This window comes from Serratia plymuthica NBRC 102599 (genome assembly GCF_001590925.1).
In the GTDB taxonomy this organism is placed as follows: domain Bacteria; phylum Pseudomonadota; class Gammaproteobacteria; order Enterobacterales; family Enterobacteriaceae; genus Serratia; species Serratia plymuthica.
This window is the reverse complement of the sequence record NZ_BCTU01000036.1, coordinates 1-50,204: the sequence shown is the minus strand read 5'-3', so window position 1 is coordinate 50,204 and position 50,204 is coordinate 1. Positions and strand designations below refer to the sequence as shown.

Sequence of the window (50,204 nt, the reverse complement as noted above, 5' to 3'; positions counted from 1 at the left end):
ACTTAAATCACCGCAGCGCATATCCTCCGCGCCATAGTCGTCCATTCGTTTTTGGGTTTTGAATATAGTGCAGGGAAACTCTAGTGCTGACATCGTGATACATTCCTTGTGTCGTCGTCCATTGCGGTCCTTATCTATGGATAATAGGTCATGACCGGCTGCGGTGTAAATGTTGAGCAGCTCTCCCTGCCAAAATTCGGATTTTTGGCCGTTTCCGGGGTGAAAGTAATAACGGAGATAACCGCTACGTTCTTGGCCCATCATCAAAATGCCATCAGGTATTCGAGGGGCAGGTCCTTGCATCGGTGGCCCGTGTCTAGAGCTCGATAACAGCGATCCCACGCTTGCATGCTGAGAAAGTTACCGGGTTTAGACATAAAAAAATCCGGAGTCAGGGGACTGACTCCGGATTTTCTCTTATTTACAGGATTGTTTATGTGCTCTTAAACGATCTGCATTACCGGCCAAACCGGGATCAACGGGCGAAAATTACTTCGCTTTACCCTGGTTTGCCACGGCGGCCGCTTTAGCAGCGATCTCGTCGGCATTGCCCAGGTAGTAACGTTTGATTGGCTTGAAGTTTTCGTCGAATTCATACACCAACGGCACGCCGGTTGGGATGTTCAGTTCGAGGATCTCATCTTCGCTCAGGTTATCCAGGTATTTCACCAGCGCACGCAGCGAGTTGCCGTGCGCGGCAACGATAACGCGCTCGCCGCTTTTGATGCGTGGCAGAATTTCTTCGTCCCAGTAAGGGATCACGCGATCGATGGTCAGCGCCAGGCTTTCGGTCAGCGGCAGCTCTTTTTCGGTCAGCGCCGAATAACGTGGGTCGTGGCCCGGGTAACGCTCATCATCTTTGGTCAGCTCTGGTGGGGTAACGGCGAAGCCGCGACGCCATTGCTTAACCTGCTCGTCACCGTATTTCTCAGCGGTTTCAGCCTTGTTCAGACCCTGCAGCGCACCGTAGTGGCGTTCGTTCAGCTTCCAGGATTTTTCAGTCGGCAGCCAAGCCTGATCCAGTTCGTCCAGGATGTTCCACAGGGTATGGATCGCACGCTTCAGGACGGAGGTGTAAGCAAAGTCAAAAGAGAAACCTTCATCTTTCAACAGCTTGCCTGCTGCTTTCGCTTCGGTGCGACCTTTGTCGGACAAATCAACATCATACCAACCGGTAAAGCGGTTTTCGTTGTTCCACTGGCTTTCGCCGTGACGCACCAGAACCAGCTTAGTTACAGCCATAGCTTAACTCCTTAATAATCTGACATTTCAATGATAACGAAAATCATTATATTGCCGCGGCCGGTGGCTCGGCAATCGATAGTGTCTAACCATAGCCAATTTCTTGCCGCAAAGTAAGTGCTGTTCTGAGGAAAAGCTGAATCGATCAGGCGGGCGTCACGGGGAAATCGGCACGGCGGAATGAGATCCGGCCGTGCCGCTGGCGAAGGGCAATCAGGCAGATTTTTTCAGACAGTTGCTCATAAAGGTTTTACGCTCGTCGCCTTTCAGGCTTTTGGTTTTTGCATCGGCGTTACAGGTTTTCATTTTCTGCTGTTGCGGCGTCAGGGTTTTCGCTGAAGTGGAACCTTCTGCCTTCAGGCAGGTGCTCATGAAGGTCGTGCGGTCCGCGCCTTTCAGCGTTTTGGTGGAGGCTTGTTGATTACAATCAGTCATGCGCTTCTGCTGAGCAGCCTGCGCCGGTGAAGGCGTTTTTGTTGCGGTTGCGGTATCGGCAGCCATCAGGTTGGTGCTCAGCAGTAAACCCGCCAGTAATGGGAGTGCAGTAATCAGACGCATAGGTGTTCCTTCAGCTATTGACCGGCCAGAGATGGCCGAAAATTGTGACGCAGCACAAGGTGTTGTGCTTATCACCGTAGCCTGATTCTAGTGTGAGCTTTGGAATAAGGAAAGGCAGGTGCCGGTGGGGCCGGCGTGTAAAAAGGTAAGCATTTATAACAAACGGCCCCCGGCCGCATGGCAAGGGGCGTGGTGGTTCAGATAGGATAAAACTGATAATGGGTGGCACTTTGATATTGCTGCCCCGGCTTGAGCCAACAGTCCGGCTGCGGCCATTCCGGGTGGTGCGGGCTGTCCGGCAAAAACTCGCTTTCCAGCGCTATGCCGGCGTAACTGGCGTAGCTGCCGCCATCACGTGCCGGTGTGCCGTCCAGATAATTGCCGCTGTACAGTTGCAGCGCCGGCGCGCTGGTGAAGACGCTCATCTGCACCTGACCGTCCGCCGACCACAGGTGTGCCGCCGGGCAGTCCAATGCGCCGCAGGTACGGTGCAGCAGATAGGCATGATCGTACCCTTTTACCCGCTGCTGATCGCGGTCGCGCAGGAAATCCTGCAGCAGCGTTTTCGGGTGGCGAAAATCCATGCCGCTGCCGTCCACCGGCGTGAGTTCGGCGTTGGGTATGCCCTCGCTGTCGACCGGCAGATAACGGTCGGCAAACAGCTGCAGCCGTTGCCGACGGGCGTCGGTGTCGGCGCCGTCCAGATTGAAATAGGCGTGGTTGGTCAGATTGACCGGGCAGGCGCGATCGGTCCGGGCCTGGTAACTGATTTCCAGCCGGTTATCGGCAGTGAGCCGGTAATTGACCTGAACCTCAAGATTGCCGGGAAATCCCTGGTCGCCGTCGGGTGAATGCAGCGCGTAACTCACCTGCTGCGTATCTTGTTGAACAATCCGCCAGCGACGGGCATTGAAGCCTTCCGGCCCGCCGTGCAATTGGTGTTCCCCTTGATTGGCGAGCAGCGGATGCGGCTTGTTGCCGACCAGCAGACTGGCGTAGGCGATACGGTTGGCATAGCGTCCGACGGTGGCGCCAAGATAGGCCGCTTGCCGCTGGTAATCCGCCGGTGTCCGGCAGCCCAGCAGCAGTTCACGCGTTTTGCCCGATTTCAGCGGCAGCACGGCGGAAAGCCAGGTAGCGCCCCAATCCATCAGCGTGACCGTCATCCCGCCGGCGTTTTGCAGCCGGGTTAGCTGGTAGGGCTGGCCATCAGGGGCCAGTTGCAGGCTGTCTGTCAGCATATTCCGGCCCCCGCTGATGCCTTGCAAACGTAAAAGGTTTCTCGCAGTCCGTTGGTTTGCAACGGATACTCCCGCGCAACCGTCTCGCGTACCTGTTCCACCAATTCTTGCGGCATCAGCGCCACTATGCAGCCGCCAAAACCGCCGCCGGTCATGCGCACGCCGCCGCGATCGCCGATAACCTTTTTGACTATCTCCACCAACTGGTCGATCGGCGGCACGGTAATGGCAAAATCATCCCGCATTGAAGCGTGAGATTCCGCCATCAGCCTGCCCATCAGTTTCATATCGCCCGCCGCCAATGCATCTGCGGCGGCCAGGGTGCGATCGTTTTCGGTGATTACGTGGCGCGCTCGCTTGGCGACGATCGGATCCAATTCATGCTGGATCGGGAAGAACAGCTCCGGGCTGACGTCGCGCAGTGCCTTGACGCCGAAGAAGCGCGCGGCGGCTTCGCATTGTTCGCGACGGGTGTTGTATTCGCTGTCCACCAGCCCGCGCTTCACGTTGGAGTTGATGATCACCACGGCAATATTTTCCGGGACCGACACCGCACGGGTCTCCAGTGAACGGCAATCGATCAGCAAGGCATGATCCTGTTCACCGAGGGCGGAAATCAGCTGATCCATGATCCCGCAATTGCAGCCGACAAACTGATTCTCCGCCTCCTGGCCATTCAAAGCCAAGGCTACGCCATCCAGCGGCAGTTCATACAGCGCCTGCATCACCTGGCCAACGGCCACTTCCAGTGAGGCGGAAGAGCTGAGGCCGGCGCCTTGCGGTACGTTGCCGGCGATCACCAGATCCGCGCCGCCAAAATTGACGTTGCGCAGTTGCAGGTGTTTGATCACGCCGCGCACGTAATCGGACCAAAGCTGGTCCGGGTGACTGACGATCGGATCGTCGAGAGAGAATTGATCCAACTGGCCGTCGTAATCGGCCGCGATCACCCGGATCTGGCGATCGTCACGTCTGGCTCCGGCGATCACCGTTTGGTAATCAATGGCGCACGGCAATACGAAACCGTCGTTATAGTCGGTATGTTCGCCGATCAAATTCACTCGTCCTGGCGCTTGAATGGTCAGCGCGGGCGCGTAGCCAAAGCGTTCGGTAAAAATGGTATGGGTAATATTTTTCAAACTCATTGTTTGGCTCCGGCTTCACGGTAATGAATGTCGTCAACGGCGCGCAGACGCTCTGCGGCCTGTTCTGCAGTCAGATCGCGCTGGGTTTCCGCCAGCATCTCGTAACCCACCATAAATTTACGCACCGTGGCGGAGCGCAGCAGTGGCGGATAGAAATGGGCGTGCAACTGCCAGTGACGGTTATCCGCATCGTTGAAAGGTGCGCCGTGCCAGCCCATGGAATAGGGGAAAGAGCACTGGAACAGATTGTCGTAACGGCTGGTCAGCTTTTTCAGCGCTACGGCCAGGTCACTGCTCTGCGCGGCGCTCAGATCGGTAATGCGTTGCACTGCGGCCTTCGGCAGCAGCAGCGCTTCAAACGGCCAGGCGGCCCAGTAGGGCACTACGGCCAGCCAGTGTTCGGTTTCAACGATCGTACGGCTGCCGTCAGCCAGTTCACGCTGCACGTAATCCAGTAACAGAGGGGATTGGTGCTGTTGGAAATACTCGCGCTGCAGGCGGTCTTCATGCTCGACTTCGTTCGGCAGGAAGCTATTGGCCCATACCTGCCCATGCGGGTGCGGATTTGAGCAGCCCATGGCCGCCCCTTTGTTTTCAAATACCTGGACCCACGGATAGCTGCGGCCGAGATCGGCAGTTTGTTCTTGCCAGGTGGCAATCACCTGCTCCAGAGCCGCAAGCGTCAGTTCCGGCAGGGTTTTACTGTGATCGGGGGAGAAGCAGATGACCCGGCTGGTGCCGCGCGCGCTCTGGCAGCGCATGAGCGGATCCTGGCTTTCCGGTGCCTGCGGCGTATCCGTCATCAGCGCGGCGAAGTCATTGGTGAACACATAGGTGTCCTGATAATCCGGGTTTTTATCGCCGGTAACGCGGGTATTGCCTGGGCAGAGGAAGCAGTCCGGATCGTGCTGCGGCAGCGTTTCCTGCTGCGCGGATTCCTGTTGGCCCTGCCATGGGCGCTTGGCGCGGTGCGGCGACACCAATACCCATTGACCGGTCAGCGGGTTATAGCGGCGATGGGGATGATCGATGGGATTAAAATCCGTCATTACGGTTCCTTTTTCTTGTCCGGCGCGGCGAGTGTAATCGCTTTCATCCACTCCAGGCGCGCCCTTTACAGATTAAAATGGATAACGATGCGCAAAAAGATAGCATGCCCGACGGAGTAAAAAGGTGATCCAGAGCGAAAAATGGAATCGTTTACACTTGAGGCAGTAATAAGGAACACAGGCAGTACGGCAGAGGGTTTAGGACAGAGAAAGCAGGGCAATAAGTTGGATGATAGCGTTTTCATCCATAGCGCCGGCAGAAGGACTCCTGCCGGCTGAGAAGGTCAGGGATGTTGATACACTGGATAAGTGAATAACAGCAGGTGCGTCAGATTAAGCCCAAAATGGAACAGGATCGGCACCCACAGGCGGCCGCTCCACATCCACGCCAGGCCGTAAATCAACCCGGCGAGCGTGGCGAATGCCACCATCAGCATGCCGCCGGCCAGGTGTGCGGCGCCAAACACCAGTGCTGCGATAATCAATGCGGGCCAGGCGCCCAACCACTGGGTGAGGCGTTGCTGCAGATAACCGCGAAACAGTGCTTCTTCCGCCATACAGACAAAGAACAGATTGGCCATCACAAACGCCAGGATCCAGTCCGGTGCGTGCGGCTCAATCTTCAGGCCACCGAGGGCTACGGCCACCAGCAGTAAGGCAGGCACTGCCAGTATCAGCGCGATCCAACCGGTTTTACCGGCGCTTTTACCGGTTTCAGCGGCAAACAACGTCGACAGGCAGGCGAACAGCAGGAATGGCACCAGCGCTTTGTCGAAATTGTAATACATGGTGAACGGCGCGCTGAGCGGGCCGGGTTTTTCACCGTCGATCATCAACTGGTTATGGAACCCCGGCACCAGATGCAGGAATAGCGCCACGCAGCTTGCCACCACCAGCACTTCCAGCGGTATTGCCAGATTACGTTGGGCGCGGTAATGGTGCCGCAGGCCGGCCAGTGCAGCAATGACCAACACGCAGCCCAGGCTGAGCGGGGTCAATACCCCGTGGTACATCCCCATGCCCGCCGATGCGGCCAGAAATAACCAGGCAATCAGCCGGTTAAATGGCAAAAAGAATAACGAAATCGAAAGTACGCCCCACATAACTCTATCCCTTTAAAATATGCACACGGCGCTCAGTGCCTGTGCGGCGTGTGAGTATGGCGAAGTTGAGCGCTATGACGAATAGTAACATAGAGAGGTTACAGCAAAGGTCCGGACAGTGATCTGAAGTGAGTTTATTCGGCAACTGTCTGATTTACCCTTTCATCCAGGCCTGTGAGCGGGTGATTTCCGCCAGGTTTTGCAAAATATCCAGGCTTTGCTGGTGTATCTCCTCGCTCGGCGCCGCGCACAAATCCTGCAATACGGTAACCTGAAAACCTGCGTCGTGAGCCTGCCGCGCGGTGCTTTCAATCGCCAGCGGGGTGCTGACGCCTCCCAGCAACAGGTGATGGCAACGATGCTGCTGCAACCAGGCTAACAAATTGTTACCGGCAAAAGCGGAAACGGCGTTCTTTTCGAACTGAAAATCCACCGGCAACACCTGTAAAGCCTTGTCCCATTGGCAACCGGGGCTGCTCAAACGCAGAGCGCCGATCTGCTTAAGGTGGTTGAACAGCGGAGAGTGGGGCGGGATATCGTGATAATCGTCGGCAAAACCCACGCGCACCCAAATCACCGGAATTTTGCGTACCCGCGCATAGGCCGCAGCGACATTGGTGTTGGCAATCAGGTTATGCGCCACCACCTGTTCATGACAGTGATTCGCGCGCCCCTTGGGGCCAATCAGATCCTCGATCAGATCGATAATAATCAGTGCGGCGGACATAGCCTCTCCAAAAATGAATCCTTCATCCCTTTATGATAAAAGGCCCACTGAGATGTGTTACGCAGGAAGTGTTGCCGGATATGTCATCGGATGAGTGGCAGGGCCATCCCTCCGCAGGATTATCCAGAATGTCAGGCAAGCTGATCCTGCTGATAGCGGTAACCGTCACCGTCGGGCAAGAAGCTCAGGCGGTGGGTAATACACTGCGGCGCGTCTTCCGCATGGTGGGAAACAAACAGCAGTTGGGTGGCGCCCTGGCCGATCAGCACGTCGACAAAGCGGCGCACCAGTTGGCGATTGATCGGATCCAGCCCCTGCAAAGGTTCGTCGAGGATCAGCAACGCCGGATGCTTGACCAGCGCACGGGCGATCAACGCCAGCCGCTGCTGGCCCCAGGACAGGCTGTGAAACGGCGTATCGCCGCGGGAACCGCCCAACCCCAACAGCGCCAGCCATTGGTCGGCCAATTGCTGCTGCCGGTCAGACACGGCCTGATAGATGCCGATGGAGTCGAAAAATCCGGACAGGATCACGTTGCGTACGCTTGAGCTGACGCGGTAGTCCAGATGCAGGCTGCTGCTGACGTAGCCGATGTGGCGTTTGATATCCCAGATGGTTTCTCCGCTGCCGCGGCGGCGGCCGAACAGGGTAAGATCGTTGCTGTAACCTTGTGGATGATCGCCGGTGATCAGGCTGAGCAGGGTGGATTTACCGGCACCGTTAGGACCGACGATCTGCCAATGCTCACCGGGGTTAACCTGCCAGTCGAGATGATTAAGGATGGGGCGATCGTTGTAACTGACCACCCCGTCATGCAGCACGATTAACGGTTGATCCGTCGGCAAGGTGGTTTTCTGGGCCGGATCCTCGGTTTCCGGCAGCGCCAGGCCATCCAGATTCTCGCTGTGCGCCAATTGCGCCACCAGCGCGTCCGCCATCACCTGTTGGCGCGTGCCCTGGCTTGCGAGAGTGCAATCTGCCAGGACCCCCACCTGCCGGATAAAGTCCGGCACCTCGTCAAAACGGTTGAGCACCAGTACCAGGGTATAGCCGTGCCCGGAGAGATCGTTCAGCAGCGCGGCCAATTGGGCGCGGGAATTCACGTCGAGCCCGTCGAAGGGTTCATCCAGGATCAGCAAGTCGGGCTGCGGCATTAACGCCCGGCACAGCAGGGTTTTGCGCGTTTCGCCCGTGGAAAGGTACTTAAAACGGCGCGTCAGCAGCGCAGTGATGCCAAACTGTGCGGCCAGTTGCGCGCAGCGTTCCGGGTCTTTCACTTCTTCTTGAATGATTTCCGCCGCGGTGCGGCCGGTGTCTTCTTCGCCGGGGCTGAGCAGGTCGGTATTGTTGCGTTGCCATTCGTCGCTGACCAGTTTTTGCAACTGTTCGAAGGAGATGCGCACCTGGCGGCTGAAATCGCTGCGGCGTTCGCCGCTCAGCAGCACCAGCTCATCGGCCAGCGCGCGCGCCAGGGCGGATTTTCCGCTGCCGTTGGCGCCGACAAAGGCCCAACTGTCGCCAGACCGAATCTCCAGCGCATCCAGCGTCAGGGTTCGGGTATCGCTTAAGCGAAATGAACCTTGCGAAATGTGCAACGATGACATTACCTATTCCTTATTGTGCAATTATTTGATTTAGAAATAGGCGTATTGGCGGGTGAAGTCAATCGGCAAAAACGCAACGTTACGTTGCGTTTAGCACAACGTGGCGACAATCACCCGGTCGGCGTTAAACAGGGCGTGCACCGCGCTGCCGGGTTGCAATTTAAGCTGTTGCAGTTCCTGATTGGCTACCGTGGCGCACAGGGTTTCGCCGCCCGCCAACGTCACCAGCACTTCGCTGTGATCGGCGCCTGGCTGGATGCTGGCCACCACGCCCGCCAGCGCATTGTCCGCTGCCCCGACGAGGGCCGGATCGGTATTCAGCTTCACCCATGGCGCTTTAATCAGCGCCAACACTTCCTTGCCGGGGGCGAGCTGCAGCCGGTCGGCGCTTTGTTGGGTGAGAGCCGCGCTGAGACGGGTTTTTCCATCGCTCAGTAAAATCTCCAGATGCTGCTGCACCTGCCGGTGGTCGCGTTCGATGACGGTGCCGAAGAACTGATTGCGCGCGCTGGTTTGCAGCGAAAAGCGGGAAATTGCCGCCAGCAGGCTGTCGAGTGGCAGGTTGTCTTGCTGCAATACGTCGAAGGCTTTTTGCTGGATTTGGCCCAGCAGATCGTATAATTGGATCAGCCGTTCACCGTAATGGGTGACCTGAGCGCCGCCGCCGCCCTTGCCGCCGGTGGCGCGTTCCACCACCGTTTGCTCCGCCAGCTGGTTCATTTCGTTAATGGCGTCCCAGGCGCTTTTATAGCTGATGCCCGCCAGTTTGGCGCCCTGGCTGATGGAGCCGGTATGCCGGACCTGCTTGAGCAGCGCGATGCGACGTGGATCGGCGAACAGTTTTTGCTGGAGTTTTAGGGTAAGGAGGATTTCGGCCTGCATAACGCGTCCTGTCGGCTGCAAAAGCCTTATTGTCGCCGATTTACCGGCAAAGCGCCAAAATGGCACGTTTGGCCGGTTACAAATTTCACCTGATGTTTAAAATAACTCCGTTTTAGCCGCTATTTTGGTTTAAAATGGCGCTACGTAGCGGTGTTCATTGCCGCTCAATGGGCAGTTAAGTGAGGCTACCATGTTGGAATTATTGAAAAGTTTGCTGTTCGCTGTGGTAATGGTGCCGGTGGTCATGGCGATCATTCTCGGCCTGATCTACGGTTTGGCGGAAGTGTTCAACATTTTCTCCAAAGTGGGCCGCTCGAAAGAAAACCGCACTCAGCACTGATCGTCAGCCATCCCCATCTCAACGCCCGCCGGCGCCGTTCGGCGGGTGTCTCAAGTTATGTCTTCCCCTGCCGATAAACCGCATGACAAGCTTCCGCACAACGTTATATTATTTTTTATATAACGAGAGTGATATTGCACATTAACTTGCGGAGAACACCATGAAACAGCAATGGACTAAATGGGTCGGCGGGATTGTATTGGCATCCGGTATGGTCATGCAGGCGTCTGCGGCAGAGAAAATTACCGTTTTTGCGGCGGCATCGCTGACTAACGCGCTGCAGGATATCGCGACCCAGTATCAGAAAGGCAAGGATGTGCAGGTGATTTCTTCATTTGCCTCTTCTTCAACGCTGGCACGCCAGATTGAGCAGGGCGCTCCGGCCGATCTGTTTATTTCCGCCGATCAGCAGTGGATGGACTACGCCATCGATAAACAGCAGATGGTCAAAGAGACGCGGTATACGCTGTTGGGCAACGAACTGGTGCTGATCGCCGCCAAAGACGGCAAACAGGATAAAATTACGCTTAACAAACAGACCGACTGGGCGAAACTGTTGAACGGCGACCGCCTGGCGGTGGGCGATCCGGACCACGTACCGGCGGGGATCTACGCCAAAGAAGCCTTGCAGAATCTCGGCGTTTGGACCGCGCTGGAGCCTAAACTGGCGCGGGCCAACAACGTACGCAGCGCAATGGCGCTGGTGGAGCGCGGCGAAGCGCCGTTGGGCATTGTTTATGGCTCAGATGCGGTAGCCAGTGATAAAGTCAGCGTGGTGGGCGTCTTCCCGGAAGACAGCCACAAACCGGTTGAATACCCGATGGCGTTGGTTAAAGGCCATCAAACACCGGCCGTCAGCGCTTTTTATAACTATCTGAAAAGCCCGGAAGCGGCGGCTATTTTTCACCATTATGGATTCTCCCCGCGTAAATGATTCTGAGTGAGTACGAGTGGCAGGCCGTTGAACTGAGCCTGAAAGTGTCCGCCGTGGCGGTAGTTTGCAGCTTGCCTTTCGGCATTCTGATGGCCTGGATCCTGGTGCGTTGCCGTTTCCCCGGCAAATCGCTGCTGGACAGTATTATCCACCTGCCGCTGGTGCTGCCGCCGGTGGTGGTCGGCTATATACTGCTGATCGCCATGGGGCGGCGCGGGGTGATTGGCGAATGGCTGTATGACTGGTTCGGTTTCAGTTTCAGCTTTAGCTGGCGCGGTGCGGCGTTGGCGTCCGCCGTGGTGGCGTTTCCGCTGATGGTGCGCGCCATCCGGCTGGCGCTGGAGGCGGTGGATACCCGCCTCGAACAGGCTGCCCGCACTCTGGGTGCCAACCCGTGGCGGGTGTTTTTCACCATTACGCTGCCGCTGTCGCTGCCTGGGGTCATTGTCGGTGTGGTGCTGGGGTTCGCCCGCTCGCTGGGGGAGTTCGGCGCCACCATTACCTTTGTATCCAATATTCCCGGAGAAACGCGCACCATTCCGCTGGCGATGTATACCCTGATTGAAACGCCGGGAGCGGAAGCCGCCGCCGCGCGTCTGTGCGTCATTGCCATAGCGTTGTCGCTGGTTTCACTGATGGTTTCCGAGTGGCTGGCCCGCTGGGGCCGCAAACGGATGGGTATCTAAATGCTGGAGCTGGATTTTTCCCAACGCCTCGGCGATCTCAACCTCAACGTGCGCGCGGATCTGCCCGCCCAGGGCATTACCGCCATTTTTGGCCTGTCCGGCGCCGGTAAAACCTCCTTAATCAACGCCATTGGCGGCCTGACGCGTTTGCAACAGGGGCGCATAGCGCTCAATGGACGCACGCTGGCGGATACCGCCAGCGGCTTGTGCCTGCCGCCGGAAAAACGCCGCATCGGCTACGTGTTTCAGGACGCGCGCCTGTTCCCGCATTACCGGGTGCGCGGCAACCTGCAATACGGCATGGCGGCCGGCATGCGCTCGCAGTTCGACGGCATCGTTGAGCTGTTGGGCATTGGCTCCTTGCTCAACCGCCTGCCATTGACCTTGTCCGGCGGTGAAAAACAACGAGTGGCGATTGGTCGCGCCTTGCTGACCGCCCCGGAACTGCTGTTGATGGACGAACCACTGGCGTCGCTGGATCTGCCGCGCAAGCGCGAACTGCTGCCGTACCTGGAGCGGCTGGCGCAGGACGTCAATATCCCGATTCTCTACGTCAGCCACAGCATGGACGAAATCCTGCGTCTGGCGGAACAGGTGATGGTGCTGGATAACGGCCAGGTGCGGGCATTCGGCGGGCTGGAAGAGGTTTGGGCCAGCAGTGCGCTGCGGCCCTGGTTACAGCGGGAAGATCAAAGCAGCGTGTTGCGCGTCAGCGTGATCGAACATCACTCCCGCTATGCCATGACCGCGCTGGCGCTGGGCGATCAACGCCTGTGGGTCAGCGGGGTCGATGCCCCATTGGGGGCGCAACTGCGTATCCGCATCAATGCCGCCGACGTTTCGCTGATCTTGCAGCCGCCGGTTAACAGCAGCATTCGCAACGTCTTGCCGGCCAAGGTGACCGAGTGTCTGGAGGCCGACGGGCAGGTGGAAGTGAAGCTGGCGGTGGGGGAAAGCGTGCTGTGGGCGCGCATTACGCCGTGGGCGCGTGACGAACTGGCGATCCGGCCGGGGCAGTGGCTTTATGCGCAGGTGAAAAGCGTGTCGATCAGCCGCGAGGCGCGCTGAATACGGCCCTCCCGCAGGGGGAGGGCGAAGGGGTTACTGGCCCAGCACCCGCGTGCGGATCACGTCGGCGATGCCTGGCTGCAGGTGATCGGCGATCACCAGATCGGCGCGCTGTTTGACAGCGTCATCGGCGTTGCCCATAGCTACGCCCAGACCGGCCGCTTCCAGCATGCTGAGATCGTTGTAGTTATCCCCGAAGGCCACTACCTGATCCATGCTCAGCCCCTGAGACTCGACCCACTGTTGCAGGCGTTTGCCCTTGCTGTTGCCGCCTTTGGCGATATCTACCTGATCGTGCCATGACCATTCGCACGCCAGCCCCAGCTCTTTTTCCACCGTTTCGGCGAAGCTGCGCAGCGCGGGAATATCGTCGTGCGAGGTCGCGAACTTCCAGATCGATTGCACCTCGTCCACCGCCTGAACCAGGCTGTTGACGTGAAGCAGCGTCGGGCGTTGCGCCGGGGGCAGGGTTTCCGCCCAGGCCAGCGAGCGGGTGATGTGGCCGCTGGTATCCTGATACAGCATGGCGTCGTCCACATACATCAGGCCGTGAATGCCGCTTTGTTTCAGCATTTGCAGCACCAACCTGGCCTGCTCTTTTGGCAGCGGATCGGCAGCCAACACCTTTTTCTGCTGGAAGTCATACAGATAGGTGCCGTTGCAGCAGATAGCCGGCGTGTCTATTTCCAGCGCCTGATAGAACGGGTGGATCGCCACGTGATGGCGACCGGTGGCCACCACCACTTTGATACCGGCGGCGCGTGCTTCAGCCAGGGCCGCCAGCGACTGCGGCAAAATGCGTTTTTGGTTGTCCAGCAGGGTGCCGTCCAGATCGAGGGCAATGACGCGGTAGCTCATAGGGATCTCATTATCGTTAGCAACAAAACTAACCTGATGGTACACCGGATAAGCGATGGATAAAACTGCACAGATTTCATCTGCAACCCGGGGTTGTTATGTCACCGATGTGAGGTAAGCTAGGGGAAACCGAAAAACCTGAAACCGGTTTCTCTTTTACTCTCTTCAAGGAGAACACATGAAGCAAATCGTTTATGTCGCCAGCCCGGAAAGCCAGCAAATTCACGTGTGGCAGTTAAATGACACCGGCGCACTGGAGCTGCTGCAGACCGTCGATGTACCGGGCCAGGTACAGCCGATGGCGATCCACCCGGATAAAACGCACCTGTACGTCGGCGTGCGCCCGGCCTTCGGGATCGTCAGCTACCGCATTGAGGCGGACGGTAAACTGCAACAGGCCGGCATGGCGCCGCTGCCGGGCAGCCCAACCCATATATCCACCGATTTGCAGGGCCGCTATCTGTTCTCTGCGTCCTACAGCGGCAACTGCACCAGCGTCAGCCCGATCGGCCGTGACGGCGTGGTTGTGGCACCCCTTCAGCAGATCGACGGTTTGACCGCGCCGCACTCGGCCAACATCGACCCGACCAATCAGCTGCTGCTGGTGCCTTGCCTGAAAGAAGATCGCATCCGCCTGTTCAACCTGAGTCAGGAAGGCAAACTGACGCCGCACGCACAGGACGCGGTGGCTACCGCAACCGGCGCCGGCCCGCGTCATATGGCGTTCCACCACAATGACAACTATGCCTACTGCGTGAACGAGCTGGACGGTACGGTAGACGTGTTCGTCATCACTGAAAACGGCAGCAAATACACCCTGACGCAGACGGTGAATATCATGCCGGACGATTTCGACGGCACCCGCTGGGCGGCGGATATCCACATCACGCCGAATGGCCGCTTCCTGTATACCAGCGACCGTACCGCCAGCATCCTGACGATTTTCAGAGTGTCCGAAGACGGCAGCACCCTGTCGCCGGTCGGCCATCATCCGACCGAAGAACAGCCACGCGGTTTCAACATCGACCACAGCGGCCGCTTCGTGATTGCCGCAGGTCAGAAATCCGATCATATCGGCGTCTATGAAATCGATCAGACCAACGGCAAACTGACCACGCTGGCGCGTTATCCGGTGGGTCAAGGCCCGATGTGGGTGAGCGTGTTAGATACCCGTCATACTTGAAGCTGCCTCTGTGTTGGCTGCATTTGCTTACCCCAGTCACTTACTTGAGTAAGCTCCTGGGGATTCACAAACTTGCCGCGTTACTCGGCAAAGCCTCGCCCCGTAGGGGCCAGCGCAAGCGCTGTTCAACAAAACCGTTGGTTCTGTTGTGATGCAACTCCAATTATTTAGGGTATAGAAAGAGGGTATTACTCAATGCGTGGTATGCGGCGGTGTAAATAGACTTTCGCCGCCTCATATTATCTACGCCGAATCAACTTTTCCGTCGGGGCGGATACACCTGCTCCGAGCGTTCTCAGCTGTACTTAACCGTCAGTGTGGCGCTACCGAGGCTGTGGAAATGTACGTTAAAGCCGACCAGCGCGCCGCTGGAACTTTCATCCACCTCAATGCTCTCAACGTCCAATGCATGAATCGTGAAGTGATAGCGATGGCTTTCACCCTGCGGAGGGGCTGCACCGCCGTAGCCGGCTGAACCAAAATCGGTGCGGGTCTGGATAGCGCCGGCCGGCAGACCGCCTTTGCCGGAGCCTGCGCCCTGCGGCAGTTCGCGCGTCTGCGCCGGGATATTGGCCACCACCCAGTGCCACCAACCGGAGCCGGTCGGGGCATCGGGATCGTACACCGACATCACGAAGCTCTTGGTGCCTTCCGGCACGCCATCCCAGGCCAGATGTGGCGACAGGTTATCGCCCTGATAGCCCATGCCGTTAAACACCTGGCGTTCCGGCATTTTCGCGCCGTCTTGCAGATCGTTGCTGTACAAACGAAAGCTCATAATGACTCCATGGGTCGGTAAAAGCTGAATGCCTAAGCTAGACCTTTTTGGCGCGATAACACAAGCGTCATTGCATCTCGCCAGCGGCCTCATCGATGAGTTATCCTCGTTAACGCCGAAGCTACATACGTGACATCAATAATTCACAGATCGATAAAAGTAATCATGATTTCATTCAAAAAACGCACGCCGTGGTTTGGTTGGCTGCGCCGCTGGGCCAAGGGCATCAAGCGCGACATTTATGCGCTGTGGCTGGCGGCCCGCGATCGGCGCACTCCCTGGTATGCCAAATTGATCGCCCTGCTGGTGGCGGGTTATGCGGTGTCGCCTATCGATTTGATCCCGGACTTTATCCCGGTGCTGGGCTATCTGGACGACGTGATCATCGTGCCGTTGGGCATCATGCTGGCGGTACGCCTGATCCCCCAGCCGCTGATGGCGGAACTGCGGGAGAAGGCGCAACGGCGTATCGATAATCCCACCGGCCGCATGGCGGCGGTGATGATCATTTTATTGTGGGTGCTGTGTCTGGTGTTGCTGGCCCGCTATCTGGACCAGCACTGGTAAGCCGTTAGCTCGCCGCTGCGGCCACGGCGGCGGTCAACCGGCTGAGCTGATCAGGCTGAATGATGTAAGGCGGCATCAGATAAATCAGCTTGCCGAATGGCCGGATCCACACTCCGCGCTCGACAAAACCGCGCTGCAACTGTGCCACGTCCACCGGTTCGCGCATTTCCACCACGCCAATAGCCCCCAGCACTCGCACATCCGCCACTTTTGGCCGCGACAGGAGCGGCAATAGCTGCTGTTTTAGCTGCGTTTCGATGGCGGCGACCTGCTGTTGCCAATGGTTTTCCGCCAACAGCGACAGGCTGGCTTCGGCCACCGCGCAGGCCAGCGGGTTGCCCATAAAGGTCGGCCCGTGCATAAAGCAGCCCGCCGCGCCATTGCTGATGGTTTCCGCTACGTGGCGGGTGGTCAGAGTGGCCGACAGCGTCATATAACCGCCGGTCAGCGCCTTGCCCAGGCAGAGAATATCCGGTACCACCTCCGCGTGCTCACAAGCAAACAGCTTGCCGGTGCGGCCAAATCCGGTGGCGATTTCATCGGCAATCAGCAGTATCTGATGCTGGTCGCACAGCTCGCGCACCCGCTTGAGGTAGGTGGGGTGGTAAATGCGCATCCCTCCTGCGCCTTGCACCACCGGCTCCAGAATCACTGCGGCGATCTCCCCGGCGTGCTGTTCCAGCAGCGCGGCGAACGGCGCAATGTCGTTTTCATTCCAGGGTTCATCAAAACGGCACTGCGGCGCGGTGGCGAACAGGTGCGGCGCGAGATAGCCCTGATACAGACTGTGCATCGAGTTGTCCGGATCGCACACCGACATTGCACCGAAGGTATCGCCGTGATAGCCGTGACGCAGGGTCAGAATACGCTGCCGCCGTTCCCCACGCGCCTGCCAGTATTGCAGCGCCATCTTCAGCGCCACTTCGACGGCCACCGAGCCGGAATCCGCCAGAAAAACGCATTGCAGCGCCTCCGGCGTCATCTCCACCAGCCTGCGGCACAGCGCGATAGCGGCAGGATGGGTGATGCCGCCGAACATCACGTGTGACATTTTTTCCAGTTGCCGGGTGGCGGCCAGGTTCAACTGCGGATGGTTATAGCCGTGGATCGCCGCCCACCAGGAAGACATGCCGTCTACCAGGCGCCGGCCGTCGGCCAATTGCAGCTCGACGCCGCTGGCGGCCTCTACCGGATAGCAGGGCAATGGATGGCTCATGGAGGTGTACGGGTGCCAGATATGGCGCTGGTCGAATTCAAGGTCGGAGGCGCTGATAAACATGCTTGTAAACCAAATCATATTCGTAATGGTTGACAGTATATCCACAATATCTACACTGACGACACTTTTTTCATTTTTGGAGACGCCGTGATGGCCGATCGCATTCACTGGACAGTAGGTCTCGCCCAGACCTTGTTTGATAAACCGTTACTTGAGCTGTTGTTTGAAGCCCAGACCGTTCACCGCCGGCATTTTGACCCGCGTCAGGTGCAGGTGAGCACGCTGTTATCAATCAAAACCGGCGCCTGTCCGGAAGACTGCAAATACTGCCCGCAAAGTTCGCGCTACAAAACCGGTCTTGAGACGGAGCGGCTGATGCAGGTGGAACAGGTGCTGGAATCGGCACGCAAGGCCAAAGCGAATGGATCGACCCGCTTCTGCATGGGGGCGGCGTGGAAGAACCCGCACGAGCGCGATATGCCCTATCTGCAACAGATGGTGCAGGGGGTGAAGGCGATGGGCATGGAAACCTGCATGACGCTGGGCACGCTTGACCACACCCAGGCAGAACGGCTGGCGGATGCCGGGCTGGATTATTACAACCACAACCTGGACACCTCGCCGGAGTTTTACGGCAACATCATCACCACCCGCAGCTATCAGGAACGTCTGGACACGCTGGACAAGGTGCGCGGGGCGGGCATTAAAGTCTGTTCCGGCGGCATCGTCGGGCTGGGTGAGACGGTGCGTGACCGCGCCGGGCTACTGGTGCAGCTGGCTAACCTGCCGACACCGCCGGAGAGCGTGCCGATCAACATGCTGGTGAAGGTAAAAGGCACGCCGCTGGCGGATAACGATGACGTCGATCCGTTCGATTTCATCCGTACCATCGCGGTGGCGCGCATCATGATGCCGGCCTCTTACGTCCGCCTTTCCGCCGGTCGCGAACAAATGAACGAGCAAACTCAGGCGATGTGCTTTATGGCCGGCGCCAACTCCATCTTCTACGGCTGCAAACTGCTGACCACGCCAAACCCGGAAGAAGACAAAGATCTGCAACTGTTCCGCAAGTTGGGCCTCAACCCGCAGCAGACCGAAACCGAGCACGGCGACAACCAGCAGCAACAGGTACTGGCGGAGCAACTGCTGCATGCCGATACCGCTGAGTTTTACAACGCGGCGCTGTAATGAGCTGGCAACAACGTATTGAACAGGCGCTGGAGGAGCGGCAGCAGAATGCCGCTTACCGTTATCGCCAGGTGAACCAGGGCGGCAATGGCCGCCATATTCAGCTGGGCGGCGAGCGCTACCTGAACTTTTCCGGCAACGACTATCTTGGCCTGAGCCAGGATCCGCAGGTGATCGCCGCCTGGCAGCAGGGCGCCCAGCAGTATGGCGTCGGCAGCGGCGGCTCCGGGCACGTCACCGGGTTCTGTGCGGCGCATCAGGCGCTGGAACAGCAACTGGCGGAGTGGCTCGGTTACCCGCGTGCGCTGCTGTTTATCTCCGGCTATGCCGCCAATCAGGCATTGCTGGCGGCGCTGATGCAGGCGGACGATCGCATATTGGCGGACCGGCTCAGCCACGCGTCGCTGCTGGAGGCGGCCGCCCATTCACCGGCCCAACTGCGGCGTTTTCGCCACAATCAGCCGCAGGCGCTGGCCGGCCTGCTGGCAAAATCCTGCGGTGGCCAGATGCTGGCGGTGACCGAAGGGGTGTTCAGCATGGACGGCGACAGCGCACCGCTGGCGGAGCTGCATCGCCTGACCCAAGCGGCGGGGGCCTGGCTGATGGTCGATGACGCGCACGGCATCGGCGTTCACGGCGAACAGGGGCGCGGCAGTTGCTGGCAGCAGGGCGTGCGGCCCGAACTGTTGGTGGTCACCTTTGGCAAAGCCTTTGGCGTCAGCGGCGCGGCCGTGCTGTGCGACGAGGCCACGGCGGAATATCTGCTGCAGTTTGCCCGCCATTTGATTTACAGCACTGCCATGCCGCCGGCGCAGGCTTGCGCCCTGCAGACGGCGTTGCAGCGTATCCAGCAGGGGGACGAATTACGCGCCCGGCTGCAGGACAATATTCAGCGCTTCCGCCAAGGTGCGGCCCAGTTACCGTTAGCCCTGACGGCGTCGGTGACCGCCATTCAGCCGTTGCTGGTGGGCGACAACCAGCGTACGCTCGATCTGGCGCAGCAGCTGCGTGGCCAGGGGTTGTGGGTGAGCGCCATTCGTCCGCCAACGGTGCCGCCGGGCGGCGCGCGCCTGCGCATTACCCTGACGGCGGCGCATCAGCCGCAGGATATCGATCGCCTGCTGGAGGTATTGCATGACGTCAGCCTTTGAGCCGGTCAACAAGCAGGCGGTGGCCTCGGCCTTCAGCCGTGCGGCGAGCAGTTATGATTCGGCGGCGGTACTGCAACGTGATGTTGGTGAGCGCTTGCTGGGGATGGGGGCGAAGCATCGGGGCGAACAGTTGCTCGACGCAGGCTGCGGCACCGGGCACTTCAGCCGCCGCTGGCGCGAATTGGGGAAGCAGGTTACCGCGCTCGATCTGGCGCCGGGCATGCTGGCATTCGCCCGCCAGCAGCAGGCAGCGGATCACTATTTGCTGGGGGATATCGAAAATGTGCCGCTGCCCGCGGCTGCGGTAGATATCTGTTTCAGCAGCCTGGTGGTGCAATGGTGCAGCGATTTGCCGCGCGCTTTGGCGGAGCTGTACCGGGTAACCCGGCCGGGTGGCGTGATTTTGTTTTCTACGCTGGCGGAAGGCTCGCTGGCGGAATTGGGCGACGCCTGGCAGCAGGTAGACGGCGAGCGTCACGTGAACGACTTTCTGTCGTTGGCGCAGATCGACGCGGCCTGTGCCGGCTATCGCCACCTTCTGGAGACGGAGCGACAAACCTTGAACTACCCGGACGTGATGGCGCTGATGCGATCGCTCAAGGGGATTGGTGCCACCCATTTGCATCAGGGGCGCGAAGCCGGTTTGCTGTCCCGTCGGCGGCTTGCCGCTTTACAGGCTGCCTATCCACGCCGGGGTGGGCAATTCCCGCTCAGCTATCATCTGGTTTATGGAGTGATTTATCGTGATTAAGCGTTGGTTCGTCACCGGCACCGATACCGAGGTGGGCAAAACCGTGGCCAGCAGCGCCTTGTTGCAGGCGGCCAATTTGGCGGGGTATCGCACGGCCGGTTACAAGCCGGTTGCCTCCGGCAGCGACATGACGGCCGAGGGGCTGCGCAATGGCGACGCGCTGGCATTACAGGCCAACAGCGCCGTGGCGCTGAGCTACGCGGAGGTGAATCCTTATGTGTTTGCCGAGCCGACGTCGCCGCACATTGTCAGTGCCGACGAAGGGCGGCCAATCGAGCTGGCCCAGCTTTCCGCCGGCCTGCGCCACCTGGAGCAAAGGGCCGACTGGCTGTTGGTCGAAGGGGCAGGCGGTTGGTTTACGCCGCTTTCCGAGCAGCATACCTTCGCCGACTGGGTACAGCAGGAGCAACTGCCGGTGATCCTGGTGGTAGGGATCAAACTGGGTTGCATTAACCATGCCGTGCTGACCGCGCAGGCGATCCAGCAGGCGGGGTTGCAGCTTGTCGGGTGGATTGCCAACGACGTCACCGCACCGGGCCGCCGTCATCAGGAATATTTGGCTACGCTGCGCCGTATGCTGCCTGCGCCATTGCTGGGGGAGATCCCGCATCTGCCGCAACCTGAGCGGCAGGCGCTGGGGGCGTATCTGGATTTGAGCGTTTTATCCCACTGATCGTCGAGTCGTCCGTCCACGGCATTTACCGTGGACGGAGATAATGTGACTTGTCGTTTTCACATGGCAGTAACGCAGGCATTATCGAAGTACAGAACGCCATTTTTCGCCAAAGCGTACAAATTGAAAGACAGGATGACGTGGGTTGCCCAAACCGGCACTTTGCGTCTGTTGCTGTTAAAACGGTACTCTTTGAACTGAGCATAATCATTGGCATTTAGGGTGCCATCCCAGGCGGCGGCATCAGATTTTGCGATGATCGACACGCCATTGCTTTCCGTTTCCTGAATGCAGGCATAGCGAAGCGTGGCAAATAAATTGCCGGACCCGCCATTCAGCGCTTTCAGAGTAAAGCAGGCGCCCAACTGTTCATATTGCGATACCGGAACAACCACCCTCAGACCGGCGTTTGAATTGGTATTACCCAGCTTGGTCACCTTTAACGCATTGCTGCCGTTAACGCCCGCACCGGCTTCAATGGCGAGGGTAATGGCATCCGAGGTAAAAGGATCGCTGACGTTACCGCCGGAAACCTCCCAACCGAAGGGTTTGGTGCTGAATGCGAAACTGCCGTCCTTGATTTTATTATTATTCTCGGTGGTCAGCGTTTGAATACCGGCGCCCGCACCACCGCCATCAAGCCGACTGTGGCTAATCACAAAGTCGCCAGTGCCGCCGAAATAACGCCCTGTCGCGGTTCTGACACCGTAAAACTTAACGTTTTCGACGATAATCCCGCTACTGCCCGCTTCGGCGTAGAAGCAATAGTCTTGCGGCAGAACGCCTTTAAGCGTAATGATTTCTCCACCCTGAATAAGTAATGAAGCATTCTGGTGGGCGCTGCAGCGGAAAGGAATATCTGTAATCGGGCTATTTTCATTATTGAACTCGATATGGCAACCGTGCAGTTCGACGCTCCCTGCTTGCACATTCACAATAGCACCAGCGTAATCTATTGATGTACCGAAGAAACGAAAAGCGCCGTTCGGGTTCTGGTTGCCGATGGCCAGCCCTTGCGAGTTACCGAGAGTGCCACCAAAGAAGTTAATTCCTTCACCAAAGTTTTTAGCACCGGATTCAGCAGAGGGCATGTGCACGCATTCAAAGCAGCGGATGATCTCACAGGCGTAGTAATGTGCAATATAAGCGTTAGTACCAAAATACATACCGTAATAAAAACCGGAGATATACAGGTTATTAACGGAAAAATTCCCCATCAGGCTTTCTGGCGAGTCAAACAGGATCCCGTCGATAAAGTTGTATTCGACTTTTTCTTCATCGGCCACAGTAGGCGGTGTGGATTTTTTCTTTGCACCGATCCCTTTGACGGTAAAGTTTTTTAAGATTGGCGCTGGTCGAATTGGGACACCATTATCCAATGCGAGGGCGGTTGTGTAGCAACGCATAAAGTAGTTGTGATCGCTTTCAGTGCCACTCGGAATCTTAGTGGTTATATTTACGCCGTTGCCGTCGATATAAACGAAGCCCACGTCGATATCGGTCTTGGGCGCTACCCATTCCTCAAAGGGCGCAGTGAATTTGACGATTGCCGGTCTTTTTAATGTGTCTTTAATGAAGGTTTGCGCTTTGATCAGCTCATCGCGAGACTTGACGTAAATACCCCCGATATCGAGACGTTCTTTTAGGGGCCAGATCTTCGTGTTCAGATCGCTATATTGAATAAATGCTGCGTCGTTATCGGCCATTGTCCACTCCTCAGTAAGGTCAATCAGGTATGAAAGCCCGTTGAGTATGGAAGGCGTGTTGACTCATTCACAGCAATGCGGGCTCTGTCCTGGCTGGTACAACACAGGAGCAGAGAAAGGGGATCAACCGGCTCGAAAGAGAGCCGGGGCGCAATACTCCGCGCCCCGCCAGTTACACTGCCAGATAGGCATTGATCAAGTCCTCGTCCAACTGCTCCAGCGTGCCGTTCGCCACACTGCGGCCCTGATCCATCAGGCAAAAACGATCCGCCACGCGGCGTACGAACGGCAATTTGTGTTCCACCAGCAGGATCGTCATGCCCAGTTCGCGGTTCAGTTTGCGGATCGCATTACCGATATCGGCGGCGATCGAAGGCTGTACTCCGCTGGTTGGTTCGTCGAGGATCAGCAGCTCCGGCTCCAGCACCAGCGCACGGCCAATCGCCAGTTGCTGTTGCTCGCCATCGCACAAATCCCCGGCCCGGCGGCTGCGCATTTCCCGCAGGTTGGGGAACAGGCTGTAAATAAGCGGCGGAATGCGCCGGGTTTTGTCCCGGCCGGCCATCAGCGCCACCTGCAGGTTCTCCTCCACGCTGAGCTGCGAGAAGATTTGTCGCCCTTGCGGCACGTAGCTGATGCCCAGCGCCGCCCGGTTTTCCATCGGCTGCTGCAACAGATTTTGCGGGGGTTCGTCCGCCAACTGCCAGGTCATGCTGCCGCTGACGACCGGCAAATGCCCCATAATGCAGTTGACCAACGTGGTTTTGCCCACGCCGTTACGACCGATAAGCACCGTGCACTGGCCGCGCGGCAACTCCAGGTTAATATCCCACAGGGTATGATTTTGCCCGTAGAACTGGTTCACTGACCTTAAACTCAACATCCGGCACTCTCCTCAAAGACCCGTATTCCACTCGTGGATGTGTGCCCAAATGGGCACAGGCGTAACGCGTTCCTGCTAAAAACCACACCGATTTCACCGGCCGGCATCAGAGCAGGAACGGCCATCAAACGTCTACTTCCCTGCGTTATCCACTCCTTACTGCTTGAACCGCCTTGGCGGTTTCTTTCCCGAGTGTCTTAATGTCCAGAATAAAATGCTGTATGCCTACCTTTAACGAGGTAGTTACGGTTAAGGAAAAATAAACGATTTACAGGCAAAAATGGTTGTTAATGGCGTTTTATCAGCGTGTTTTCGCCTTTGTCGTGTCATTGCCAGTTATTTAGCCCCAGGCTGACGCTGAACGTAGAGCAGCTAATCCTGCCGTACCGACGCGGATATTTCACCTGGTCTCACTTTTGCCGTTAAACGATATTGCAACTCTCAGGCCAACTTTTACAATCGGGGAAAAAAGGGGGAATGTTATTGTCTTGTTAACCGTTTGTCGGGTGTAGACTGGCCCAGCGGCCCGGCCAAAAATACGGTGGAAAGTTAACGCGGACGATTTTTGCACTGTTGCAGTGCTGTGAGGAAAAGTGATGGTGCAAACTATTTCGCCGGTTGCGGCAAGATGCAGCACATGAGCGCAAAAATGGGATAAATGTGTTTTTGGCAATGGGGCTGTTTAGCATTAATCGGCATAAACAAAGCGAATTTTTTGTGAAAAAATAACTAAAAAAGCCGTTTCGGCGAGGAGAAACGGTAAAAAGCGTTCTTTCTGCAACTCCCGTCACGGGCGGGGCGGTGGGAGTTATCCACTATTCCTGTGGATAACCTTGTGCATTAGATTTAGAAAAGCGGTTTAAAGCGAGAGCGGGCGCGGGTTCTGTTCGCGTTGGCCGCATTCTCATCTTTTTATTAAATATGTTAAATATCAATAAATTAACTAAAATCAAGACACGAATGTATTGATGATGTGGCTATGTATGATTTTTCGCCGCAGTGCTATCAATAAGTTAATTTTTGACGGATTTTGGGGATAAATCAGTTATTGACAATAAAAATGTCACGCGACTGTAACCCTGTCGGTGCATCCACGCCCCGCCGACGCGCATCAGGCGGCGCTTTGCCATTGCGCGTCAGCATCAGGGCCAATGGCGGGCTACGCCATCTTGAGTAACGAATCGCTTGAAGCTGGTTTTATATCCAGTATCATAGGCACTGGCGAAAATCGCCGGGGCTTTCCATAATTAGGGGCCATTCGTCGAGCATCCGTTCCATGGCCGCCTGAGCGCGCGCATCTCCACAGGGTAGCCGAGTCAATGAGTAAAATTTTCAAACTGCATTCCGATTTCAAACCGGCCGGCGATCAGCCGGAAGCCATTCGCAAGCTGGAAGAGGGCCTGGAAGACGGCCTGGCGCATCAAACGCTGTTGGGCGTTACCGGTTCGGGCAAGACATTTACCATCGCCAACGTCATCGCCGATCTAAACCGGCCGACCATGGTACTGGCGCCAAACAAGACGCTGGCGGCGCAGCTGTATGGCGAGATGAAAGAGTTCTTCCCCGAGAATGCGGTTGAGTATTTTGTCTCGTACTACGACTACTACCAGCCGGAAGCCTATGTTCCCAGCTCCGACACTTTTATTGAAAAAGACTCCGCGGTGAACGAGCACATCGAACAAATGCGCCTTTCAGCCACCAAAGCGCTGCTGGAACGCCGCGACGTGGTGGTGGTGGCATCGGTGTCGGCAATCTACGGTCTGGGCGATCCGGAGCTGTATCTGAAGATGATGCTGCACCTGACCAAGGGCATGATCATCGATCAACGTTCGATCCTGCGGCGTTTGACGGAGCTGCAATATTCCCGCAACGATCAGGCTTTCCAGCGCGCCACCTTCCGCGTGCGCGGCGAGGTGATCGACATCTTCCCGGCAGAGTCGGACGAGCTGGCGCTGCGCATCGAGCTGTTTGATGAAGAAGTCGAACGGCTTTCGCTGTTCGATCCGCTGACCGGCCAGATCGAGCAGGTGGTACAGCGCTTCACCATTTACCCGAAGTCGCACTACGTGACGCCGCGCGAGCGGATCCTGCAGGCGATGGAAGAGATCAAGGTGGATCTGGCCGAGCGGCGCAAGGTGCTGCTGGCCAACAACAAGCTGTTGGAAGAACAGCGTCTGACGCAGCGCACCCAGTTTGATCTGGAGATGATGAACGAACTGGGCTACTGCTCCGGCATTGAAAACTATTCGCGCTATTTGTCCGGGCGCAGCGAGGGCGAGCCGCCACCGACGCTGTTTGACTACTTGCCGGCGGATGGCCTGCTGGTGGTCGATGAATCGCACGTCACCATTCCGCAAATCGGCGGTATGTACAAAGGTGACCGCTCGCGCAAGGAAACGCTGGTGGAATACGGCTTCCGCCTGCCGTCGGCGCTGGATAACCGCCCGATGCGCTTTGAAGAATTCGAAGCGCTGGCGCCGCAGACTATTTACGTGTCCGCCACGCCGGGCAAATATGAGCTGGAGAAATCCGGCGACGACATTATTGATCAGGTCGTGCGGCCTACCGGGCTGCTGGATCCGATAGTGGAAGTGCGGCCGGTCACCACCCAGGTGGACGACCTGCTTTCCGAGATCCGCAAGCGGGTGGCGGTCAAGGAACGCGTGTTGGTTACCACCCTGACCAAGCGCATGGCGGAAGATCTGACCGAATATCTGGAAGAGCACGGCGAGCGCGTGCGCTATCTGCACTCGGACATCGATACCGTGGAACGCGTCGAAATCATTCGTGACCTGCGTCTGGGCGAGTTTGACGTGCTGGTGGGCATCAACCTGTTGCGTGAAGGGCTGGACATGCCTGAGGTGTCGCTGGTGGCGATTCTGGACGCAGACAAGGAAGGCTTCCTGCGTTCCGAACGCTCCCTGATCCAGACCATCGGGCGTGCGGCGCGTAATCTCAACGGCAAGGCAATCCTCTACGGCGACAGAATTACCGACTCGATGGCCAGGGCGATTGGCGAGACCGAGCGCCGCCGCGTCAAGCAGCAGGCGTTCAACGAAGAAAACGGCATTGTGCCTAAAGGCCTGAACAAGAAAGTGTCCGATATCCTGCAGTTGGGCCAGCCGGGCAACCGCAGCAAGGGCCGAGGGAAGGGCAAGGCCGCGGAAAGCGCCGCTCAGTATCAGCACCTGACGCCAAAAGCGCTGGATCAGAAAATCCGCGAGCTGGAAGCGCAGATGTATACCCACGCGCAGAACCTGGAGTTCGAGCTGGCCGCCGGTTTGCGTGACGAAATCCACCAGTTGCGCGAGCAGTTTATCGCCATCTCATGAGCCGTTGGGGCACCGTATTCGGTGCCCGCATCCATCGGGGCGAATTTCTTCGCCCCCTGGGGTGATGTGAACGCTGCGGTTTGAAAGACGAAGGGTATAAATTTCTTGTCGCCTGCGCCAAAGCTGATTATGGTGTGCGGCCAATTGACTAACGCGAGCCAAAGACCATGACCGAACACCAGTCCAAAGACCCGTTGCACGGCGTCACTCTGGAACAACTTTTAACTAAGCTGGTGGAGAGCTATGGCTGGTCAGGGTTGGCCGAACGCATTCGCATCAACTGCTTCAGCAGCGATCCCAGCATCAAGTCCAGCCTGAAGTTTTTGCGCCGCACGCCCTGGGCGCGCAAGCAGGTGGAAGATCTCTATATCGATATGGTCAACAGCGCCGCCAGCGACAACCCCTGGCTGCGCGGGCGCGATTAACCGACTGCGATTAACTCAGGCGCGGGTGCCCAGTTCTATCAACGCCTGATCCAGCGCCTGCCGCAGCAGTTGACGATCGTGGCGGTAAGGAATATCGGCGGCTTCCAGCGGTTGCTGAATCACTACCCGATCCTGCACTGCCCCGGTATCCGCCGCCGGGCCGACAATCAGCGCATCAATCATCTTGCGGCCAATCCGCTCTTCCATCAGTTCCAGCTTGTCTTTCAGCGACAATGCCGCCGCCGCGACGCTCAGTTCGCGCCCCAGATTGCCGATGTAAATCATATTGGCACTGCTGCGACGCAGAGCCTGGGTGAGGTCGTCCAACAGTAACAACGGCATCAGGCTGGTGAGAAAACTGCCCGGCCCAATCAGGATCACGTCGGCCTGTGCGATGGCGTCCAGCGCTTCACGCGTGGCATGGACGTGCGGCGACAGCATCAGCTCCTGCGGCATATGGGTGAGCTGGTCGATATTCACCTCACCGTAAACCTGGTGGCCTTCGTGATCGTGCGCCATCAGATCCACCGGCTGCTCGGACATCGGGATCAGCGCCGCGTCCACTTTCAGCAGGCTGCGTACCAGATTGATCGCTTCCAACGGGCGCACGCTAAGGTGATCCAGCGCTTTCAGCATCAGATTGCCGAGATTATGCCCCGACAGCTCGCCGTTGCCGCTGAAGCGGTATTCGAACATCGCGGAGGCGACGCTCGGTTCGGTGATCAGTTGATTGAGACAGTTGCGGGTATCGCCCCAGGCAATGCCGCCTTCCGAGCGGCGGATGCGACCGGTGGAACCGCCATTATCGGTGGTGGTCACAATGCCGGTTAAACGGGAGCCTAAAGACGACAGGGAAGACATCACGCGACCAAGACCGTGGCCGCCACCTAATGCCACCACCCGATCGAGATCGGCCAGGGTACGATTACGCATAAATTTCCTTACAAAGGGGGCTGAAACTGCCCGCATAAAGTAGCGGATTTGGCGTAAAAACGCGAAAAAGAGTGTCATTTGCGTGATTCTGGTCAATTCACCTGCGCAAGGGGCGTTTATCATGGTTAACCAGACTCGCGGCTACGTAAAAGCGCTGTATACACAATTATATAGCGAAATTGCGAGTTGGCTATCGCGTTTATTTAGCGCTAGTATTCTGGTGAAAACCACGGTTTCGTTCCGGCTATTTAAGCAGCGGGAACTGAGACCAAAACTCCTAGCCTCTGGGCCTACGTTGTTCCTGCGAACAATATGGTGCTTGGGCCGTGGCGAAGTCAGCCACCAGGGTGCAGAGTGGAAACGCTCGCATCTCCCGACTTTGGAAAGGTGTTATGGTGCCGCAACTCATTGATGCTTATGAGCGTAAGTTCTATTACTTGCGCCTGTCGATCACCGACGTGTGTAACTTTCGTTGCACCTACTGCTTGCCTGACGGTTACCGACCTAACGGCAGCCCGAAAACCTTCCTGTCGCTGGATGAGATCCGGCGCGTCAGCCGCGCATTTGCCGAACTGGGCACTGAAAAGGTCCGCCTGACCGGCGGTGAACCTTCGCTGCGCCGCGATTTTACCGAGATCATTGCCGCCGTGCGTGAAAACCCGGCCATCCGAACGCTGGCGGTCACCACCAACGGTTACCGTCTGGCGCGCGACGTCGCCCAGTGGCGCGACGCCGGCCTGACGGCGATTAACGTCAGCGTCGACAGCCTGGACGCCCGCCAGTTTCATGCCATTACCGGCCAGGACAAGTTCCGCCAGGTGATGGACGGCATCGATGCCGCGTTTGCCGCCGGGTTCAGCAAGGTCAAGGTCAATGCGGTACTGATGCGTGACGTCAATCATCAGCAACTGGGCGCATTTCTGCACTGGATCAAGGACCGCCCGATCCAACTGCGTTTTATCGAACTGATGGAAACCGGCGAGGGTGGCGAGCTGTTTCGCCGGCATCACGTGTCCGGCGAAGTGATTCGCTTGCAACTGGAGCAGCAGGGCTGGCAACGGCAACCCCGCGGCCGCAGCGACGGCCCGGCGCAGGTATTCAGCCACCCGGATTATCAGGGGGAAGTGGGGTTGATCATGCCGTACGAGAAAGATTTCTGCGCCAGCTGCAACCGGCTGCGGGTCTCCGCCATCGGCAACCTGCATCTGTGCCTGTTCGGCGATCAAGGCATTACGCTGCGCGATCTGCTGGCGGACGACGGCCAGCTCGAGGCATTGAAGCAACGTATCCAGGGCGGGTTGCTGAGCAAAAAACAGACCCATTTCCTGCATCAGAACAACACCGGCATTACCCAGAACCTGTCGTTTATCGGCGGATAATGCTCTGCATATCTCAAGCCACAGCGTTGTTGGCTGTAACTTGAAATCTATTGGGCATCCAACGAAGAGGAGCATCGTTAACAATGAGTCATGCCAGCAGTGAATTCATTCCGGCGCATATCGCCATTCTGACCGTCTCGGACAGCCGGGGCGAAGCGGAAGACACCTCCGGCCATTATCTGCAGGAAGCGGCGCAGGAGGCGGGCCATCAGGTGGTGGATCGCGCCATCGTCAAAGACGATAAATACCTGATCCGCGCGCGGGTTTCCGCGTGGATTGCCGATGAAGGCGTGCAGGCGGTGTTGATCACCGGCGGCACCGGTTTTACCGCCCGCGACAACACCCCGGAAGCGCTGCTGCCGCTGTTCGACCGCGAGGTCGAAGGATTCGGCGAACTGTTCCGCATGGTGTCCTACGAAGAAATCGGCACCGCCACTATCCAGTCGCGCGCGCTGGCCGGCATCGCCAACCGGACGGTGATTTTCGCCATGCCGGGTTCGACCCGCGCTTGCCGCACCGCCTGGGAGCGCATTATTGAAGAGCAGTTGGACGCGCGCCACCGCCCGTGCAACTTCCAGCCTCATTTGAAGAGATAAGATCCATGACGCAGTTAACCCATATTAACGCCGCGGGCGAAGCCCATATGGTCGACGTGTCCGCCAAGGCGGAGACGGTGCGCGAAGCCCGCGCCGAGGCCTTTGTCGAGATGCTGCCCGCCACGTTGGCGATGATCCTCGGCGGCAGCCACCACAAGGGCGACGTCTTCGCCACGGCGCGCATCGCCGGCATTCAGGCGGCGAAACGCACCTGGGAGCTGATCCCGCTGTGCCATCCGCTGATGCTGAGCAAGGTTGAAGTGCAGTTGGAGGCGCAACCGGAACACAGCCGGGTGCGCATTGAAACCTGCTGCCGGCTGACCGGCAAGACCGGCGTCGAAATGGAAGCGCTGACCGCCGCCTCGGTCGCCGCGTTGACCATTTACGACATGTGCAAAGCGGTGCAAAAAGACATGGTGATCGGCCCGGTACGGCTGCTGGCGAAAAGCGGCGGCAAGTCCGGTGATTTTAGGGTGGACCTATGATTAGCATTCTGTTTTTTGCCCAAGTGCGCGAACTGGTGGGGACCGGTGATTTGTCGATGCCGGCGGACTATCCCACGGTAGAGGCGCTGCGCAGGGCGTTGTGCGCACGCGGCGAACGCTGGGCGTTGGCGCTGGAATCCGGCAAGCTGCTGACGGCGGTCAATCAGTCGCTGGTGGCGGCCGAGCACCCGCTGCGCGCCGGCGATGAAGTCGCTTTCTTTCCGCCGGTAACCGGAGGTTAACAGTGGAAAACACCCGTATCCGCGTCGGCGCAGCGCCCTTCAGCGTCGGCGATGAGTATCAGTGGCTGGCGCAGTGCGATGACGACGGCGCCGTCGTGACCTTCACCGGCAAGGTGCGCAACCATAATCTGGGCGATGACGTCAGCGCGTTGACGCTGGAGCACTACCCCGGCATGACCGAAAAAGCGCTGGCGGAGATCGTGGAGGAAGCGCGCAACCGCTGGCCATTGCAGCGGGCGACGGTGATCCACCGCGTGGGCGAACTGTTTCCCGGCGAGGAGATTGTGTTCGTCGGCGTGACCAGCGCGCACCGCAGCATGGCGTTTGCCGCCACCGAATTCATCATGGACTACCTGAAAACCCGTGCTCCGTTCTGGAAGCGCGAAGCGACCGGGCAGGGCGAGCGCTGGGTCGACGCGCGCGACAGCGATCGTCAGGCGGCGGAACGTTGGCATAATGCGAATAAATAAAGGGTAAACCGCAGAAATATATCAATACCTTTGCCGCTTCCGCGTTGCCGTTTCTGTGGTACGCTTATTACAGGCTGAGTCCCATCAGATGGGGCTTTAACATCTTGTTCCACATGCAAAAGGTAACCGTCATGGACCGATATCCACGCTCTAATGGTTCAATCGTTGAACGTGCCAACAGCGGCATTCAGGCTTATATGGCGCAGGTTTATGGCTGGATGACCTGTGGCCTGCTGTTGACGGCGTTTGTTTCCTGGTACGCGGCCAACACGCCCGCGATCCTCAACTTTATTTTCTCCAGCCAGATCACCTTCTTCGGCCTGATTATCGCTCAGTTGGCGCTGGTGTTCGTGATTTCCGGCATGGTCAACCGCCTGAGCGGCACTGTGGCTACGTCACTGTTTATGCTTTATTCGGCGCTGACCGGGCTGACGCTTTCGAGCATTTTCATTGCTTATACCTACAGCTCGATCGCCAGCACCTTTGTGGTGACCGCCGGGATGTTCGGAGCCATGAGCCTGTACGGCTACACCACCAAGCGTGATTTGAGCGGTTTCGGCAGCATGCTGTTTATGGCGCTGATCGGCATCGTGCTGGCTTCGCTGGTGAATATCTGGCTGAAAAGCACCGCGCTGATGTGGGCGATTACCTATATCGGGGTGCTGGTGTTCGTTGGCCTGACGGCGTACGACACCCAGAAACTGAAAGCTATGGGCGAACAACTGAACGCCGATGACAAAGACAGCTTCCGCAAATACGCCATCGTCGGCGCGCTGACGCTGTATCTTGATTTCATCAACCTGTTCCTGATGTTGTTGCGTATCTTCGGCAACCGCCGCTAAATCCGTCGTTTTTCAAGCCGCAGCGTTGTTGCTACGCGCCAGGCTGCAGCTTGAAATCCATAGGGTATCTGGTGATCGAAAAGGCTCTGCGATTCAACACGCAGAGCCTTTTTTTATGCCATTTTGCGGCGGAACATGGCGTAGGCGGCGCTGCCGGTGGTGGCGGTGATCACCAGCAGCGGCCACAGGCTGTGCCAGATAATGCCGAAGCTGGCGTCCTTCAAATAGATCTGTTTGGTGATGTCGGTAAAGTGGCGAATCGGGTTAACCCAGGTGAGATCCTGTAGCCACACCGGCATGTTCTCCACCGGCGAGACATAACCGGAAAGCAGGATCGCCGGCATCATAAACACGAACACGCCGATAAACGCCTGCTGTTGCGTGGCGCACAGCGACGAAATCAGCAGACCGAATCCGACCAACGACAGCCCGTAAACCAGCATGGTGCCGTAGAACAGCAGCAGCGAGCCGGCGAACGGGATCTGGTACATAAAGATGCCAATCATCAGCACGATGCTGGCCTGGAAGGTGGCGACAATCAGCGCCGGTACCGCTTTACCGATAAAAATCTGCCAGGTGGTCAGCGGCGATACCAGCAACTGCTCCAGCGTGCCCTGTTCACGCTCGCGCGCCACCGACAGCGAGGTGACAATCAGCACGCCGATGGTGGTGATCATGGCGATCAGCGAAGGCACCACGAACCATTTGTAATCCAGATTCGGGTTATACCAGTTACGCACCACCAACTCGCTGTTGTTGGGTTTGACGCGGTTGCCGATCAGCTCGTTTTGGTAATCTTGCACAATCTGCTGCACATAGTTGGCGGCAATTTGCGCGCTGTTGGAATTGCGCCCGTCGAGCAGCAATTGCAGCGGGGCGGTAGTGCCGCTGGCGATATCGCGCGAGAACTGCGCCGGGAAGCGGATCAGCAGCAGCGCCCGCTGGTTGTCGAGGGTGGTTTGTATCTCTTGCGGGCTGCGCAGCAGCAAGACGTGCGAAAAGGCTTTCGCCTTGGCGAAGCGCTGAGTCAGCTCCACTGAAGCATGACCGCTGTCTTCGCTGTACACCGCGATGGTGGCGTTGGTCACCTCCAGCGTGGCGGCGAACGGGAACAGCAGCACCTGCAGAATAACCGGTAGAATCAGGATGGCGCGGGTCTGCGGATCGCGCAGCAGCGATTGCATTTCCTTAATGATTAACGTCCAGAGACGGTAAAACATTGTCTTTCTCCTTAATCCAGCCGCCGCTGGGTTTTCCAGGCCGTCAGGCCGATAAACACCACCGCCGAGGCGATCAGGAACAGCAGGTTAATCATCAGTACCGTGCCGACGTTGCCTGCAAGAAACAGCGTCTGCAACGTGCTGACGAAGTAGCGCGCCGGGATGATATAAGTCACGGCGCGCACGATTGCCGGCATGCTGTCGATTTGGAAGATAAAGCCGGACAGCATGATCGAAGGCAGGAAAGCGGCATTCAGCGCTACCATCGCCGCGTTGAACTGGTTACGGGTGATGGTGGAAATCAGCAACCCCATGCCGAGCGTGCTGGCGAGGAACAGGCTGCTGATCACGAACAAAATCAGCAGAGAACCGCGGTAGGGCACGCCGAGCACGAATACCGAGACCACCATGCACAGCACCATGGCGATCATGCCGAGGAAGTAGTAAGGCACCAGTTTTGAAAGCAACAGTTCGCTGCGCGTCACCTGGGTGGAGAGCAGTGCCTCCATGGTGCCGCGTTCCCATTCGCGGGCGATCACCAGCGAGGTAAGGATCGCGCCAATCACCGTCATGATAATGGTGATGGCGCCGGGAATGATGTAGTGCCGGCTGATGGCCGCCGGGTTAAACCAGTAGCGCATCTGCACGTCAATCAGTGGTTTGTCCTCGCGCCCGCGATCGGTGGCGCGCTGCTGCTGCCAGATTTGCCACACGCCCTGGGTATAGCCCTGGACAAAGTTGGCGGTGTTCGGCTCGCTGCCGTCGGTGATAACCTGGATTGGCGCGCTGTCGTGCGGCCGCGCCAGCTGTTTGTCAAAGTCGTTGGGGATCACCACCAGCCCACGGATGCGCCCGGCTTGCATCAGTTGGATCAGCTGTTGGCGGTTATCGCTGATGGTCGGTTCAATGTAGGGTGAGCCGGCGAAAGCGTGGGCCAGATCGCGGGCGTCCTCGCTCTGTTGCTCCATTAAAATGCCCAGCCGCAGCTTGCTGGAATCCAGGTTGATGCCGTAGCCGAAGATAAACAGCAGCATCAAAGGGATCACAAAGGCGATCAGCCCGCTGCTGGGATCGCGCAGAATCTGCCGCGTCTCTTTCAGACACAGTGCACGCAGCCGTCGCCAGGAGAAACCGCTGGCGTCGGTGGGGGTGGTTTTCTCGTTCACGGCTATTTTTTCGCTCAAGGCTGCTTTCTCGCTCACGGCTGTTCCTCCCGATCGTAGCCCTGCACCAGATCGATAAACGCCTGCTCCATTGAAGGATTGGGGTTGTCGTCGCTGGCGACTTGCTGTTTGAGATCGTCCGGCGTGCCGGCGGCGATGATCTTGCCGCGATACACCAGCCCGATGCGATCGCAGTACTCCGCCTCGTCCATAAAGTGGGTCGTGACCATCACCGTCACGCCTTTATCCACCATGCCGTTGATGTGCAACCAGAACTCGCGGCGGGTCAGGGGATCGACGCCCGAGGTCGGTTCGTCGAGAAACAGAATGTCCGGTTCGTGCATCAGCGCGCAGGCCAGGGCCAGCCGTTGCTTGAAGCCGAGCGGCAGCGAATCCGGCGTTTGGCTGAGGATCGGCCCAAAGTTGAAGGCGGTCGACATCTCGCTGATTTTGTCGCGCTGCGCTTTGCCGCTCAGGCCGTAAACACCGGAGAAAAATTTCAGGTTCTGCGCCACCGTCAGGTTGCCGTACAGCGAGAATTTCTGCGCCATATAGCCCAGACGCTGGCGCGCCTTGCCGGAGCTGGTTTTCAGATCCATATCCAGCACCAGCGCCTTGCCTTCGGTCGGCACCAGCAGCCCGCACATCATTTTGAAGGTGGTGGATTTGCCGGCGCCGTTCGGGCCGAGCAGGCCGAAAATCTCACCGCGCTGCACCTTGAAGTCCACGTGGTCGGTGGCGGCGAAATCGCCGAATTTCTTGGTCAGCCCCTGCGCTTCAATCACCGTTTGCGAGCTTTCCCCCTCGACGGTCGGCATGATCTCCGCCAGCGCCGATTTACTGTTTGGCCCGCCGCCGAGCAGATCGATAAACGCATCCTCGAAGCGCGGATCCGCTTCCGTCATTTCCGCGTCCGGCAGATCCAGCGCTTGCAGTATCTGGCGGTGATCTTCGCCCTGCTTGAGGATCAGCCGCAGGTATTTACCCTGGATCACCCCGTCGGTGACCGAAGGCAGGCAGATAGCCCGTTGCAGCAGGGCGCGGTGGCTGCCGGCGGGGGGCGCAATCAGCACCGTGCGCCCGGCCATGCGCTGGGTCAGATCTTTAGGTGCGCCGCTGAACAACAGTTCCCCTTCATTGAGCAGCAGCACTTCGCGGCACTGCTCGGCCTCGTCAAGATAGGAGGTGCTCCACAGGATCAGCATGCCGTCGTTGGCCAGCTCATGCACCATGCGCCACAGTTCGCGGCGCGAGATCGGATCGACGCCGACCCCAGGCTCATCCAGCAGCAGCACCTGCGGTTGGCCCACCAGCGTGCAGGCCAGCCCGAGCTTTTGCTTCATGCCGCCGGAAAGCTTGCCCGCGAGGCGGGTGGTAAAGCGAGTGAGATCGGTGAAGGTCAGCAGCCGCTCGAAGGTTTGTTTACGCAGATCGCCGGTGACGCCGCGCAGATCGGCATACAGCGTCAGGTTTTCCATGACCGTCAGATCTTCATACAGCCCGAACTTTTGCGGCATGTAGCCGAGGATGGCGTGCAGTTGACGATCTTGCGCGATCGGATCCAACCCGGCGACGCGCAGCATGCCGCTACTGGGTTTCAACAACCCGGCCAGCATGCGCAGCAGCGTGGTTTTACCTGCGCCGTCCGGGCCAACCAGCCCAGTGACCGCGCCACTGGTCAGGCGGGTGGTCAGGCTGGCGACCGCGGGCTTTGCCAACGACGGGAAACGTTTTTCCAACGCCTCCAGTTCAATGACCTGTTCCATCACCGGCCCCTCAAGGTTTGGCAAAACGAACGGTGACCGGCATGCCCTGGCGCAACGCGTCATCGGCGTCGGTGACGATCACCCGCAGGCGGTACACCAAATCGGTGCGCAGGTCCGGGGTTTCGACGCTTTTCGGTGTAAATTCGGCGGTCGGCGACACAAAGCCGATTTTGCCGTGATAAGGCTTGTTCGGCCGGCCATCGGTATAAATTTCCAGTTCGGCGCCCGGCACCGCTTTACCCAGGCTGGATTCGTTCACATAGGCGCGCACCCACACCGGGCGGGTCAGCGAAAGCGTAAACACCGTGCCGCCGGCGCTGAGCATGGTGCCGGGCTCGATTGCGCGCGTCAGCACCGTGCCGGCCGAGGGGGAAACCAGAATGGTGTCATGCAAGTTCAACTGCGCCTGCGCCAGCGCGGCTTCATTTTGTGCCAGGTTGGCTTTGGCTTCTTCTATCTCCTGAGGGCGGTTGCCGCTGAGGTATTGCGACAGCTTGTCTTTCGAGGCTTGCAGGTTGGCCTGCGCCTGATTGCGCGAGGTGCGGGCATCTTCCAGCGCGTCGGCGGAGGTGGCGTTTTTCGCCCATAATCCTTGCTGGCGTTTGAGGAAGCTGTCGGCATAGTTAAAGGCGGAAAGGCGTTGCGCCACTTCCGAACGCACCTGGGCAATTTCTTCGGCGCGGTAACCGGCCATCAGCAGCGCCAGCTTGGCCTTGGCGCTGGCGACGTTGGCCTGCGCCTGTTGCAGTGCGTTAATGTAGGGCGCGTCGTCCAGCTTGCCGAGCAGTTGCCCCGGTTGGAGCGGGTCGCCCTCGTCCACGGTCAGCGACGCCAGCCGCCCGTCGACGCGGAAGCCGAGATTCACCGTGCGGATATCGACGTTGCCGTACAGCGTCAGCGGCTGGTCTTGCTGCTGTTGGTAATACCAAAAGCCGTAACCGGCGGCGGCGATCAGCACGATAGCCGCCACAATGAGGGCACTGCGTTTCTTGTTCATAACACTCCCTGCCTGAATTTAAGCGCCATAACGCTGGCGCAGCCCATTAACCAGAAGATCTATGTGTTCCGCCAGCACCTCGCTGATTTGCGCCGCTTCGGCCGCACCGATCTGCTGCCAGCCAGCTTGCCGGCGCACGGTTTCCCGCGCGATGCGAAACGACAGCACCTCGCCGAGCAGCGCATGGGTGTGCAGCACGATTTTGGTCGAGCGTTCGTCGATGCCGGTATAGGCCGCCAACAGGCGGCACAGTTTGCTATGCAGCGGCGCTATCACCTGCTGGTGGATCAGCGGATAAGCATCGGTAGGCGAGAGCTGCTCGCGCGACATGATTTTGCTCAGGTTCAGCGTGTGCGGTTGGGTCATCAGTTCGCTGAACGCCAGCAGCCCGCTTTTCAGGTAGGCGAGATACTGTTCCGGCCGGCGCTCGGCGGCTGGTCGTTGCCAGAAACGGTCAATCTCCTCGGCCAGCGGGCGGAACGCCTGCTGGATAAAATCGGCAATCCACTGCGCAACGGCCAGATAGAGGCCTTCTTTGGAATTGAAGTAATAGGTAATGGCGGCGATGTTCTGCCCGGCGCGTTGGGCGATATCGCGGGTGGTTGCGCCCTGAATGCCGTATTCGCCGAACATCTCGATGGCGGCGGCGATCAGCTGCTGGCGCGCCTGTTCGCCGCGCGCCCGGCTGGCAATTTGATTACCCGGCATAGACAGTGCTCGCGAAAGTTAATCAATCATATGATTAACTTTATGCCAGATTGGGTGAAATGCAACCAGAAACCCTTTTTTAATTCAGGTTATTTTCAGGATATACTGAATTTCCGGCATATTGTGCTCTCAGTCAGTAAAATTGCGTTTTCTTGTGCGACTTCTGCTACACTCCCGCGCTGGTGCACTGCAGTTTGTGCCAAATCCCTCGTGGTCATGCTTAATGCCCCGTCTGATCATCCTCCCAGGAAACTGCACCGAACATTAGTTTAGGTTAGGGGGGATCTGGAGCTTTTCTCTACTATGTCATTTGAAACTCTCGGCTTAAGTGCTGAAATTCTGCGCGCTGTTGAAGAACAGGGCTATCGCGAACCTACGCCAATTCAGCGCCAGGCTATCCCTGTAGTGTTGGAAGGTCGTGACCTGATGGCCAGCGCACAGACCGGTACCGGTAAAACCGCTGGCTTTACCCTGCCGCTATTGCAGCTGCTGAGTAAGCATGATCATCCGATCAAAGGCCGTCGCCCGGTACGTGCGCTGATCCTGACGCCAACCCGTGAACTGGCGGCGCAGATCGGCGAAAACGTCGAAGCTTACAGCAAACACCTGCGCCTGCGTTCGCTGGTGGTGTTTGGCGGCGTGAGCATCAACCCGCAGATGATGAAACTGCGCGGCGGCGTCGACATTCTGGTGGCAACACCGGGTCGCCTGCTGGATCTGGAACACCAGAACGCGGTTGATCTGTCCAAAATTGAAATTCTGGTGCTGGACGAAGCTGACCGCATGCTGGATATGGGCTTTATCCATGATATCCGTCGCGTGCTGGCCAAGCTGCCTGCCAAGCGTCAGAACCTGCTGTTCTCAGCGACCTTCTCCGACGACATCAAAGCGTTGGCGAACAAGCTGCTGCACAACCCGGCATCGGTGGAAGTGGCGCGCCGCAACACCGCGTCCGAGCAGATCGAACAAAGCGTGCACTTCGTCGACAAGAAGCGTAAGCGGGAACTGCTGTCGCAGATGATCGGCGAAGGCGACTGGAAGCAAGTCTTGGTGTTCAACCGCACCAAGCACGGCGCCAACCACCTGGCCGAGCAGCTGAACAAAGACGGCATCACTGCCGCGGCGATCCACGGCAATAAAAGCCAGGGCGCACGTACCCGTGCATTGGCCGATTTTAAAGACGGCAAAATTCGCGTGCTGGTGGCAACCGACATCGCGGCGCGCGGTCTGGACATCGATCAGTTGCCGCACGTGGTGAACTACGAGCTGCCTAACGTGCCGGAAGATTACGTGCACCGCATCGGCCGTACCGGCCGTGCAGAGCGTACCGGTGAGGCTATCTCGTTGGTCTGCGTGGATGAACACAAACTGCTGCGCGACATCGAGCGCCTGCTGAAGCGTGAAATCCCGCGTATTGCCCTGCCAGGCTACGAGCCGGACCCAAGCATCAAGGCGGAGCCGATCATCAACGGCCGTCAGGGTGGCGGGCGCGGCAACGGCGGCGGTCAACGCTCCGGTAACGGTGGTGGTCAACGCAGCGGTAACGGCGGCGGCCATAGCGGCCAACGTGAAAACCGTGGCGGCGGCAGTGCTCGCCCTCAGGGTGACGGCAAACCGCGTTCAGGCGCGCCGGCACGCCGTCCGCGCAGCCGCAAACCGGGCGAATAATATCGCACTGTTGCAAGACGCTATCAGGCCACCTTTATAGGTGGCTTTTTTTATGCCTGGCGGAAGTGAATTTTCGTACTAGGATCGACGGGGTAACTCAATTTCTCTGGAGCCGGTGATGAAACTGAAGTGCGCAATTCTTGATGATTATCAGCAGGTGGCGCTCGCCATGGCGGACTGGTCGGCGATAGCCGAGCGGGTTGAGGTGTTCGCCATGAGCCAGCATTTTACCGATGAAGCGGAGCTGGCGGTGCACCTGCAAGACTGCGACATGCTGGTGATCATGCGCGAGCGCACGCCGATCACCGCCACGCTGCTGGCCCGTTTGCCGAAGTTAAAACTGCTGATCACCTCCGGTATGCGCAATGCCTCTATCGATCTGGCCGCCGCCGAGCAGCGCGGCATTGTGGTTTGCGGCACCGCCAGCGGTTCGGCCGCGCCGATGGAGCTGACCTGGGCGCTGCTGCTGGGATTGGCAAAGCACACGGTGGCGGAAAATGCCGGGCTGCGTAATAACGGCCCCTGGCAACAGGCGCTTGGTGTCACCCTGCAAGGCAAAACGCTGGGCCTGCTGGGGCTGGGCAAGATTGGCAGCCAGATGGCCAGGGTGGCGCAGGCGTTCGGCATGCGGGTGCTGGCCTGGAGCCAGAACCTGACGGCGGAAAGAGCCGGGCAACAGGGCGTTGCGTTGGCCGAATCGAAACGGGCGCTGTTCGAGCAGAGTGATTTTGTCTCCGTCCATTTGGTGCTGAGCGAACGCAGCCGCGGGCTGGTGGGGCGCGATGAACTGGCCGCGATGAAACCTTCCGCCTATCTGATCAACACCTCGCGCGCGGCGATTGTCGATCAGGCGGCGTTGATAGAAGCCCTGCAACAACAAAGGATCGCCGGTGCCGGGCTGGACGTGTTCGAGGTTGAACCTTTGCCGATGGACGATATCTTCCGTCGCCTGCCCAACGTGCTGGCGACGCCGCACCTGGGTTACGTGGCCGATGACAACTACCGTATCTACTTCCGCGAGGCGATTGAGGACATCGAGGCGTTTCTCGCCGGGCAGCCCCTGCGCAGGTTGGGCTAAGCGGCTTTTTATTCCCCCGTGCGCTTGTCTGATACCGGCATTCCCCCGTATCATTGCGCGTCTTTTTTAGCTGGGGTAATCATGCGCGTATTATTGGCTCCGATGGAGGGCGTTCTCGATTCTTTGGTGCGCGAGCTGCTCACCGAAGTGAACGACTACGACCTGTGCATCACCGAATTCCTGCGCGTGGTTGACCAACTGCTGCCGGCCAAATCTTTCTACCGCCTGTGCCCCGAACTGCACCACGCCAGCCGCACCCCGTCCGGCACGCTGGTGCGCATCCAACTGCTGGGCCAGCACCCGCAGTGGCTGGGGGAAAACGCCGCCCGCGCGGTCGAACTGGGCTCTTACGGCGTCGATCTCAACTGCGGCTGCCCGTCCAAGCTGGTTAACGGCAGCGGCGGCGGGGCAACCTTGCTGAAAGACCCGGAACTGATTTACCAGGGCGCCAAAGCGATGCGTGCGGCGGTGCCGGATCATCTGCCGGTGACGGTAAAGGTACGCCTGGGTTGGGACAGCGACAGCCGCAGTTTTGAAATCGCCGACGCGGTACAACAGGCGGGTGCCACCGAGCTGGCGGTGCATGGCCGTACCAAAGAGGACGGCTACAAGGCCGAGCGCATTAACTGGGCGGCGATTGGCGAGATCCGCAAGCGGCTGACCATTCCGGTGATCGCCAACGGCGAAATCTGGGATTACCAAAGCGCGCAAGACTGCCTGCAAACTACCGGCTGCGACGCGGTGATGCTGGGGCGCGGCGCATTAAACGTGCCGAACCTGAGCCGGGTGGTGAAATACAACGAACCGCGCATGCCGTGGCCGCAGGTGGTACAGCTGCTGCAAAAATACGTTCAGTTGGAAAAGCAGGGCGATACCGGCCTGTATCATGTGGCGCGCATCAAGCAGTGGCTGGGGTATTTACGCAAAGAGTATGCCGAGGCCACCGATCTGTTCGGCGAAGTGCGCGCTCTGACCAACTCGAAGGACATTGCGCGGGTGATTTTCCGCTGACGTGAGAAAAGCGGCGGGTTACCTCGGTGATAACCCGCGATAATTTATTTCATTGGTAGGCGTTATTATTTTTTTGCACAAATAAGATGCGGGGTATTAATGGTTTTTACCAGTATTGCATTATCTTTCAAGTGCGCGATTTCTATATGAAACTCAACGCCAGGTGAGTCGACCAATATATCCCTTGACCAGATGTCCTCCGGGGTAGTGTCTATGGAGTGTTTGACTACTTTGGTTATTTTGATGGTTCTAACCTTATTGGTTTCATTAGGTGAAAGCGAGAAGTAGCTGCTTCTGGAGAGCCAGTAGCTATGTTCTCTCGTTTTAACCGTACCAACGATGTTGAAAAAACCCTCCGTATCATCGGTTAGAAACAAATTCACCCGTCCAACAAATGAGGTGAAGTCGTTATCCCTTTCTATATGTAATTGATATTGTGATGCGCACTTAAAAGGTTCGTCTGCGCGAAGAGATAATGAAAAAAACGCTAAAAACAGAATGGCATTAACGGTAATGAGAATTATTTTCATTTTAATGCATCTCTCTGTAGTTTAATATTTAAGCAGTTATCATAATGGTTTTCGCTGTTTTTACTGCAAACAGAAATCAGCTCTGCTCTTTGTAATTTGCTATCAAATCTGTCTTCTGAGTAAAAAACGTCCTTATCACTATTTACACAATAAATGTTTTTTTCATTAAGTATATCTATTACTTTTTTTGGAGAAGTCGGGTCTATTTCAGCGTTGCCAATAACGTAAATTTCACAGTTCTTCAACTCAGACACCTTGGTGTAGAGGGCGTTATTATGATGTTCTTTATACCTTGATATCGCTATAAGCAATGCACCCACGGCTAGCACTATAAAGACAGTGATTTTTTTATTTTTCAGCAATGATCGAAGGTGAAATTTTTTTTTTGAACCCTCTATTTCAATCATTTTCTCTTCTTCTACTACTTCGCTATTGGGGCTGTCCCCTTGGCTGACCATCGGTTCTGAGGGCTGCAACATGGCTTCCGTAAGAACAATCTCGGCTTCAAAGCGAAACCCCAGTTTAGGAATGGTCACGATAATTTCGTTTACTAGCCCCAAAAGTGCAAATGCCTTACGCAATTCACTAATGTAATTATTTAATCCGGCATTGGAGGCGGTGAACCCATAAGTGGTCCATACCCTTTCAAGGAGATCATCCCGGGTAATGTTTTTCTTGTTGTTCTGTATTAACTCCAGCAATAACCGGCTTGCAGGTTTAGTCAGTTTGGTGAAAACCTGGTTATTCTCGTAAAGAAAAAGTGTCAATTCTTCAGAGTTAAAAACAACGATTTTATTTATTATGTATTTCATATTTATAAGTCTTATGTGGATGAGCAGGTGTTGTTGTCAGCCGATATCCTAACGAAGATGACTTGGTTTTCAAGAAAAATCTTATTGCCGGTATAAGATTTTTCCAGTGGTGATAATTTAGTGTTTTTATTCTGGTGCAATAATCTGGCTACTGCCATTATTTTTATAATTTACAGTGTAAAAATATAATTTATTTTATTTTATGGTTTTTAATATCGTAAAATATCAATTATTTAGTTTATTTTGCTGTTTTGTTTTTGGTGGGGGTATCATTTTCACATCGCCAAAACAGGGGGGTAGCAAGATTCTCTGTATTGGCGAACGTGAAAAAATAAAGAGTGGCTGCGTAAGCACAAGGACTCTTTCTTTATTAAACTAATTGTATATATGGAATTAACACAATGAAACTGAACAAAATCATGCTGGCAGCCGTAATGACTCTGGGTACTATCTCTATGGCTAACGCCGCTAACCAGGGTTCCGGTACCGTGACCTTTAAAGGTTCTATCATTGATGCACCATGCTCTATCGAACCGGGCAGCCTGGATCAGACCGTGAAGCTGGGCGATATCGCCTCTGCACAGTTGAAAAACGGTGGCAAGTCTACACCGCAGGATATTCTGATCAAGCTGGTCGGTTGTGATGTGCAAACGGCTAAAGACGTGACCACCACCTTTAGCGGTACCGAGTCTGAAGCAGCACCAGGCCTGTTGGCAATGAAAGGTACTGCACGCGGTGCCAGCATCGCCATCAACGACCTCGACGGTAAACTGCTGCCACTGACCAAAGCCAGCAAGGCGCAAAAAATTGAAGACGGCCAGGCGACTCTGCGCTTCAGCGCACACCTGCAGGGCGACGGTGCTTCTGCTGCCATCACCCCGGGCGAATTCAACTCTGTTGCTGACTTTACCCTGGCGTACCAATAAGCCCACGGCGATTAATTCGCACAGTTAATTGCATGCGGGGCAACCCGCATGCTGCTTATACCCAAAATAATTGGAGTTGCAGGAAGGCGGCAACTGAGCGAATCCCGATGAGCTTACTCAAGTAAGTGATTCGGGTGAGTAAAGGCAGCCAACACACCTGCAAGTTGAAGTATGACGGGTATATTAACTTGTTATCTGGGGAGAAGGTATGCATTCGCAGCATGGCAAAAGGATATTGCACAGTGCGGTGTTCGTTAATCTGTTGCTGTGTTCCTCTTTGGCGCAATCGGCCAATCAGGGGCGTGGCGAAGTGACCGTGAATGGCAGGATTATCGCCTCCGCCTGCGCTATTGATACCGAAAGCCTTGACCAAACCATTACCATGGCGACATTGCCCGTCAGCCAGATTATTCGTGACGGCCAGGGCGAGTTACATGAGTTTACTATTAAGTTGGTAAATTGCACGTTAGAGAAATTCAATCCTGCCTTGGATGACTGGCGATATTTTGCCGTGACCTTTGACGGCAGAGAAGATGCCGGGTTATTTGGTATTGATGGCAACGCGAAGGGTATTGCTCTGCAAATATCCGATGCGCGGGGCAATGTCGCCGCACCCGGTATGCCTATGGCAAAAAATGAAATTCAACCCGGCACTATGGAATTCAATTATGGCCTGCGGTTGGTTGGAAATGATCAGGTAATGAAGGCCGGGAGTTATTACTCCACCGTGCGCTTTAAAATGGATTACTACTAAACCTATCTGAACGCGGTAACTGCGAATTAAATAATTATTGATAAGGGTCTGCGGATGTCAACTACTCCGTCATATGGCTGTATAGGGAAAATACGACCGCGAATTTTGGGGCTGTTGATCGCCTTTATTCTGGCGGGGAATGCTGCCAATGTCGCAGCTGCTGATATTGAATTCAATACCGACGTACTGGATGTGACGGATCGCGCCAATATTGACCTGGAACAGTTTTCTCGCGGTAACTTTATTATGCCCGGCGATTATCTGTTTGCCGTGCATATCAATAAACAGACATTAACCGATCAGCCGGTGGCGTTTTACCCGCCGGATGGCGATGCCAAAGGCAGTGAAGCCTGTATTACGCCGCAGTTGGTTGAACAACTGGGGTTAAAAGAGTCTGCATTACTGAAATTGACCTGGTGGCACCAAAACCAGTGTCTGGACCCCCGCAGCCTGGAGGGGATGGAAGTGCGCGGCGATTTAGGCGCGGCGGCGCTGTACCTGAATATTCCGCAGGCGTACCTGGAATACACCGCAGAAAACTGGGACCCACCTTCGCGTTGGGACGAGGGGATCCCGGGGGTGCTGTTTGATTACAACCTGAATGCGCAAAGCCAGCGCCAGCAAAAGCAGGGCACGCAGAGCTATAACCTCAGCGGCAACGGCACGGTGGGCGGCAACCTGGGGGCCTGGCGCCTGCGGGCAGACTGGCAATCGCGGCTGGATCACCAGGGGGGCTCGGGCGAGCCGAACCGCACCAGTTGGGACTGGAGCCGTTACTACGCCTACCGCGCCCTGCCGAAGCTGGGTGCCAGGCTGACGATGGGCGAGGACTATTTAAACTCCGACATCTTCGACAGCGTGCGTTTTGCCGGTGCCAGCCTGGTGACCGATGACAACATGCTGCCGCCCAACCTGCGCGGCTATGCGCCGGAGGTGACCGGCGTGGCGCGCAGCAACGCCAAGGTGATTATTCGCCAGCAAGGGCGCGTGTTGTATGAAACCCAGGTGGCGGCGGGGCCGTTCCGCATTCAGGACATCAACGACGCGGTCAGCGGCCAGCTGGACGTGCGGGTGGAAGAGCAGGACGGCAGCGTGCAGGAATTCAAGATGGACACCGCCAGCATTCCGTACCTGACCCGGCCCGGCTCGGTGCGTTACAAGGTGGCGGCCGGCCGGCCGGCGGACTGGGAGCACCATAGCGACGGGCCGATGTTCGGCACCGGCGAGTTTTCCTGGGGCGTGAGCAACGGCTGGTCGCTGTACGGCGGCGGCGTGGCGGGCGGCGATTACAACGCGCTGGCGCTGGGGGTGGGGCGTGACCTGATGATGTTCGGCGCACTGTCTTTCGACGCCACCCAGTCACGCGCCAATTTGCCGCAACAGGGCACCCTAAGCGGCGGTTCATACCGCCTGAGCTATTCCAAGCGCTTTGACGACTACGACAGCCAGGTGACCTTTGCCGGCTACCGCTTCTCGGAGCGCAACTATATGTCGATGGGCGAATACCTGGATGCACGCCGCGACGGTACGCGAACCAACAGCAGCAAGGAGATGTACACCATCACCTTTAACCAGCAGTTCCGTGACCTGGGGTTGAGTGCCTATCTCAACTACAACCACCAGACCTACTGGGACCGGCCGGCGAATGACCGTTACAACCTGACGCTGTCGCGCTATTTCGATCTGGGGCGTTTCCGGAATATCAGCCTGTCGCTGACCGGCTATCGCAACAAATATAACGGCACCAACGACGATGGCATGTACCTGTCGCTGTCGCTGCCGTGGGGCAGCAATGGCTCGCTGAGTTACAGCGGCAGTTACAACCGCAACGATAACACCCATCAGGTGGGTTATTACGACCGGCTCAATGAGCGCGACACCTATCAGGTGAGCGCCGGTACTGCACGCAGCGGCGCGACCGCCAGCGGCTACTACAGCCACAGCGGCGATCTCAGCCAGGTGAACGCCAGCGCCAGCTACCAGGCCGGGCAGTACAGCTCGCTGGGGCTGTCGATGCAGGGCGGCGCGACCGCCACCCTGAAAGGGGCGGCCTTGCACCGCAGCAGCATAAGCGGTGGCACCCGCATGTTGCTGGATACCGACGGCGTGCCGGGGATCCCGATCCGCGGTTACAGCTCACCGACTCTGACCAATGCCTTCGGCAAAGCGGTGGTGGTGGACGTCGGCAGTTACTACCGCAACCAGTTCAGTATCGATCTGAACACGTTGCCGGAAAACGCCGAAGTCAGCCAGAGCGTGGCGCAGGCCACCCTGACCGAAGGCGCCATCGGCTACCGGCACTTCGAGGTGATCGCCGGCGAGAAGGCGATGGCGGTCGTGCGGCTGGCGGACGGCTCTGCCCCGCCGTTTGGTGCCACGGTGCGCAACGGCAAGCGGCAGGAGGTGGGCATTATCAATGACAACGGCGAAGTCTACCTGAGCGGCATCAACGCCGGGGAAGCCATGAGCGTGAGCTGGGGCGGCGCGGAGCAGTGCGGCTTTACCCTGCCGCAGACGCTGTCGCCGAGTGAAATAACCAATCTGTTACTGCCTTGCGGCCCGCTGGCCAACGGCAAAGCGTTAAAAACTATTGAAGAGTAGAGAGCAATGAAAACCAATAATCTAGTGACATTAATTGCCGGCGGCCTGGCGGGCCTGCTGTGCGCCCAACAGGCGACGGCCGCCATCGCGCTGGACCGCACCCGTGTGATCTTCAGCGGCGGCGACAAGTCGGTGAGCATGAGCATCAGCAATGAGAATAAGCAGCTGCCTTATCTGGCGCAGGGCTGGATCGAAGACGCCAACGGCAAAAAAATCACCAGCCCATTAACGGTATTGCCGCCGGTGCAACGCCTGGAACCGGGCGCCAAAAGCCAGGTGAAAGTGCAGGGGTTGCCGGCCGCCAATACGCTGCCGCAGGACCGCGAAACGCTGTTCTACTTCAACCTGCGAGAGATCCCGCCGAAGAGCGACAAACCCAACACGCTGCAACTGGCGCTGCAAACCCGCATCAAGTTGTTCTACCGGCCGAAGGCGATTGCGGTAGCCAACCCGGAATCCAGCGCGCCGTGGCAGGAAAAACTGACCCTGACCAAACAGGGCGACAGCTACCAGGTGAACAACCCGACGCCGTATTACGTGACGCTGGTGGATGCCAGCAGCAAAAAAGGCGGTGCCAGCGCGCCAGGGTTCGAACCGCTGATGGTGGCACCCAAGGGCAGTGCGCCGCTGAAGGTCGCCGCCTCTTCACTGGGCAACGCGCCGGTGCTGACTTACGTCAATGACTACGGCGGCCGCCCGCAACTGAGTTTCAACTGTAACGGTGCAAGCTGCCAGGCGGTGGCGGGCAGCAAGTAAGGCTCACTGACACAACAGGTGGATAAGCGATGCGAAGAACATCCCGGCGATGGAACGGCGGCGGTTACCACCGCCATGAATGGTTGTATGCCCTGGTAATTATGGCTGCGGTGATGATGGTACCTGCGTGCCTGTGCGTAATGCTCTGGCTGATGCCGTCAGCCATAGCGGCGAATAACTGGCAGGTGGAAGGGGCCCATGGCGAGCTGCATGTGCGCGGTGAACTGACCGAAAGCGCCTGTCGGCTGGAGATGGCGAGCGCTTATCAGGCAGTGTGGTTGGGGAGTACCGCCACGGCGCAACTGGCGAAGGCGGGCGATCGCAGTGCGCCAGTGAACCTGCAACTGCACCTGCGCGACTGCCTGCGTGGCCCTTCCGCTAATCGGGATCAGCATACGGGTAACCTGCTGTGGAGCGCCCATCAGCCGGCGGTATCGGTGAGTTTTATCGCCCCAGCGGACGCCGATAACCCGGAACTGGTGAAGGTGCACGGTGCTTCCGGGCTGGCATTGCGCATTAGTGATGATCGCGGCAGGGATATCCGCCTCGGCAGCCGTGGTGCTCCGTTGGCGCTGGCGGTGGGGCAAAACGCGCTGAACTACCGCATTACGCCAGAACGCACCCGTGCACCATTGCTGCCCGGCGCCTATGCGGCGGTGGTGGATTTCCAGCTCAGCTATGACTAAGGGAATGGGCATGAAGGCAAAGTTTAGACAGTGTTTGCCCGGCTGTGGGCTGGCGGCGTTGGTGTTGTTGTTCGGCCCGCAGGCGCAGGCGGCCAGCACCACCATCAAGGTGACGGTGACCATCGTGGCGCCACCGCCGTGCGTGATTAACAACAATAACCTGATCGAAGTGAATTTCGGCAACGATGTGATGACCACCCGCATCGACGGCAGCTACAAGAAACAGCCGGTGGCGTATTCGGTGGAGTGCAAAAACGCACCGAACAATGCAATGAAAATGCAAATTCAGGGGACCGGCGCCGGCTTTGACGCCGAGGTGCTGCAAACCAACAAGGACGATTTTGGGGTGGCACTGTTACGCAACGGTAATCGGCAGCCGATCAACACCTGGGTGAATTTTACCTACCCCAATATGCCAAAGTTTGAGGCGGTGCCGGTCAAGCAGGCCGGGGCGACGTTGAGCGGCGGGGCCTTCTCCGCCGGGGCGACCATGAAGGTGGAATACCAGTGAAAGGGGCTGAGGCAATGGCGCGATACGGCAGCATTTTTCTGTTAATGGCCCTCGGCGGCCCGGCAGCGGCGGCGGAAAATATGAAATTTTCCGGCACCCTGATCGAACCGCCGCCGTGCACCATCAACGACGGTGGCGAGGTAGATGTCGATTTCGGCAACCGGGTTGGGATCACCAAAGTGGATGGCGTTAACTACCTGCAACCGGTGAACTACCGGGTTACCTGCGGCCCCGGTGCCGGGGCATGGAGCATGACGCTGGCAGTGGTCGGCACCCCGGCGGACTACGACGAGGCGGCGATCGAGAGCAACGTGGACGATCTGGCGGTTCGTCTGCTGCAAAACGGCAAACGATTTCCCCTCAACCAGCCTATTCCCATCAAGCTGAACGCACCGCCAACGCTGGAGGCAGTGCCGATCAAGCGACCGGGCGCAGCGCTGAAAGAAGGGGCGTTTGAAGCCACGGCCACCCTGCTGGCGGTGTACCAATGAGGTGGTTTGCGATGGTTAACAACATAGCCTGTTGCTTGGCGGCGTTGCTGCTGTGCAGTTCGCCAGTTATGGCGGCAGACAATATGCGCCTGCATGGCGCGCTGGTGGCCGAACCCTGCGTGATCCCGCCGGGTGATGAAACGGTGGTGCTGGATTTTGACACGGTGATCGACAAGTACCTGTATCTGAACACCCGCACCCACGGTCAGCCGTTTGAGCTGCATCTGGCGCAGTGCGATCTCAGCCTGGGCAAAACGGTCAGGGTGACCTTCAGCGGCAATGAAAG

Annotated in this window: 52 protein-coding genes and 1 riboswitch; of the genes, 29 read left to right on the top strand and 23 right to left on the bottom strand. The window is 57.6% G+C overall.

Features of this window, described 5'->3' with window-relative positions; all coding sequences use genetic code 11:
* The 10 genes from SPL01S_RS25800 to modE form a co-directional block, all read right to left on the bottom strand.
* Window positions 1–264 (bottom strand): DUF3289 family protein (locus SPL01S_RS25800; RefSeq protein ID WP_306303370.1); only part of this gene is annotated, 264 nt, incomplete at its 3' end.
* 225 nt (window positions 265–489) lie between these two features.
* On the bottom strand, window positions 490–1,242 hold the full coding sequence (gene gpmA, locus SPL01S_RS22100) for a 2,3-diphosphoglycerate-dependent phosphoglycerate mutase (RefSeq protein ID WP_004941818.1): 753 nt from the start codon (window positions 1,240–1,242) through the stop codon (window positions 490–492).
* 213 nt (window positions 1,243–1,455) lie between these two features.
* Window positions 1,456–1,800 carry a PsiF family protein gene (locus tag SPL01S_RS22095; protein ID WP_063202858.1) on the bottom strand — a complete coding sequence of 115 codons (345 nt, stop codon included), beginning with the start codon at window positions 1,798–1,800 and terminating at the stop codon, window positions 1,456–1,458.
* A 197-nt stretch (window positions 1,801–1,997) separates the two neighbouring features.
* The gene (galM, locus tag SPL01S_RS22090; protein ID WP_063202856.1) at window positions 1,998–3,041 is read right to left on the bottom strand and encodes a galactose-1-epimerase; all 1,044 of its coding nucleotides are present in this window, start codon (window positions 3,039–3,041) and stop codon (window positions 1,998–2,000) included.
* A complete protein-coding gene (gene galK / locus SPL01S_RS22085) occupies window positions 3,035–4,186 on the bottom strand; it encodes a galactokinase (RefSeq protein WP_063202855.1) in 1,152 nt (383 codons plus the stop codon). The genes galM and galK overlap by 7 nt, the downstream gene beginning before the upstream one ends.
* On the bottom strand, window positions 4,183–5,235 hold the full coding sequence (gene galT / locus SPL01S_RS22080) for a galactose-1-phosphate uridylyltransferase (protein ID WP_063202853.1): 1,053 nt from the start codon (window positions 5,233–5,235) through the stop codon (window positions 4,183–4,185). The genes galK and galT overlap by 4 nt, the downstream gene beginning before the upstream one ends.
* 284 nt (window positions 5,236–5,519) lie before the next feature.
* Complete coding sequence (locus tag SPL01S_RS22075; RefSeq protein ID WP_063202851.1) at window positions 5,520–6,338, bottom strand: CPBP family intramembrane glutamic endopeptidase; 819 nt, start codon at window positions 6,336–6,338, stop codon at window positions 5,520–5,522.
* Between the two features lie 154 nt (window positions 6,339–6,492).
* The gene (locus tag SPL01S_RS22070; protein ID WP_004941837.1) at window positions 6,493–7,065 is read right to left on the bottom strand and encodes a cysteine hydrolase family protein; all 573 of its coding nucleotides are present in this window, start codon (window positions 7,063–7,065) and stop codon (window positions 6,493–6,495) included.
* 131 nt (window positions 7,066–7,196) lie between these two features.
* Window positions 7,197–8,669 carry a molybdate ABC transporter ATP-binding protein ModF gene (modF, locus tag SPL01S_RS22065; RefSeq protein WP_063202849.1) on the bottom strand — a complete coding sequence of 491 codons (1,473 nt, stop codon included), beginning with the start codon at window positions 8,667–8,669 and terminating at the stop codon, window positions 7,197–7,199.
* A gap of 90 nt (window positions 8,670–8,759) precedes the next feature.
* Window positions 8,760–9,551: a molybdenum-dependent transcriptional regulator gene (gene modE / locus SPL01S_RS22060; protein WP_062869963.1), complete on the bottom strand. Its 792-nt coding sequence runs from the start codon at window positions 9,549–9,551 to the stop codon at window positions 8,760–8,762.
* Window positions 9,552–9,741: 190 nt separating this feature from the next.
* Here modE and SPL01S_RS24900 point away from each other — a divergent pair, with 190 nt between their 5' ends.
* The 4 genes from SPL01S_RS24900 (at window position 9,742) to modC (ending at window position 12,579) form a co-directional block, all read left to right on the top strand.
* Window positions 9,742–9,891 (top strand): AcrZ family multidrug efflux pump-associated protein, encoded by a 150-nt coding sequence (locus SPL01S_RS24900; RefSeq protein ID WP_004941845.1) that lies wholly within the window; start codon window positions 9,742–9,744, stop codon window positions 9,889–9,891.
* A 160-nt stretch (window positions 9,892–10,051) separates the two neighbouring features.
* A complete protein-coding gene (gene modA, locus SPL01S_RS22055; RefSeq protein ID WP_063202847.1) occupies window positions 10,052–10,825 on the top strand; it encodes a molybdate ABC transporter substrate-binding protein in 774 nt (257 codons plus the stop codon).
* A complete protein-coding gene (gene modB, locus SPL01S_RS22050; RefSeq protein ID WP_004941851.1) occupies window positions 10,822–11,511 on the top strand; it encodes a molybdate ABC transporter permease subunit in 690 nt (229 codons plus the stop codon). The genes modA and modB overlap by 4 nt, the downstream gene beginning before the upstream one ends.
* Window positions 11,512–12,579 carry a molybdenum ABC transporter ATP-binding protein ModC gene (gene modC / locus SPL01S_RS22045; protein ID WP_063202845.1) on the top strand — a complete coding sequence of 356 codons (1,068 nt, stop codon included), beginning with the start codon at window positions 11,512–11,514 and terminating at the stop codon, window positions 12,577–12,579. It begins immediately after the preceding gene.
* A 33-nt stretch (window positions 12,580–12,612) separates the two neighbouring features.
* On the opposite strand, the gene SPL01S_RS22040 is transcribed toward modC, so the two are convergent.
* Entirely contained in the window at window positions 12,613–13,437 is an 825-nt protein-coding gene (locus SPL01S_RS22040; protein ID WP_062869965.1) for a pyridoxal phosphatase, read from the bottom strand.
* Between the two features lie 178 nt (window positions 13,438–13,615).
* Between SPL01S_RS22040 and pgl the strand changes: the two genes are divergently transcribed.
* Window positions 13,616–14,620, top strand: coding sequence for a 6-phosphogluconolactonase (pgl, locus tag SPL01S_RS22035; RefSeq protein WP_063202843.1), 1,005 nt, complete (start codon window positions 13,616–13,618; stop codon window positions 14,618–14,620).
* Between the two features lie 295 nt (window positions 14,621–14,915).
* On the opposite strand, the gene SPL01S_RS22030 is transcribed toward pgl, so the two are convergent.
* On the bottom strand, window positions 14,916–15,398 hold the full coding sequence (locus tag SPL01S_RS22030) for a kinase inhibitor (protein WP_063202841.1): 483 nt from the start codon (window positions 15,396–15,398) through the stop codon (window positions 14,916–14,918).
* A gap of 165 nt (window positions 15,399–15,563) precedes the next feature.
* Here SPL01S_RS22030 and SPL01S_RS22025 point away from each other — a divergent pair, with 165 nt between their 5' ends.
* A complete protein-coding gene (locus tag SPL01S_RS22025) occupies window positions 15,564–15,965 on the top strand; it encodes a YkvA family protein (protein WP_004941868.1) in 402 nt (133 codons plus the stop codon).
* Window positions 15,966–15,969: 4 nt separating this feature from the next.
* On the opposite strand, the gene bioA is transcribed toward SPL01S_RS22025, so the two are convergent.
* A complete protein-coding gene (gene bioA / locus SPL01S_RS22020; RefSeq protein ID WP_063202860.1) occupies window positions 15,970–17,244 on the bottom strand; it encodes an adenosylmethionine--8-amino-7-oxononanoate transaminase in 1,275 nt (424 codons plus the stop codon).
* A 90-nt stretch (window positions 17,245–17,334) separates the two neighbouring features.
* Here bioA and bioB point away from each other — a divergent pair, with 90 nt between their 5' ends.
* From bioB to bioD, 4 genes are read left to right on the top strand one after another with little or no spacing between them, the layout of a single operon-like run.
* Entirely contained in the window at window positions 17,335–18,372 is a 1,038-nt protein-coding gene (gene bioB / locus SPL01S_RS22015; RefSeq protein WP_004941874.1) for a biotin synthase BioB, read from the top strand.
* Window positions 18,372–19,523 (top strand): 8-amino-7-oxononanoate synthase, encoded by a 1,152-nt coding sequence (gene bioF / locus SPL01S_RS22010; RefSeq protein WP_063202840.1) that lies wholly within the window; start codon window positions 18,372–18,374, stop codon window positions 19,521–19,523. The genes bioB and bioF overlap by 1 nt, the downstream gene beginning before the upstream one ends.
* Entirely contained in the window at window positions 19,507–20,274 is a 768-nt protein-coding gene (bioC, locus tag SPL01S_RS22005) for a malonyl-ACP O-methyltransferase BioC (RefSeq protein ID WP_063202838.1), read from the top strand. Before bioF ends, bioC begins: the two co-directional genes overlap by 17 nt.
* Window positions 20,267–20,947, top strand: a complete 681-nt coding sequence (gene bioD / locus SPL01S_RS22000) for a dethiobiotin synthase (RefSeq protein ID WP_062869970.1) — start codon at window positions 20,267–20,269, stop codon at window positions 20,945–20,947. The genes bioC and bioD overlap by 8 nt, the downstream gene beginning before the upstream one ends.
* 59 nt (window positions 20,948–21,006) lie before the next feature.
* Here the strand turns inward: bioD and SPL01S_RS21995 are convergent, their stop codons facing one another.
* The gene (locus tag SPL01S_RS21995; RefSeq protein ID WP_063202835.1) at window positions 21,007–22,653 is read right to left on the bottom strand and encodes a hypothetical protein; all 1,647 of its coding nucleotides are present in this window, start codon (window positions 22,651–22,653) and stop codon (window positions 21,007–21,009) included.
* 172 nt (window positions 22,654–22,825) lie between these two features.
* Complete coding sequence (locus SPL01S_RS21990; protein WP_004941886.1) at window positions 22,826–23,536, bottom strand: ATP-binding cassette domain-containing protein; 711 nt, start codon at window positions 23,534–23,536, stop codon at window positions 22,826–22,828.
* Between the two features lie 1,319 nt (window positions 23,537–24,855).
* On the opposite strand from SPL01S_RS21990, the gene uvrB reads away from it, so the two are divergent.
* Both uvrB and SPL01S_RS21980 read left to right on the top strand, forming a co-directional pair.
* Window positions 24,856–26,868: an excinuclease ABC subunit UvrB gene (uvrB, locus tag SPL01S_RS21985; RefSeq protein ID WP_004941889.1), complete on the top strand. Its 2,013-nt coding sequence runs from the start codon at window positions 24,856–24,858 to the stop codon at window positions 26,866–26,868.
* Window positions 26,869–27,035: 167 nt separating this feature from the next.
* The gene (locus tag SPL01S_RS21980; protein ID WP_063202833.1) at window positions 27,036–27,293 is read left to right on the top strand and encodes a VF530 family protein; all 258 of its coding nucleotides are present in this window, start codon (window positions 27,036–27,038) and stop codon (window positions 27,291–27,293) included.
* A gap of 15 nt (window positions 27,294–27,308) precedes the next feature.
* Here SPL01S_RS21980 and yvcK read toward each other — a convergent pair whose 3' ends face one another.
* Window positions 27,309–28,226 carry a uridine diphosphate-N-acetylglucosamine-binding protein YvcK gene (gene yvcK / locus SPL01S_RS21975; RefSeq protein WP_004941894.1) on the bottom strand — a complete coding sequence of 306 codons (918 nt, stop codon included), beginning with the start codon at window positions 28,224–28,226 and terminating at the stop codon, window positions 27,309–27,311.
* Window positions 28,227–28,488: 262 nt separating this feature from the next.
* Window positions 28,489–28,632, top strand: a riboswitch (molybdenum cofactor riboswitch).
* Here yvcK and moaA point away from each other — a divergent pair.
* The 6 genes from moaA (at window position 28,619) to SPL01S_RS21945 (ending at window position 32,240) form a co-directional block, all read left to right on the top strand.
* Window positions 28,619–29,605 (top strand): GTP 3',8-cyclase MoaA, encoded by a 987-nt coding sequence (moaA, locus tag SPL01S_RS21970; RefSeq protein WP_063202831.1) that lies wholly within the window; start codon window positions 28,619–28,621, stop codon window positions 29,603–29,605. It overlaps the preceding riboswitch by 14 nt.
* A gap of 83 nt (window positions 29,606–29,688) precedes the next feature.
* Complete coding sequence (gene moaB, locus SPL01S_RS21965) at window positions 29,689–30,201, top strand: molybdenum cofactor biosynthesis protein B (protein WP_004941898.1); 513 nt, start codon at window positions 29,689–29,691, stop codon at window positions 30,199–30,201.
* Between the two features lie 5 nt (window positions 30,202–30,206).
* A complete protein-coding gene (gene moaC, locus SPL01S_RS21960) occupies window positions 30,207–30,686 on the top strand; it encodes a cyclic pyranopterin monophosphate synthase MoaC (RefSeq protein ID WP_063202829.1) in 480 nt (159 codons plus the stop codon).
* On the top strand, window positions 30,683–30,928 hold the full coding sequence (gene moaD, locus SPL01S_RS21955) for a molybdopterin synthase sulfur carrier subunit (RefSeq protein WP_006324160.1): 246 nt from the start codon (window positions 30,683–30,685) through the stop codon (window positions 30,926–30,928). Before moaC ends, moaD begins: the two co-directional genes overlap by 4 nt.
* A gap of 2 nt (window positions 30,929–30,930) precedes the next feature.
* Window positions 30,931–31,398, top strand: coding sequence for a molybdopterin synthase catalytic subunit MoaE (gene moaE, locus SPL01S_RS21950; RefSeq protein WP_062790396.1), 468 nt, complete (start codon window positions 30,931–30,933; stop codon window positions 31,396–31,398).
* 131 nt (window positions 31,399–31,529) lie between these two features.
* Window positions 31,530–32,240, top strand: coding sequence for a Bax inhibitor-1/YccA family protein (locus tag SPL01S_RS21945; protein WP_004941907.1), 711 nt, complete (start codon window positions 31,530–31,532; stop codon window positions 32,238–32,240).
* A 113-nt stretch (window positions 32,241–32,353) separates the two neighbouring features.
* Here SPL01S_RS21945 and SPL01S_RS21940 read toward each other — a convergent pair whose 3' ends face one another.
* The 5 genes from SPL01S_RS21940 to SPL01S_RS21920 are packed head-to-tail and all read right to left on the bottom strand — an operon-like array spanning window position 32,354 to window position 38,094.
* Window positions 32,354–33,460 carry an ABC transporter permease gene (locus SPL01S_RS21940; RefSeq protein ID WP_063202827.1) on the bottom strand — a complete coding sequence of 369 codons (1,107 nt, stop codon included), beginning with the start codon at window positions 33,458–33,460 and terminating at the stop codon, window positions 32,354–32,356.
* Window positions 33,461–33,471: 11 nt separating this feature from the next.
* Window positions 33,472–34,644, bottom strand: coding sequence for an ABC transporter permease (locus SPL01S_RS21935; protein WP_006324163.1), 1,173 nt, complete (start codon window positions 34,642–34,644; stop codon window positions 33,472–33,474).
* A gap of 14 nt (window positions 34,645–34,658) precedes the next feature.
* Complete coding sequence (locus tag SPL01S_RS21930; protein ID WP_063202825.1) at window positions 34,659–36,389, bottom strand: ATP-binding cassette domain-containing protein; 1,731 nt, start codon at window positions 36,387–36,389, stop codon at window positions 34,659–34,661.
* Window positions 36,390–36,399: 10 nt separating this feature from the next.
* Complete coding sequence (gene hlyD / locus SPL01S_RS21925; protein WP_063202822.1) at window positions 36,400–37,386, bottom strand: secretion protein HlyD; 987 nt, start codon at window positions 37,384–37,386, stop codon at window positions 36,400–36,402.
* An 18-nt stretch (window positions 37,387–37,404) separates the two neighbouring features.
* Window positions 37,405–38,094 carry a transcriptional regulator gene (locus SPL01S_RS21920; protein ID WP_062869981.1) on the bottom strand — a complete coding sequence of 230 codons (690 nt, stop codon included), beginning with the start codon at window positions 38,092–38,094 and terminating at the stop codon, window positions 37,405–37,407.
* 303 nt (window positions 38,095–38,397) lie between these two features.
* Between SPL01S_RS21920 and rhlE the strand changes: the two genes are divergently transcribed.
* From rhlE to dusC, 3 genes are all read left to right on the top strand, one after another.
* Entirely contained in the window at window positions 38,398–39,762 is a 1,365-nt protein-coding gene (gene rhlE, locus SPL01S_RS21915) for an ATP-dependent RNA helicase RhlE (protein ID WP_006324167.1), read from the top strand.
* A gap of 118 nt (window positions 39,763–39,880) precedes the next feature.
* Entirely contained in the window at window positions 39,881–40,840 is a 960-nt protein-coding gene (locus SPL01S_RS21910; protein WP_063202820.1) for a D-2-hydroxyacid dehydrogenase family protein, read from the top strand.
* Between the two features lie 81 nt (window positions 40,841–40,921).
* Window positions 40,922–41,851: a tRNA dihydrouridine(16) synthase DusC gene (gene dusC, locus SPL01S_RS21905; protein WP_063202818.1), complete on the top strand. Its 930-nt coding sequence runs from the start codon at window positions 40,922–40,924 to the stop codon at window positions 41,849–41,851.
* 65 nt (window positions 41,852–41,916) lie between these two features.
* Here dusC and SPL01S_RS21900 read toward each other — a convergent pair whose 3' ends face one another.
* Window positions 41,917–42,381 carry a FidL-like protein gene (locus tag SPL01S_RS21900; RefSeq protein WP_063202816.1) on the bottom strand — a complete coding sequence of 155 codons (465 nt, stop codon included), beginning with the start codon at window positions 42,379–42,381 and terminating at the stop codon, window positions 41,917–41,919.
* On the bottom strand, window positions 42,378–43,193 hold the full coding sequence (locus SPL01S_RS21895; protein ID WP_063202814.1) for a winged helix-turn-helix domain-containing protein: 816 nt from the start codon (window positions 43,191–43,193) through the stop codon (window positions 42,378–42,380). Before SPL01S_RS21895 ends, SPL01S_RS21900 begins: the two co-directional genes overlap by 4 nt.
* Window positions 43,194–43,594: 401 nt before the next feature.
* On the opposite strand from SPL01S_RS21895, the gene SPL01S_RS21890 reads away from it, so the two are divergent.
* From SPL01S_RS21890 to SPL01S_RS21855, 8 genes are all read left to right on the top strand, one after another.
* Window positions 43,595–44,119: a fimbrial protein gene (locus SPL01S_RS21890; RefSeq protein WP_004941923.1), complete on the top strand. Its 525-nt coding sequence runs from the start codon at window positions 43,595–43,597 to the stop codon at window positions 44,117–44,119.
* Between the two features lie 208 nt (window positions 44,120–44,327).
* Window positions 44,328–44,873, top strand: a complete 546-nt coding sequence (locus tag SPL01S_RS21885) for a fimbrial protein (RefSeq protein WP_063202812.1) — start codon at window positions 44,328–44,330, stop codon at window positions 44,871–44,873.
* Window positions 44,874–44,927: 54 nt separating this feature from the next.
* Window positions 44,928–47,474, top strand: a complete 2,547-nt coding sequence (locus SPL01S_RS21880; protein WP_063202809.1) for an outer membrane usher protein — start codon at window positions 44,928–44,930, stop codon at window positions 47,472–47,474.
* Window positions 47,475–47,480: 6 nt separating this feature from the next.
* Window positions 47,481–48,230, top strand: coding sequence for a fimbria/pilus periplasmic chaperone (locus SPL01S_RS21875; protein ID WP_063202807.1), 750 nt, complete (start codon window positions 47,481–47,483; stop codon window positions 48,228–48,230).
* A 29-nt stretch (window positions 48,231–48,259) separates the two neighbouring features.
* Window positions 48,260–48,916 carry a fimbrial protein gene (locus SPL01S_RS21870; protein WP_063202805.1) on the top strand — a complete coding sequence of 219 codons (657 nt, stop codon included), beginning with the start codon at window positions 48,260–48,262 and terminating at the stop codon, window positions 48,914–48,916.
* 10 nt (window positions 48,917–48,926) lie between these two features.
* Window positions 48,927–49,427, top strand: coding sequence for a fimbrial protein (locus SPL01S_RS21865; RefSeq protein ID WP_063202803.1), 501 nt, complete (start codon window positions 48,927–48,929; stop codon window positions 49,425–49,427).
* Window positions 49,428–49,441: 14 nt separating this feature from the next.
* Window positions 49,442–49,918, top strand: a complete 477-nt coding sequence (locus tag SPL01S_RS21860) for a fimbrial protein (protein ID WP_063202801.1) — start codon at window positions 49,442–49,444, stop codon at window positions 49,916–49,918.
* Window positions 49,919–49,929: 11 nt separating this feature from the next.
* A partial coding sequence (locus SPL01S_RS21855) for a fimbrial protein (protein ID WP_373282290.1) occupies window positions 49,930–50,204 on the top strand: 275 nt, incomplete at its 3' end.

What these genes read in the sequence shown, in the direction of transcription:
- SPL01S_RS21980 (WP_063202833.1), top strand. Translation starts at nt 27,036, where the DNA reads ATGACCGAACACCAGTCCAAAGACCCGTTGCACGGCGTCACTCTGGAA.
- SPL01S_RS21945 (WP_004941907.1), top strand. Translation starts at nt 31,530, where the DNA reads ATGGACCGATATCCACGCTCTAATGGTTCAATCGTTGAACGTGCCAAC.
- moaA (WP_063202831.1), top strand. Translation starts at nt 28,619, where the DNA reads ATGGTGCCGCAACTCATTGATGCTTATGAGCGTAAGTTCTATTACTTG.
- bioF (WP_063202840.1), top strand. Translation starts at nt 18,372, where the DNA reads ATGAGCTGGCAACAACGTATTGAACAGGCGCTGGAGGAGCGGCAGCAG.
- SPL01S_RS21870 (WP_063202805.1), top strand. Translation starts at nt 48,260, where the DNA reads ATGCGAAGAACATCCCGGCGATGGAACGGCGGCGGTTACCACCGCCAT.
- SPL01S_RS21865 (WP_063202803.1), top strand. Translation starts at nt 48,927, where the DNA reads ATGAAGGCAAAGTTTAGACAGTGTTTGCCCGGCTGTGGGCTGGCGGCG.
- SPL01S_RS21890 (WP_004941923.1), top strand. Translation starts at nt 43,595, where the DNA reads ATGAAACTGAACAAAATCATGCTGGCAGCCGTAATGACTCTGGGTACT.
- moaC (WP_063202829.1), top strand. Translation starts at nt 30,207, where the DNA reads ATGACGCAGTTAACCCATATTAACGCCGCGGGCGAAGCCCATATGGTC.
- SPL01S_RS22025 (WP_004941868.1), top strand. Translation starts at nt 15,564, where the DNA reads ATGATTTCATTCAAAAAACGCACGCCGTGGTTTGGTTGGCTGCGCCGC.
- SPL01S_RS21995 (WP_063202835.1), bottom strand. Translation starts at nt 22,653, where the DNA reads ATGGCCGATAACGACGCAGCATTTATTCAATATAGCGATCTGAACACG.
- modF (WP_063202849.1), bottom strand. Translation starts at nt 8,669, where the DNA reads ATGTCATCGTTGCACATTTCGCAAGGTTCATTTCGCTTAAGCGATACC.
- bioB (WP_004941874.1), top strand. Translation starts at nt 17,335, where the DNA reads ATGGCCGATCGCATTCACTGGACAGTAGGTCTCGCCCAGACCTTGTTT.
- SPL01S_RS22075 (WP_063202851.1), bottom strand. Translation starts at nt 6,338, where the DNA reads ATGTGGGGCGTACTTTCGATTTCGTTATTCTTTTTGCCATTTAACCGG.
- SPL01S_RS21875 (WP_063202807.1), top strand. Translation starts at nt 47,481, where the DNA reads ATGAAAACCAATAATCTAGTGACATTAATTGCCGGCGGCCTGGCGGGC.
- hlyD (WP_063202822.1), bottom strand. Translation starts at nt 37,386, where the DNA reads ATGAACAAGAAACGCAGTGCCCTCATTGTGGCGGCTATCGTGCTGATC.
- bioC (WP_063202838.1), top strand. Translation starts at nt 19,507, where the DNA reads ATGACGTCAGCCTTTGAGCCGGTCAACAAGCAGGCGGTGGCCTCGGCC.
- SPL01S_RS24900 (WP_004941845.1), top strand. Translation starts at nt 9,742, where the DNA reads ATGTTGGAATTATTGAAAAGTTTGCTGTTCGCTGTGGTAATGGTGCCG.
- gpmA (WP_004941818.1), bottom strand. Translation starts at nt 1,242, where the DNA reads ATGGCTGTAACTAAGCTGGTTCTGGTGCGTCACGGCGAAAGCCAGTGG.
- modB (WP_004941851.1), top strand. Translation starts at nt 10,822, where the DNA reads ATGATTCTGAGTGAGTACGAGTGGCAGGCCGTTGAACTGAGCCTGAAA.
- dusC (WP_063202818.1), top strand. Translation starts at nt 40,922, where the DNA reads ATGCGCGTATTATTGGCTCCGATGGAGGGCGTTCTCGATTCTTTGGTG.
- modE (WP_062869963.1), bottom strand. Translation starts at nt 9,551, where the DNA reads ATGCAGGCCGAAATCCTCCTTACCCTAAAACTCCAGCAAAAACTGTTC.
- moaB (WP_004941898.1), top strand. Translation starts at nt 29,689, where the DNA reads ATGAGTCATGCCAGCAGTGAATTCATTCCGGCGCATATCGCCATTCTG.
- yvcK (WP_004941894.1), bottom strand. Translation starts at nt 28,226, where the DNA reads ATGCGTAATCGTACCCTGGCCGATCTCGATCGGGTGGTGGCATTAGGT.
- SPL01S_RS21880 (WP_063202809.1), top strand. Translation starts at nt 44,928, where the DNA reads ATGTCAACTACTCCGTCATATGGCTGTATAGGGAAAATACGACCGCGA.
- SPL01S_RS21885 (WP_063202812.1), top strand. Translation starts at nt 44,328, where the DNA reads ATGCATTCGCAGCATGGCAAAAGGATATTGCACAGTGCGGTGTTCGTT.
- SPL01S_RS21860 (WP_063202801.1), top strand. Translation starts at nt 49,442, where the DNA reads ATGGCGCGATACGGCAGCATTTTTCTGTTAATGGCCCTCGGCGGCCCG.
- modC (WP_063202845.1), top strand. Translation starts at nt 11,512, where the DNA reads ATGCTGGAGCTGGATTTTTCCCAACGCCTCGGCGATCTCAACCTCAAC.
- SPL01S_RS21910 (WP_063202820.1), top strand. Translation starts at nt 39,881, where the DNA reads ATGAAACTGAAGTGCGCAATTCTTGATGATTATCAGCAGGTGGCGCTC.
- uvrB (WP_004941889.1), top strand. Translation starts at nt 24,856, where the DNA reads ATGAGTAAAATTTTCAAACTGCATTCCGATTTCAAACCGGCCGGCGAT.
- SPL01S_RS22040 (WP_062869965.1), bottom strand. Translation starts at nt 13,437, where the DNA reads ATGAGCTACCGCGTCATTGCCCTCGATCTGGACGGCACCCTGCTGGAC.
- galT (WP_063202853.1), bottom strand. Translation starts at nt 5,235, where the DNA reads ATGACGGATTTTAATCCCATCGATCATCCCCATCGCCGCTATAACCCG.
- SPL01S_RS21930 (WP_063202825.1), bottom strand. Translation starts at nt 36,389, where the DNA reads ATGGAACAGGTCATTGAACTGGAGGCGTTGGAAAAACGTTTCCCGTCG.
- SPL01S_RS21900 (WP_063202816.1), bottom strand. Translation starts at nt 42,381, where the DNA reads ATGAAAATAATTCTCATTACCGTTAATGCCATTCTGTTTTTAGCGTTT.
- moaD (WP_006324160.1), top strand. Translation starts at nt 30,683, where the DNA reads ATGATTAGCATTCTGTTTTTTGCCCAAGTGCGCGAACTGGTGGGGACC.
- galM (WP_063202856.1), bottom strand. Translation starts at nt 3,041, where the DNA reads ATGCTGACAGACAGCCTGCAACTGGCCCCTGATGGCCAGCCCTACCAG.
- SPL01S_RS21920 (WP_062869981.1), bottom strand. Translation starts at nt 38,094, where the DNA reads ATGCCGGGTAATCAAATTGCCAGCCGGGCGCGCGGCGAACAGGCGCGC.
- rhlE (WP_006324167.1), top strand. Translation starts at nt 38,398, where the DNA reads ATGTCATTTGAAACTCTCGGCTTAAGTGCTGAAATTCTGCGCGCTGTT.
- SPL01S_RS21940 (WP_063202827.1), bottom strand. Translation starts at nt 33,460, where the DNA reads ATGTTTTACCGTCTCTGGACGTTAATCATTAAGGAAATGCAATCGCTG.
- SPL01S_RS22070 (WP_004941837.1), bottom strand. Translation starts at nt 7,065, where the DNA reads ATGTCCGCCGCACTGATTATTATCGATCTGATCGAGGATCTGATTGGC.
- SPL01S_RS21895 (WP_063202814.1), bottom strand. Translation starts at nt 43,193, where the DNA reads ATGAAATACATAATAAATAAAATCGTTGTTTTTAACTCTGAAGAATTG.
- SPL01S_RS21990 (WP_004941886.1), bottom strand. Translation starts at nt 23,536, where the DNA reads ATGTTGAGTTTAAGGTCAGTGAACCAGTTCTACGGGCAAAATCATACC.
- SPL01S_RS22095 (WP_063202858.1), bottom strand. Translation starts at nt 1,800, where the DNA reads ATGCGTCTGATTACTGCACTCCCATTACTGGCGGGTTTACTGCTGAGC.
- modA (WP_063202847.1), top strand. Translation starts at nt 10,052, where the DNA reads ATGAAACAGCAATGGACTAAATGGGTCGGCGGGATTGTATTGGCATCC.
- SPL01S_RS22030 (WP_063202841.1), bottom strand. Translation starts at nt 15,398, where the DNA reads ATGAGCTTTCGTTTGTACAGCAACGATCTGCAAGACGGCGCGAAAATG.
- galK (WP_063202855.1), bottom strand. Translation starts at nt 4,186, where the DNA reads ATGAGTTTGAAAAATATTACCCATACCATTTTTACCGAACGCTTTGGC.
- bioA (WP_063202860.1), bottom strand. Translation starts at nt 17,244, where the DNA reads ATGTTTATCAGCGCCTCCGACCTTGAATTCGACCAGCGCCATATCTGG.
- pgl (WP_063202843.1), top strand. Translation starts at nt 13,616, where the DNA reads ATGAAGCAAATCGTTTATGTCGCCAGCCCGGAAAGCCAGCAAATTCAC.